Raw genomic sequence first — 53,501 nt, 5'->3', positions numbered from 1 at the left:
GGGCGATCCCGACGCCGCGCGCGCCAGCCTGGAGGCCGGCATCGAGGGGGTGAAGCCCGTGGTGCAGGCCCAGGACCTGATGGCCAATATCTGGGTCATCGGCGACCAGGTGAATGTGATGCGGATCGCGCGGCAATGCTTCATCGCGCGCTCCCGGTTGGGCCTCGTCCCGCCGGACGCCGGTCCCGAACCGCGTCTCGGCGCCGCCGCGGTCCTCACCCTCGACGAGCTCGCGGTGCCGCTGCCCGCGATGGCGCGGAAGGGTCTCGTGCCGCGGCTGCAGGAGCACATCCTGCGGCATTCCCGGCAGTAGCGCGCGGCCTCGGCCGTGATGGCGCGCCGTGAAGGGCGCGTCGCGCCGCCGGCGGCTTCGGGGCGATGACATCCCGCCCCTCCGTCCCGAGCCCGTGACGCGAGGGAGGATGCCGGCGCCGCTCCGCCCGGGCCTCAGCCGCGGATGGCCATCTCCGCCTCCGCCTCCACCTGGGGCGGCATCGCCGTCACCTCATGCAGGTGCAGGCCGGGCGCCAGCTCCTCGGCGCGGTCCGGGGTCGTGAGGCGACGCAGCGCGGCCGCCATCGCCGCCTCGCCCGCCCGCCAGCGGTCGGCCAGGGTGGCGGTGGAAAAGTCGAAGGCCTTGCCCGGCCCCGCCTCGTCGAAGGCGGCGCGATAGCCCATCAGCACCACGGTCGCGCGCGCGCCCACGCCGGCCGCGCGCAGAAGCTGCGCCACCTCCGGGTTGGCCCGGCGCTCCTCGGGCAGGTGCCGGGCGAGGCAGGCCATGCGCGCCCGCACCTCCCATTCCCGCGCATGGGCGGCCAGGGCCTGGCGCGTCTGGTTGCCGAAGGCGAGGTCCGCCGCGCGCGACAGGGCCGCGGAGACGTGGCGCGGCCGCTGGCCCGCCCGATGGAAGAGTTCGACGACGAGGCAGGTCAGCGCCTCCTCCCCCACCTCACTCAGGATGAGGTCGAGCGGCGCATTGGCCGAAAGCCCGCCATCCACCAGCCGCCGCCCCTCCAACTCGGCGGGCGGAAACAGGCCGGGCATGGCGCTGGAGGCGAGGATGTGCTCGGCCGTCAGCCAATCGCCGCGCGCGGTGTCGAAGACCACGCGCGCGCCGGTCTCGGCATCGGTGGTGACGATGGACAGGCGCGTGGGCCCGCGGTTCAGCCGGTCGAGGTCGAGCGTCGCCTCCAGCCGGGCGCGCAACGGCGCCAGGTCATAGAAGGCCGGCCCGCCACCCAGGCGCAGATCGGGGCGGAACAGGCCGGGCCGGCCCATCAGCAGCGTCTGCCAGGCGGCGGCGCGGTTGTGCGCGGCGCGCCAGGCGCCCCTGGCCGGCGGCGGGCCGAGCAGGAAGGTGGTGAGCGGCGTGGGCTCCTGCGCGAGCGAGGCCCAGAAGTCGCGCAGCGCCGCCCCCCCCTGGCCCGGCGGGGCGGCGGCGAAGAGCGCCGCGTTCACGGCCCCCACCGAGCTGCCGGCGATCCAGCCCGGCATGGGCTGGCGGGAGGCTTCGAGCGCGGCGCAGGCCCCGGCCTCGAAGGCGCCCAGCGCGACGCCGCCCGAGAGGACGACGGCCATGGGGGTGTGGGGCGGCTCATCGGGACTGGGGTCCGCTGCCCGTGCTCGCGGCGCGCAGCAGCGGCGCGAGCGAGGCATCGAGCAGCCGGAAGGGCCAGGCGGCCAGCAACAGCGGCAGGGCGGCGGCATCGGCCAGCGTGGCGGCCGCGGCGGCTTCGGGCGTCTCGCGCCATCCGCCCGAGACGGTGAGGTTGTCGGCGGCGGGGCTGAAGAGGCTGCCTTCACTCTCCGGCGCGGCCGCGTCCTCCAGGAAGCCGCGGTGCAGGGCGCGGCCATTCGCGAGGCTGTGCAGGCGCGGGGCGAGGCCCGAGGCCGCGAGCGCCGCCTGCGCCACCGCCATCTGGCCGAAGCCGCCCACCACCACCTCGGCCACCGGCCGCTCGGCCAGCGCCAGCACGGCGCGCGCCACCTCCTCCGCCGGGTAGACGGGGGGCGCCGCGCGGATGGCGCGGCCCGTGTGGTTGGCCGCGTGCTGGAAGAAGGGCGTGTCGATCACCGAGGGCAGCACGGTGCAGACATGCAGGCCGGGCTCGTCCAGCACCTCCTGCCGCAGCGCCTCGGAGAAGCCGCGGATGGCGAATTTGCTGGCCGCATAGGGCGTGCCGTCGGGCTTGGCGGTCTGGCCGACGATGGAGGCGTTCTGGATCAGCACGCCGCCACCCTGGGCGCGGAAGATGCGCAGCGCCGCGCGGGCGCCGTGCATGCAGCCGAAGAGGTTGGTCTCGACCACGCGCTTCCATTCGCGCGTGGGGATGGCGTCCAGCCTTCCGAAGGCGCCCACGCCCGCATTGTTGAACCAGACATCCACGCGGCCGAAGCGCGCCATGGCCGCATCGGCCAGGGCCTCCACCGAGGCTTCCTCGGTCACGTCGGCGGCATGGGCCAGCGCCTCGGCGCCGAGCGCGCGGCATTCCTCCGCCGCCGCCTCCAGCGCGGCCTGGCGACGCGCGGCGAGCACTATATGGAAGCCGGCCGCGGCGAAGGCATGGGCGGTGGCGCGGCCGATGCCGCTGGAGGCGCCGGTGATGACGATGGTGCGCGGCGAGGGGGACATGGGAACTCCGGGGAAGTGTCCCTGCTACAACACCCCCCCGCCGCCCGGGTTCCCGCGATGCCCCCCCCGCAACCCTTTTGCCCGGCCATGGTTTTCTCCCCATGGCGCCGGCACCACGGGCCGCGCCGCACGCCACGCCGACCCCGCTGCAACCCCTCGCCGGAGGACTTCGCGATGCGCGTCATCCCCACCAGCGCCCATGGCGCGCTGGACTATCTCGTCGGCCTGATCCTGATCTTCGCGCCCATGCTGCTGGGCTTCGCCGACCGTGGCCCGGCCCAGCTCGTGCCGCAGGTGATGGGCGTGCTCATCATCGGGCTCAGCCTGCTCACGAACTATGAGATGGGGCTGCTGCGGCTGATCCCCATGCCCGTCCACCTCAACTTCGACCTGGGCGCCGGCGCCTTCCTCGCCGCCTCGCCCTGGATCTTCGGCTTCTCGGGCTTCATCGCCTGGCCGCATGTGGTCTTCGGCCTGATCGCGATCGGGACGGGGCTGCTCACCCGCACGACCCCCTCCACCCCTGCCGGCCCCTATGGCGGCAGCGGCGTGGGCAAGCCCTGACGGAGACGCCCCCATGTATTTCCACGACCCCCGCCTGCAATACCCCGTCCGCGTCGAGACGCCGGACCCCCTCTTCGCCCGCCAGCTCCAGCAGGCCATTGGCGGCATCGAGGGCGAGATCCGCGTCTGCCTGCAGTATTTCTTCCAGGCCTGGGGCGCGCGCGGCCCCAACCCGAAATACCGCGATATGCTGCTGCACACCGCGACGGAGGAGATCGGCCATATCGAGATGCTCGCCACCGCCGTGGCGATGAACCTCGAGACCGCGCCGCTCTCGCTGCAGGAAAGCGCCGCCGAGGCGCACCCCGTGGTGAACGCCGTAATGGGCGGCGAGCGGCCGCGCCATGTGCTGGAAGGGATGCTGCAGCGGCACATCCTCTCCACCGGCCTCGCCGCCATGCCGGTGGATGCGGACGGCGTGCCCTTCGACTGCTCGCACGTCTATGCCAGCGGGAACCTGGCCGCCGACATGTACGCCAATGTGACGGCCGAGAGCACCGGCCGCGTCCTGGCCGTGCGGCTGTTCAACGCGGCCAAGGACCCGGGCATGCGCGACATGCTGTCATTCCTCATCGCGCGCGACACGATGCACCAGCAGCAATGGCTGGCCGTCATCGAGGAGCTGGGCGGGAACGCGGCCCTGCCCATCCCGAACAGCTTCGACCGCTCGCAGGAGGCGTCGCGGTTCAGCCATGTCTTCTTCGCCCACAACCATGAAGGCGTGCCCCCCGCCCAGGGCCGCTGGACGGCGGGGCCGAGCCTGGACGGACAGGGCGAGTTCACCGTGGCCCAGAGCACGCCCATGGGCGAGAAGCCCGTGCTCGGCCCCGCCCAGCCCCTCTCGGGCGCGCAGGCCGAGCAGATCAAGGGCTGAACGGAAGGTGCGGGTCGTCATCCTGGGCGCGGGTTTCGCCGGGCTGGAGGCGGCCCGCGCCCTGGCCGACACCGAGGTGCAGGTCACGCTGGTGGACCGGCACAACCACCATCTGTTCCAGCCCCTGCTCTACCAGGTGGCCACCGCCGCCCTCTCGCCGGGCGACATCGCCTGGCCCATCCGCGCCATCTTCCGCCGCCAGCGCAACCTGACCGTGCTGATGGCGGAGGTGGAGGGGGTGGACGCCGCCGCGCGCCGCGTCCGCCTGCGCGGGGCCGCACCCCTGCCCTATGACCGGCTGGTGCTGGCCACTGGCGCCACCCATTCCTATTTCGGCCATGACGAATGGGCGGGCGTCGCACCCGGCCTCAAGACCATCGAGGACGCCACCGCCATCCGCCGCCGCCTGCTGCTCGCCTTCGAGCGCGCGGAGCTGACATCCGATGCCGAGGCGCGCCGCGAATTGCTCACCTTCGTCGTGATCGGCGCCGGGCCCACGGGCGTGGAACTGGCCGGCGCCATGGTCGAGCTGGCGCGCCACGCCATGCCGCGGGATTTCCGCCGCATCAATCCCGCCGAGGCGCGGGTGGTGCTGGTGGAGGCCGGGCCGCGCGTGCTGCCCAGCTTCCCCGAGGATCTCTCCGCCGTGGCCGAGGCCTCGCTGCGCCGCATGGGCGTGGAAATCCGCACCGGCACGCGGGTGACGGGCGCCGACGGCCATGGCGTGCAATGCGGCGAGGAACGCATCCCGGCCGCCACCATGGTCTGGGCGGCGGGGGTCATGGCCTCGCCCGCCGGCGCCTGGCTCGGCGCGCCGCGCGACCGGGCGGGGCGCATCCAGGTCGCACCCGACCTGTCCATTCCGCTGATGCCCGAGATCTTCGCGGTGGGCGACCTGGCCGCCGCGCGCGACGGCGCGGGCAAGCCGGTGCCCGGCAATGCGCCCGCCGCCAAGCAGATGGGCCGCCATGTGGGCCGGCTGCTGGCCGCCGAGGCGCGCGGCGCGGCCCAGCGGCCGGATTTCGCCTATCGGCACCATGGCGACCTCGCCACCATCGGCCGGCGTTCGGCGGTGGTGGCGCTGGGGCGCTGGCGGCTGACCGGGCGGCTCGGGTGGTGGTTCTGGGGCATCGCCCATGTCTGGTACCTGGTGGGCTTCCGCAGCCGGGCGCTGGTCTCCTTCCAGTGGCTCTGGAGCTATGCCACGCGGCAGCGCGGCGCGCGCCTCATCACCGAGGCGCCGCCCGCCGAGCAGCCCGTCACCACCAGGGCGTCGTGAAGGAGAAATACAGCGCCGTCCCCGCCAGCAGCACCACCAGCGCCAGCAGCAGCGGCACGCGCGCCGGGTTGGGCCCCGTCCTGCCGCCCACCCCGCGCGAGGCGCTCTCGGGGCCGCGTTCCGCCGCGCGGGCGGCCGTGACCTCGGCGGTGGTGGGGGAGGTGCCGCCCGCCTCGTCATCCGTGCCGAGCGGCGAGGCGGCGGGGTCCAGCATCGGCAGCTTGTCGCCCGTCGCCCCCGCCTCGATGTCGCGGCGCAGATGCGTCACATTGGGGGCCGCGGTGGCGGCCGCCGTGGGACGCGGACGGGGATTGATCTCCGTCGGGTCGTTATGTCGCGGCAGATCGTTCGTTCCGGTCATGGCTTTGCCCTCTACAGCAGAGGGAACGCGCCGGACCGGAGCCGGGTTTCAGGCCGCCCCGCCGAGAGGCGGGTTTCAGCCGGCCAGCGCGGCCTTGATGGCGGCCAGCGCGTCCTCCAGCTTGTCGCCATCGGGCCCGCCGGCCTGGGCCATCTCGGGCCGCCCGCCGCCGCCCTTGCCGCCGACCGCGCCCGAGGCCGCGCGCACCAGCGCGACCGCATCGGCGCGGCCCTTGGCCACCTCGCCCACGCCGACCACGATGCTGGCCTTGCCGCCCTCATTGGACACCAGCGCGGCCACGTCGGCGGCACCGGACTTCAGGATGGCCTCGGCGAGGCCCTTGAGTTCGCGGCCGGGCACATCGCCCATGTCGCGCAGCGCCACGCGCAGCCCGCCCACCACCTCGATCTCGGCGCTGCTGCCGGTGGCGAGCTTCTTCCGCGTCTCGGCGAGGTCGCGCTCCAGCTTGCGGCGCTCCTCGATGAGCGTGGCCACGCGGGCGGGCAGGTCGGCGGGCGTGACCTTCAGGGCCAGCGCCGCCTCGCGCAGCAGCCGCGCCTCGGCTTCGACCACGGCCAGGGCTGCCGCGCCGGTCACCGCCTCCACGCGGCGCACGCCGGCGCTGACCGCGCCCTCGGCCACCAGGCGCAGCAAGCCGATATCGCCGGTGCGGCGCACATGGGTGCCGCCGCAGAGTTCGATGGAGTAGTGGCCGCCGCGTTCGGTCGCCGCCTCGTCGCGGCCCATGGCGACGACGCGGACCTCCTCGCCATATTTCTCGCCGAAGAGGGCCATCGCGCCCTCGGCCACCGCGGCCTCTGGCGTCATGAGGCGCGTGGTGACCTCGGCATTCTCGCGGATGCGGGCATTCACCTCGGCCTCGACCCAGGCCAAATCCTCGGCCGGGATGGGCGTGGGCTGGGACACGTCGAAGCGCAGCCGGTCGGGCGCCACCAGCGAGCCCTTCTGGGCCACATGGGTGCCGAGGCGCCGGCGCAGTGCCTCGTGCAGCAGGTGGGTGGCGGAATGGTGCGCGCGGATGGCGGAGCGGCGCTCATGGTCCACCTCCGCCACCACGGCCATGCCCACATTCACGTCGCCCTGCTCGACGACGCCGAGATGCACGAACAGGTCGCCCAGCTTCTTCTGCGTGTCGCGGATGCGGATGACGGCATCGCCCGCGCGGATCACGCCCGCATCGCCCTGCTGGCCGCCGCTCTCGCCATAGAAGGGGGTCTGGTTGAGGATGACCGCCACCTCACGCCCCACCGCCACGGAATTGACGGGCGAGCCGCCGGCCAGGATGGCGGTGATGGTGCCCTCCGCGCGCTCGGTGCTGTAGCCGAGGAATTCGGTGGCGCCGACCTTCTCCTTCACGTCGAACCAGACGGTCTCGGTGGCGGCCTCGCCGCTGCCGGCCCAGGCGGCGCGGGCGCGCTGCTTCTGCTCGGCCATGGCGGCCTCGAAGCCAGCCACATCCACCGCGCGGCCCTCGGCGCGGAGTGCGTCCTGCGTCAGGTCCAGCGGGAAGCCATAGGTGTCGTAGAGGCGGAAGGCGACGTCGCCCGGCAAGGGCTGGCCTTCGCCCAGCTTCTCCTTCTCGCCCTCCAGCAGATGCAGGCCGCGTTCCAGCAGGGAGCGGAAGCGCGTCTCCTCCAGCTGGAAGGTCTCGGTGATGAGGGAAGCGGCGCGGGACAGCTCGGGATAGGCGGCCGCCATCTGCCGCTCCAGCACCGGGAAGAGGCGGTGCAGCAGGGGCTGCGCGGCGCCCATCATGTGCGCGTGGCGCATGGCGCGGCGCAGGATGCGGCGGAGCACATAGCCGCGGCCCTCATTGGAGGGCAGCACCCCATCGGCCATCAGGAAGGCGCCGGCGCGCAGATGGTCCGCCACCACGCGGTGCGAGGCACGGAAGGCGCCGTCCGGCTCCTGCCCGGTCAGATGCGCGCTCTCCAGGATGATCGCGCGGAAGGTGTCCGTGTCGTAGTTGTCGTGCTTGCCCTGCAGGATGGCGGCGAAGCGCTCCAGCCCCATGCCGGTGTCAATGGAGGGGCGGGGCAGCGGGTTGCGCGTGCCCTTCGGCTCCTCCAGGAACTGCATGAAGACGAGGTTCCAGATCTCGATGAAGCGGTCGCCATCCTCATCGGGGCTGCCGGGGGGGCCGCCGGGAATCTTGTCGCCGTGGTCGTAGAAGATCTCGCTGCACGGGCCGCAGGGGCCGGTGTCGCCCATGCGCCAGAAATTGTCATCGGTCGGGATGCGGATGATGCGGCTGTCGGGCAGCCCCGCGATCTTGCGCCAGAAGCCGGCCGCCTGCTCGTCCTCGGAATAGACGGTGACCAGCAGCTTGTCCTTCGGCAGCGCGAAGTCCTTGGTGATCAGCGTCCAGGCGTGTTCGATCGCCTGTTCCTTGAAATAGTCGCCGAAGGAGAAATTCCCCAGCATCTCGAAGAAGGTGTGGTGGCGGGCGGTGTAGCCCACATTGTCCAGGTCATTGTGCTTGCCGCCCGCGCGCACGCATTTCTGCGCGGTGGTGGCGGTGCTGTAGGGGCGGCGCTCGGCCCCCGTGAACACGTTCTTGAACTGCACCATGCCGGAATTGGCGAACATCAGCGTGGGGTCGTTGCGCGGCACCAAGGGGCTGCTCTCGACCACGGCGTGGCCATGGCGGGCGAAATAGCCGAGGAAGGTGGCGCGGATGTCGTTGCTGCTGCTCATGCTGCGTGCTGTAGCGTGGTGCCGGTTTCCCCTCAAGTTGCCCCTCAAAGTGGGGGAGGCGCGGCACGGCCCTTGCAGACATCCTGTGCCTGACCGCCCACGGGCCGGGTTCTGCCCACCCCCTGGGCAGATGTTCGCTGGAGAGTGCCTCATGTTTCGCCGTCAACTGATCCTGGGGGGCGCCGCCCTTCCCCTCGCCGCACCCGCTTTGGCGCAATCCGCCTGGCCGGCCCGCGGGCCCGTCCGCCTGATCTCGACCTTCCCGCCCGGCGGCTTCGCCGACACCATGGCGCGCCTGCTGGCCGCCGAGCTGACGCCGCGCATCGGCCAGTCGGTGGTGGTGGAAAACCGCGCCGGCGCCGGCGGCACACTTGGGGCGAACCTGGCCGCCCAGGCGGCGCCCGATGGCTACACTTTGGTGATGAGCCATTCCTCGCCCTTCGGCGTGGCCTACGGCACCTATCCGAACCTGGCCTATAATGTGGTGGACAGCTTCACCCACCTCGCCTTGCTGGCCGAAAGCGCCAATCTGCTGATGGTGAAGAGCGACAGCCCCATCCGCACGCTGGCCGACTACATCGAGGCCGCGCGGCGCGGGCCCATCCGCTACGGCTCCTCCGGCATCGGCTCGGGCACGCATCTGATGGGCGAGGTGATGTCGCGCCAGATGAACCTGCCCAACATGGACCACGTCCCCTATCGCGGCAGTGCGGCCGGCCTCGCGGACCTGCTGGGCGGGCGCATCGAGAGCATGTTCGACCCCATCACCACCAACACGGGCATGATCCGCGACGGGCAGGTGCGGGTGCTGGCGCTGTCCACCCCCGCGCGCATCCCGGCCTTCCCTGACATCCCGACCTTCGCGGAACAGGGCATGCCGGTGCTGACCAACACCACCTGGGCCGGGCTGTCGGGCCCGCGCGGCCTGCCCGCCGACATCGCCACGAAGCTGACCGAGGCCTCGGTCGCCGCCATGGCCACGCCCAATGTGACGGCGCGGCTGGAGCAGCTGGCCAATTACGCGCCCAACCCGCCCGTGACGGGCGAGGCCTACACCGCCTTCATCCGTGAATTCGCGGAGAAGTGGGGCGGCGCGGCGCGGCAGCTGGGGATCGTCGCGGGGGCCTGAGCGCCCCTCAAAAGGCTGGCGTGGATTCCGTGACGGAGACCTGCGCCAGCACCACCTTCCAGCCCACATCGGGGAAGCGCACCCAGGTCTGGCTCTGGCGGGCGGGCATGTCGCGGCCGCGCATGTCGAATTCGAGATGCACGGTCGCCATGTCCCGCCCGAAGGTGGTGATCACCACGCGGCGGCGCGCCAGCTTGATGCCCGGGCCGGGCGGGCGGCGCACGCGATGGGCATGGATTTCGTCGAAGCCATAGCCATTCTCATGGATGGCGGCGCGAATGGTGAGCGGGCTGTTCCAGAAGGTGGCGTCCAGCACCTCCACATCCTTGTCGATCAGCGCCTGTTCGTAGCGTTCGAAGAGGGCGCGGATTTCCTCCACCACCTCGGGGATGTTCAACTCCATCAGGCCTTCTCCAAAGCAAGGGCGGTGCGGACCAGCAGCGCATCGGCCCCGCGTGCGGCCAGCAGGGAGAGGCCCACCGGGCGGCCATCGGCGAGGCTGCCGGGAATGCTGATCTGCGGGTGCCCCGCCAGCCCCCCATGCGCGCAGAGGCCCAATATGGCGTCACGGATGGGCCCCAGCGCCGGCAGCGGCAGCCCGGCCTTCGGCGCCGGGAAGGGCGTGGTCGGCATGGCGAGGATGGTGCCCGGCGGCAGCAGGTGCCGGAGCCGCCCGCGCGCCTCCTGCCGCACCATGGCGGCCCAGTTGCGCTCCGCTTCCGGCGTGGCGGCCCCCAGCACCAGCCCGCGCGCGACCGAGAAGGCCATGCGCGGGTTGTGCGTCTCGACCCAGGGGCGGAAGGTCTCCCAGGCCTCGACGGGCTGCAGCGTGCGCTGGGCGCGGGCCCAGGCGGTGAGGCCGCCCGGCGCCAGCACATCCTCGCGCCAATCGGGCAGCAGGGCCTTCAGCCGGTCCAGCAGGGGTTGCAGCGCGGCGGCGGTGTCAGGCTCCGCGAAGCCGAAAGCGTCGGTGGCGATGATCAGCCGCGTGGGCAGCGCGTCCGGGATCGCCTCCTGCAGCAGCACCGCGCTGGCCCGCGCGAAGGTGCCGGCATCCCGCGCGAACCAGCCCGTGGTGTCGGAGCTGGGCGCCTGGGGCAGCATGCCGCTCAGGTCCAGCCGCCCATGGGTGGGGCGGATGCCATAAAGCCCGCAAAAGCTGGAAGGGACGCGCACGCTGCCGCCCGTATCCGTGCCCAGCGCGATGTCGCACAGCCCCTGCGCCACGGCACTCGCCGAGCCGGAGGAGGAACCCCCCGGCACATGCCCGGGTGCGGCGGGGTTCAGCGGCGTGCCGTCGAAGGCGTTCTCGCCCAGGATGCCGAGCGAGACCTCATCGGTGACGGTCTTGCCCACGAGGTCGGCGCCCGCATCCAGCAGCGCCTGCACCGCCCAGGCATGACGGTCCGGAACCGGACAATGCGCCGCCCAATCCGGGTTGCCGCCGCCCGTGGGGTGGCCGGCCACGTCAAACAGATCCTTGGCGGCGAAGCTCAGGCCGGAAAGAGGCCCCCCTGCCCTCCCCGCGATGCGGATCGCGGGGCCGGGCAGGAAGGGGTCATTCCTCATCGCCGTCCGCATCGCTCTCCGGCGCGGCCAGCATGCCGCTCGCCACCGTGTCGGCCTGGCCGCGGATGCGGCGCTCGACGCTGTCGGCCATCTCGGGGTGGTCGCGCAGGAACTGCTTGGCGTTCTCGCGCCCCTGGCCGATGCGCGTGCCGTCGCAGGAGAACCAGGCGCCCGACTTCTCGACCACGCCGGCCTTCACGCCGAGGTCCAGCAGCTCACCCACCTTGGAGATGCCCTCGCCATAGAGGATGTCGAACTCCACCTGGCGGAAGGGCGGCGCCATCTTGTTCTTCACCACCTTCACGCGGGTCTGGTTGCCGATGACGTCCTCGCGCTCCTTGATCGCGCCGATGCGGCGGATCTCCATGCGGATGGAGCTGTAGAACTTCAGCGCGTTGCCGCCCGTGGTGGTCTCGGGGTTGCCGAACATCACGCCGATCTTGAGGCGGATCTGGTTCAGGAAGATCAGCAGGCAGTTGGAGCGCGACACCGTGCCGGTCAGCTTCCGCAGCGCCTGGGACATCAGGCGGGCGTGCAGGCCGACATGGGTGTCGCCCATCTCGCCCTCCAGCTCGGCCTTCGGCACCAGCGCCGCGACACTGTCCACCACCAGCACGTCAATGGCGCCGGAGCGCACGAGCGTGTCCGCGATTTCCAGCGCCTGCTCGCCGCCATCGGGCTGGCTGATGAGCAGGTTGTCCACGTCCACATGCAGCTTGCGCGCATAGCCGGGGTCGAGCGCGTGCTCGGCGTCAATGAAGGCGCAGGTGCCGCCCTTCTTCTGGGCTTCGGCGATGATGTGCAGCGCGAGCGTGGTCTTGCCCGAGGATTCCGGCCCGTAGATCTCGATGATGCGCCCCTTGGGCACACCGCCGATGCCCAGCGCCAAATCGAGGCCGAGCGAGCCCGTGGAGATGACCTCGATGTCCTCCATCGCCGTCTTGGCGCCCATCCGCATGATGGAGCCCTTGCCGAAGGCGCGCTCGATCTGGCTGAGGGCCGCCTCCAGCGCCTTACCTTTTTCCATCTGGCTTCATCCTTGGGTCACGCCCGGCGGTTCTGGCCGGGCAAATTCGGGTCAGACACTATGTGCCGGGACCCGGTGAGTCGCAAGGAAGACCCGGTTGCGCGCGGGCGGCCCCCTCAACCAGAGGCTGCGATCCGCGCGGCGACGGCGGCGCACAGCGCCTCGGGGGTGAAGGGCTTGGCCAGGAAGGCGAAGCCCTCGCGCTCCGGCGCGCCGCCGACCGAGGCCGCCGAATAGCCCGACAGCAGCAGAACCGGCAGGTCCGGCTGCACGGCGCGCGCGGCGCGGGCCAGTTCCAGCCCGTCCAGCCCCGGCATCGCCACGTCGGTGACCAGCAGGACGGGCCGCAGCCCCTCGCGGATGGCGTCCAGCGCATCCTGCGAATCCTCCTGCGACAACACCTCATACCCGGCCTGGGTCAGCGTCAGCGCGGCGACGCGCAGCAAGGTGCGCTCGTCATCCACAAGCAGGATGGGGCCGGCGGGGTGTGCCACCACAGGTTCCGGGAAGGGGAGCGTGGGCGCGGCCTCCGCGGAGGCTTCGGCCGGCGGCTCCGCGCGGGGCAGCAGGATGCGGAAGAGGGTGCCGCCCTCGGGCGGGCATTCCACCTCGATCCGCCCGCCCGACTGGCCCACGATGCCCTGCACGGTGGCGAGGCCCAGCCCGGTGCCGCCGGATTCGAGCTTGGTGGAATAGAAGGGCTCGAAGATGCGGGGCAGCACCTCGGGCGGGATGCCGGGGCCGGTGTCGCGCAGCTCCAGCGTGACGTAGCGGCCGGGCGGCAGCACTTCGCCGGCCGCGATCTCGTCCGCCAGCACGAGGCGCCTTCCGGTGGTGAAGGTGAGGCGCCCCCTTGCCCCCATCGCCTCCCGCGCGTTCACGGCCAGGTTCAGCAGCACGCGCGACCATTGGTCGGGGTCCACCAGGATGTGGCGCGAGGGCTGTTCGAGATGCATCTCGACCGTGATGCCCGGCCCCATCAGCCGCGGCAGCAGGCGCACGAACTGCATCACCGTGTCGTTCAGCGCCACGCTGCGCGGGGCCAGCACCTGCTGCCGCGCGAAGGCGAGCAATTGGCGCACCAGCGCGGCCCCCCGCTCGGCCGCCGCCTCGATGGCCGCGACCTCGACGGCGACCTCGTCCGGCAGGGGCGCCACGCGGGCGGCGGCGGCGGCCCCCAGGATCACGCCCAGCAAATTGTTGAAGTCATGCGCGATGCCGCCCGCGAGCCGCCCCAGCAGCGCAAGCCGCTCATCCTGCCCATCGCCCGTGGGGGTCAGGGCCAGCAGCACGCCCCGCGCGCAGGGGGTGATGGCGAGCGAGACGGACAGCCGCGCGATGCCGACCCGCCCCGGCGTGCCGCGCAGCCCGGCCGCCAGCGCCTCGGCCGCCTCGGGCAGCAGGTCCCAGGCCTTGCAGCCGGGGGCGAAACCCTCCAGCTGGGCGCGGAAGGGGGGGTTGGCGGCCAGCAGCTCCCCCCGCGCATCGAGCAGGGCGAGCGGCTGGGGCAGCGCGTCCAGCAGCGCGCCCGGGGCCACCATGCCCTTCACCGCGCGGCCGCCCCGCCCGCGCGCCGCATGACGAGGGCGATGATGCGCGCCACCGCGTCCCAATGCTGGGCGGGGATTTCGGCGTCGAGGTCGAGCCGGTACAGCGCGCGCGCCAGCGGGGGGTCGGCCATGATGGGCACGCCCGCCTCCTTCGCCACCTCCCGGATGCGGGCCGCCATGGCATCCACCCCCTTCGCCACCACCTTGGGCGCGGCAGACTGGCCGGGGTCATAGGCCAGGGCAACGGCATAATGGGTGGGGTTGGTGATGATGACGGCGGCCTTGGGCACGGCCGCCATCATGCGCGCGCGGCCCTTGGATTGGCGAAGCTGGCGCATGCGGCCGCGGATCGCGGGGTCGCCCTCGCTTTCCTTCGCCTCGTCCTTCACCTCCTGCTTGGTCATCTTCAGCTGTTCGAGGTGGCGGTGACGCACCCACAGGATGTCGGCCAGCGCCAGCAGGGCGAAGGCGGCGAGCGTCGCCGCCAGCAGCCGCGCCACCCCCTGCCCCGCCGCGCCGAACAGGGCGCCCGGCGGCGCCTCGATCAGCGTGGAAAGCCCCGGCAAATCCCGCGCCACGAACCAGAGCGCGGCCATGACGATGAGCATCTTGAGCAGGGTGCGGAGGAACTCCATCAGCCCGTCCTTGCCGAACATCCGCCCGAAGCCCTTCATGGGCGAGAGCTTGGCGAGGTTCGGCGCCATGGACTTGAAGTTCAGCGCGGCGCGCGTCTGCAACAGCGTGGCCAGCACGGCGCCCAGGATGGCCGCCCCGGCCACCGGCCAGGCCAGATGGAAGAACAGCCAGCCCCATTCCCGCGCCGCCCAGCCGGTGTCGAGCTCATGCGCGCGCGCGAAGCCCCCGGCCATCGCAGCCGCAAGCTCCGCCACGCGCCCCGGCAGCATGATGGCGGCGCCGAGGGAGGCGACCAGCAGCGTGGTGAACTGCACCGCCTCGCGCGAGAGGGCCACCTGGCCTTCCTGCGCCGCCTTCTGCAATTTGCGGGCGGAGGCCTCTTCCGTGCGTTCGCCACCGCCTTCCTCGTCCTCGGCCATGGCTCAGCCCAGGCCGGGCAGGCGGGACAGCGCCTCATTCGTGGCGCGCCACCAGGCGTGGAAGAAAGCGGGCATCAGCAGGATCAGCAGCAGGAAGCCGCCCAGCAGCTGCGCGGGGGCGGCGACGACGAAGACCTGCAACTGCGGCGCGACGCGCGCCAGCAGCCCCATGGCCGCGTTGAAGAAGATGGCCGCCAGCACGAAGGGCGCGGCCAGCTGCATGGCCACCGCCAGCACGCCGGCCACGAAGCGCGTCAGCAATTCGGCGGCATCGCCCATCGGCAGCGGCTGCCCGGGCGGCAGCGTGGCATAGCTGCCGGCCAGCGCCCGCAGCGGCACCTCGTAGAGGCCCGTGGCCAGGAACAGCGCCGCCGTCAGCAGGCCCAGCATGCGCGCCGGCGCCGTCACGCTGCTGCCCAGGAACTGGTCGCCCTGCAAGGGCGAGGCGAGGCCCATCATCAGCGCGATGACCTGCCCCGCCTGGGCCAGGGCCAGGGCCACGAAGCGCGCGCAAAGTCCGATCCAGGCGCCGACCAGCACCTCCACCGCGACCAGCAGGGCCAGGGCCGCGACCTGGTCCGGCAAGGGCGGCAGCTCGGGGCTCAGCACCGGGGTCAGCACGAAGACCAGCAGCACGCCCAGCGCCAGGCGCTGCGTCATGGGGATTTCGGATTCGCCCAGGCCCGGCAGCAGCATCACCGCCGCCCCCATGCGGCAGAAGACCAGCGCGGCGTGGAAGGCCAGCACCGGCAGGGCCTCCAGCAGCGCGAGGTCGGCGGGGGTGATCATCAGGGCGCGCCGCCCAGCGCCACCACCTGGTCGAAGAGGGTCGCGGCCCAGCCGCGCATCAGCCCCGACATATGGGGCCCGAGGAAAAGCAGCAGCACCACCATGGCGGCGAGCTTGGGCAGGAAGGCCAGGGTCGGCTCCTGGATCTGCGTCAGCGCCTGGACGAGCGAGACGACGAGGCCGATGCACAGAACCGCCAGCAATGGCGGGCCGGCCAGTTGCAGCGCGACCCAGACGGCCTCGCGCATGGCCATCACGGTGGCCTGTTCAAGCATGCGGTTGGCCCCTCGCGTTTTGCGGGTGGGTGGTGCGGTGCCGTCAGATCGGCATGCGCATCACGTCCTGGTAGGCGGTGACGACGCGATCCCGCACCGTGGTCGCGGTCTGGAGCGCGAGTTCGGCGCGGGAGATGGCCAGCACCACATCGGTCACGCTGCCCGTGCCGGTCAGTGCGGCGGTCGCGCTGGCATCGGCCTGGTGGCCGGTCTGGATGGCGCCACGCACGGCGCGGCTCAGCGCATCGCCGAAGCCGCCCGCGGCGCCGGCGGCGGTGGACGCGGCCTCGCCCAGGCCTTGCGCGGCGCGATAGGCCGCCGCCGCGCCGAGTGCCGCGCCAAGGATGGGGGCGGCCATCAGCGCAGCGCCTCGATGGCGCGCATCAACATGCCGCGCGTGGTCTCCAGCACGGCGAGGTTGGCGGTGTAGCTGCGATTGGCCTCGCGCATGTCCATGTTCTCCACGAGGCCGTCCACATTGGGCGTGCGGACATAGCCACGTTCATCGGCGGCGGGGTGCCCGGGCTCGAAGCGCTCCGGAAAGGCGCTGTTGTCGCGGCCCACGCGCGCCACACGCACCGTCTCGACCCCCAGCGCGCGGTCGAGGCGGTTGGCGAAGGTGACGGTCTTGCGGCGATAGGGCTCGGCGCCCGGGGCGTTGCCCGTGCTGTCGCGGTTGGCGATGTTCTCGGCCACCACGCGCAGCCGCGAGGATTGCGCGGCCATGCCGGCGGCGGAGATGGAAAGGGCGCGGTCGAGATCCATGGCGGTTCACTCCGTCAGGGGCGGCCCAGCGCGGTGCGGAACAGCGCCAGGTATTTGCGGTGCAGCCCCATGGTCATGGCATGGGACTGGTCGTTCTCGGCGATGCGGATGGCCTGTTCGTCAATGGAGACGGCGTTGCCATTGGGCGTGCGCTCGCTCACCGCGGCCACCAGCCCGCGATTGGCGCCGCCCGCGGGCATCACATGCCGCGCATCGGTGGTGGCCATGGCGGGCCGCGCCACGCGGCGGGCGAGGATCTCGGCGAAGGGCACGGCATCGCGCGCGCGGTAGCCCGGCGTGTCGGCATTGGCGATGTTCGCGGCCAGCATGCGCTGCCGCCCATCCAGCCAATGCAGCCGCTGTTCCACAAGGGCCATGGGGCCGGAGCGCATGAGGTCCATGAGGCGCAGCTTGGCGGGGGAAGGTTAAGAAAGGCTGAAGCGGCCCGGTGTGGGTCGGTCAGGTTTCCTTAAGGGCCTGGCGGGCAGAAAGGCCCGATGGCCCCTCCCCCCGCCCCGCGGTGCCGCCCCCTGCCGAGGACGCGCCCGAAATCCAGGCGGTGCTGGCGGCCATCCGGTCGCTCGCCACCACCATGGCCGTGGCGCGTGCGCTCGTCACCTCCGGCCGCGCGGTGGAGCTGGAGGGGCTGGAGGCCGAGGCCGCGCGGCTCGCCGCCGCGCTGGCCTGCCTGGAGCCGGGTTCGGCCCCGCTGCTTCGCCCCGCCCTCGATGACTGCCTGCGGGAGCTGGAGCGCCTCGACCTCGCGCTCCGCCTGCCCTGAACCCCCATCCGCGTCGGCAGGAGGCCACGCCATGACATCACCTGACTATCTCCAGGCAGGCGCCGCGCTGGTCGCCGTGCTGTTGCTGCTCTGGGGCGGGGCGCAGCTGCTCCAGCGCCGGGGCCTGGTGGCGCGGCCCGATGCGCGGCTGCGCGTGGCGGAGGCCTGCGCGCTGGATGCGCGGCGGCGCCTGGTGCTGTTCCGCTGCGACGGGCGGGAGGGGCTGCTGCTGACCGGCCCCATGGGCGACCAGTTCCTGGGCTGGCTGCCGGAGCGCGCGCCATGAGGGTGTTCGCATTCGCCCTTGTCCTGGCCCTGCTGGCCGGCGGCGCCTCGGCGCAATCCGTCGCCATTGACCTGGGCGCCACGGGGCAGCCGGGGGCGACGGCGCGGCTCGTCCAGCTCACGGCGCTGGTCGGGCTGCTGTCGCTGGCGCCCTCGCTGCTGGTGATGGCCACGGCCTTCACGCGCATCGTCATCGTGCTGGCCCTGCTGCGCAGCGCCATCGGCGCGCAGGGCGTGCCGCCCAACCCGGTGCTGATCGGGCTGGCGCTCTTCCTCTCCTTTTTCGTGATGCAGCCGGTGCTGGAGGCCGCCTGGGTGCAGGGCATCCAGCCCATGACCGAGGGGCGCATGGACGAGATGGCGGGCCTCACCGCCGCCGCCCAGCCCTTCCACCGCTTCATGGCGGCCAATGTGCGCGAGACGGACCTGGCCATGTTCCTCGACCTCGCGCGCCTGCCCTCCGCGACGCCGGCCGAGGCGCCCTGGCGCGCGCTGGTGCCGGCCTTCCTGGTGACGGAGCTGCGCCGGGCCTTCGAGATCGGCTTCCTGCTCTTCCTGCCCTTCCTGGTGATTGACATGGTGGTGGCGTCCATCCTGATGTCGCTGGGCATGATGATGCTGCCGCCCTCGGTGGTGTCGCTGCCCTTCAAGCTGATCTTCTTCGTGCTGGTGGATGGCTGGACGCTGCTGGCGGCGAGCCTGGTGCAGGGCTTCGCGATGTAGGCGCTGAGAGGGCGATTCACCGCCTCGGCGTGCCGCCTCAGCGGATCGCGCTCTACTCGATGGCTGCGGGTGGCAGCGCCTCCTCGCCGCGCGGGCGGGGTTCGGGCGGCACCCAGGGGCGGTCGCCGCGCCAGTCGCGGTCGGAGAGAATGCGCCCCTCCGCGCTCCAGGCCGCGTGCGCGCCGTTCCGCCACAGGCTGAAGCGGTCCACCACCAGCGTGCCCGGGCAGCGGCCGCGCAGCGGTTCGGGCGAGAGGATCAGCGGCACCATGCCGCAGAGCTCGCGCGGGGCGTATTGCGGCGGCAGGCGTTCGTTGCGGCGCGGGATGGGCGGGCGCAGCAGGACGAGGCGCGGGGCGCCGGCAGCGTCGCGCAGGGTGCAGGAATCGGGCACGCAGGTGATGCGGCCGCCGGCCACCTCGCCCTGCGCCGGCAGGTTCGTGGCGCTGGAAGCACCCCAGGCGCGCAGCCACGCCTCCTGCACGAAGCGGGCGGCGCCGGGGCGGCGTTCGAGGAAGACCTCGCCCTCCACGCGCAGGGCGAAGAGGCGGCCATCGCCGGAGACCAGCGCATCGGGCGGCGGCGTGACGGCGCCCGCCAGCATCCCGCCCAGCACCGCCGGCAGCCCCCAGAGCCGCCAGCGCGTCCGCCACAGGCACAGCCAGCACATGCCCAGCGCCGTCACCAGCAGCCCCCAGGCGGGCGGCGGCGGCAGGGACAGCGCCGCCCCCGGCCAGGACGCCACGGCATGCGCCACCGCCAGAATCCCCCGCACCCCCCAGCCCATGATGGCGAGCGGCCAAGCCTCCAGCCCCAGCGGCATCAGCAGCAGGGCGAGCATGCCGGCCGGCATCACCAGCACCGAGGTCAGCGGCACCGCCAGCGCATTGGCCGCGACGCCAAAGAGCTGCACGCGCCCGAAATGGTGCAGCCCGGGCGGGGTGGTGGCGAGGCCCGCCAGCACCGAGGTCAGCGCCGTGCCCGCGATGGCCGCGAGCGGCCACCACCACCAGGGGCGCGGCCCCGGGTCGCGGCGCAGCCAGGGGCGCGCCACCTCCCACCCCGCCACCAGCGCCATGACGGCGAAGAAGCTCATCTGGAAGGAGGGGCCGAGCACCACCGCCGGGTGCAGCGCCAGCACGACCACGGCCGCGAAGGCCAGCACCCGCGGCGAGAAGGCCCGCCGCCCCGCCAGCAGCGCCACCGTCACCAGCGCGGCCATGGCGAAGCTGCGCTGCATGGGCACCTGGCTGCCCGTCAGCACCATGTAGAACCCGCCCGCCGCCAGGGCCGCCACGGCCGCAGGCGCCCGCGTGCCGAAGCGCAGCGCGAAGCCGGGCCAGAGGGCCAGGCCCCCCGCACCACGAAGAACGCCATGCCCATGACCAGGCCGATATGCAGCCCTGACACCGAAAGCAGGTGAACGAGGCCACTGTCGCGCATCGCCGCGAGGTCCGCTGGCGGCACGGCGCTTTGCCCCCCCGTCAGCAGGGCCGCCGCGATGGCGCCCGGCGCGCCGGGCAGCGCGGCCGCGACCCGCGCCTCGATCAAGGCACGCCAGCCCGAGAGCGGGGGCGCGCGGCCGCCCCGCGCCAGCACCTCCACCGGCCCGAGCGCGAAGCCCGAACCGCCCTGCCCCGCGAAATAGGCCGCGCGCTGGAAATCCCAGCCGCCCGGATGGGTGGGCGGGGGTGGCGGGCGCAGCAGCGCGCGGATGCGGACCATGTCGCCCGGCTGGGGGCGGGCGCGGTCATCGGCGCGCAGACGCACGCGGATGTTGCGACGGGCGGGCGGCATGTCCTCGGCCCAGCGAATGCCGGAGAGGGTGAGGCGCACGCCCTCCGGCAGCAGGTCGGTCTCGGCCACGGTGCCGGTGATGACCAGCGCGGTGCGCGGCGGGTCCAGCATGGGCGGCACCAGCGCCGCGTGCAGTAGGGCCAGCGCGAAGCCCAGCCCCGCCGCCGCGGCCAGCCCCATGGCCCAGCCCGCCAGCACGGTCCGGCGCGCGAGCCAGACCGCCACCGGCAAGGGCAGCATCGCCACCAGCGCCCAGGCCGGGTGCGGTTCGTTCCACAATGCGAAATAGAGCAGGATGCCGCAGGCCAGCGCCACGGGCAGCCACAGCGCCAGGCGGCGGCGCTCCGCTTCCAGCGTCCGGGTCACCCAGGGTTGTGGCGGGGCCAGCATGGCGCAGTGATGAACCACCCCTCCGCGCGCGGCAAGGGCCATGTTAGGAACAGGGGTATGACCGTCCGCACGCGCTTCGCGCCCTCCCCCACCGGCTTCCTGCATATCGGCGGCGCCCGCACCGCCCTGTTCAACGCGCTCTTCGCCCGGCGCCATGGCGGGCAGTATCTGCTGCGCGTCGAGGACACGGACCGCGCGCGTTCCACGCCCGAGGCCGTCGCGCAAATCCTGGAAAGCCTGGAATGGCTGGGCCTGAGCCCGGATGAGCCGCCCGTGATGCAGTCCGCGCGCGAGGCGCGGCATGCCGAGGTCGCCCACGAATTGCTGGCGGCGGGCCGCGCCTACCGCGCCTACGAAACCCCCGAGGAACTGGCCGCGATGCGCGAGCGCGCGATGGCCGAGAAGCGCCCCCCCCGCTACGACGGCTTCTGGCGCGACCGCACCCCCGGCCCGGAGCAGGAGGGCAAGCCCTTCGCCATCCGCCTCAAGGCGCCGACCGAGGGCGAGACCGTCGTGGAAGACCTGGTGCAGGGCACCGTGCGCGTGGCGGCGTCGGAGCTCGACGACATGATCATCCTGCGCAGCGACGGCACGCCCACTTATCTGCACGCGGTGGTGGTGGACGACCATGACATGGCCATCACCCATGTCATCCGCGGCGATGACCACCTGACCAACACCTTTCGTCAGTGCATGGTCTATGACGCGATGGGCTGGCACCGGCCGCGCTTCGCGCATATCCCGCTGATCCATGGCGCGGATGGCGCGAAGCTGTCCAAGCGCCACGGCGCCGTCTCGGTGCTGGAGTTCCGCGAGCAGGGGCTGCTGCCCGAGGCCGTGTGCAACTACCTGCTGCGCCTGGGCTGGGGCCATGGCGATGAGGAGATCATCCCGCGCGAGCGTGCGGAAAAGATCTTCGACCTGAAGGATGTGGGCCGCGCCGCCAGCCGCATGGACTATGCGAAGCTGATGCACCTGAACGGCGTCTATCTGCGCCAGGCGGACCCGGAGGCGCTGCTGCCCGAGGTGATGCGGCGCCTGGCCGCCATGGGCCAGGATTTCGGCACGGAGAAGATCGCGCGCGTGCGCGCCCTGCTGCCGGCGCTGCAGGAGCGCGCGAAGTCGCTGGTGGAACTCGCGCAGAGCGCCGCCTTCGCGGTGGCCGACAGCGCGCCGGTGCCCGATGCCAAGGCCGCCGCCCTGCTGACGGAAGAGGCGCGGGCGCGGCTGCTGAACCTGGCGGAATTCCTCTCGGCCATGCCCGAATGGACGCGGGCCGACCTGGAACACTGGCTGCGCGACTATGCCGATGTGAAGGGCATCAAGCTGAAGGATGTGGCCCAGCCGCTGCGCGTGGCGCTGACCGGCAGCACGATGAGCCCGCCCATTGACCTGACGCTGGAGGCGCTGGGGCGGGATGAGGCGCTGGCCAGGATTGTGCTGGCGGCGGAGGCGCCGCCAACCGCCACATGACCCCCAATTAATCTCCTTGAAATCTTCTTCCGGTTCGGCCACATCGGCCGCGGCCCGGCCAGAGAAGCCGGCCAGAACGGGAGAGATCATCCATGCAGAGGCGCAGCCTCCTGCTCGGTGCCGGCGCGGCCGGCGCGAGCGCCCTTGCCGCACCCGCCATCGGCCAGCAGGCCTGGCCGCGCGGTCCCATCACCATGGTGGTGCCCTTCGCCGCCGGCGGCCTGACCGACCGGACGGCCCGCGCCCTCCAGCCGCTGATGCAGCGCGAACTGGGCGTGCCCATCGGGGTGGTGAACATGACAGGCGCCTCGGGCGCGGTCGGCAAGCAGCACGTGGCGGACCAGCCGGCGGATGGCAATACCATCCTGCTGCAGACCGACGCCATCCGCACCTATCCCGCCATGGGCCAGTCCCACCTGACCTGGCGCGACTTCGACATGATCGGCGTCTTCGTCATCGCCACCACCTATCTCTGCGTGCGGCCCGACAGCTCCATCCGCAACGCGACCGACTTCGTGCGCGAATTGCGCGCGCAGGATGGGCGGCTGTCCATCGGCACGGCGGGGCCGGGCACCATGGGCTTCGTGGCCATGACGGCGTTCACGGCGCGGGAGCGCGTCCGCTACAACGAGGTCTCCTTCCCCGGCCACGCCCCGGCCCAGACGGGTCTTCTGCGCGGCGATGTGGGCATCGTGACCACCGACGCCGCCTCGGGGCGCGAGCTCATCATCGGCCGGCGCATCCGCCCCGTCTTCCACTGGGCGGCGCAGCCCACCCAGGTCGCGGGCTTCGGCGAGATCCCGGGCGTCTCGCCCGAGCTGCGCTCGATGGATGACATGCTGCCGCTGGGCGGCTGGTTCGGCCCCGCGGTGAAGCGCGGCACGCCGCAGCCCATCCTGGAACGCCTCACCCAGGCCTATACCCGCGCGGCCGCCGACCCCGCCGCGCAGCGCTTCCTGGACGACACGGGCACCCTGCCCGGCCGCCTGGTGCGCGACGAGGCCAACGCCCATGCGGAGCGCGAGACGCGCCGCATCTCCTGGCTGCTGCACGACAATGGCCGTTCGCAGCGCGACCCGGCCACCGTCAACCTCGAGCGGCTGACGAGCTGAGCGTGGTCGGCCGCGACATCGCGGTGGCGGCGGTGATGCTGGTCTTCGCCGCCGTGGTGTTCCGCGAGAGCTGGAACATGCCCGTCTTCGGGGGCCAGGCGCTGACCGCGCCCGGCCTCTTCCCGATGATCACCGCGGCGGCGATCGGGCTGCTCGCCCTGGCCGTCCTCGCGGACCGGGTGCCGCAGGCGCTGGGCTGGCGGCCCATCCCGCCCGCGCCACCGGAGGAGGGGCTGGGCTCCATCCCCAAGGTGGTGCTGTGCCTCATCGTCACCGGCACCGCCATCGCGATGATGCGCCCGGCGGGCTTCGTGGCAGCGGGCATGGTCGCGACCGCGGGGCTGATGCTGGTGGGCCTCGGCCGCCGGCCGCGGCCGGCGGAGGCGCTGCTCATCGCCGGGGTCTCGCTCGCCCTGCCCTTCGGCACGCATTGGCTGTTCACACAGGTCTTCCTCACCCCCCTGCCCTAGCGGAGAGATGCGCGCATGGACGTCTGGGCCCACGCGTCGTCGCTGTTCACACCCTACTATGTCGGCCTCATGGCCGTGGCGACGCTGGGGGGCATCCTGGTGGGGCTGCTGCCCGGCATCACCGTGACCATGAGCGTGGGGCTGCTGGTGGGCCTCACCTTCGGGATGCCCGCGCTCGACGCGCTGATCGTGCTGACCTGCGTCTTCGTGGGCGGGCTTTATGGCGGGTCGCAATCGGCCATCCTGATCAACGTGCCCGGCAGCCCGGCGGCGGCGGCGACCGCCCTTGAAGGGCATGTGATGTGCAAGACGGGGCGGGCGGGGCAGGCCATCGGCTTTTCCACCATCTCCTCGGCGCTCGGCACCATCTTCGGCGCGCTGGTGCTCTTCGCCGTGGCGCCGCTGGTGGCGGAGTTCGCGCTGAAGTTTTCAGCCTGGGAGTACTTCCTGCTGGCCGTGGTCGGCATGGCCATCAGTGCCGCGCTGTGCGGGCGGTCCATGGCGCTCGGCCTCATGGGGGCCTTCCTGGGCGTGCTGGTGGCGCTGGTGGGAATGGACAGCGTCTGGGGCTACCAGCGCTTCACCTATGGCTATACCGACCTCGCGGCGGGCTTCGCCTTCATCCCGGCCATGATCGGCCTGTTCGGCCTGGCCGAGGTGCTGCACGCGCTGTCGCACCGCGGCGGCAAGCCGCTGGCCGAGAAGGTGGGGCGGGTGGCGACGCGCTTCGGCGAATACTGGCGCTACCGCATGGCCATCCTGCGCGCCAACGTCATCGGCGTCGTCATCGGCGCGCTGCCGGGCGTGGGGGCCGACATCGCCGCCTGGGTGAGCTATGGCAGCAACAAGCAGCTCTCCCGGGAGAAGGACCAGTACGGCAAGGGCACGCCCGAGGGCGTGGTCTCGGCCGAGACGGCCAACAACGCGGCCATCGGCGGCACCTATATCCCGATGCTGACGCTGGGCATCCCGGGCGATGCGGTGACGGCGGTGATCCTGGGCGGGATGGTGCTGCACGGGCTGCGGCCGGGGCCCATGTTCTTCCTGGAAAGCCCGCAATACTTCACCATCATCCCGACCATCATGGTCATGGCCGCGATCTTCCTGGCCATCTTCGGGCTGATGATGGCGCGCGTGACCCCGCGCGTGCTGGGCGTGCCCGCCTGGGTGCTGTTCCCGGTGGTGGTGCTGCTGGCCATCGTGGGCGCCTTCGCGGTGAACAACCGCATCTTCGACGTGTGGGTGATGTTCGCCTTCGGCCTGCTGGGCTGGGGAATGCGGGCGCTGTCCATCCCCACGCCGCCGCTGGTGCTGGGCATGATCCTGGGGCCGATGGCGGATGCGGAGTTCCGCCGCGCCCTGTCAGCGAGCCATGGCAGCCTGGAGCCGCTCTACACAAGGCCGCTCAGCCTCGCGCTGATCCTGGTGCTGGTGGTGACGGTGGCGGCCAGCACGGGGCTGCTGGGACGGCTGTTCCGGACGCGGAGGCAGGGGCGGGCGCCGGCGGAATAGGAGTTTTTTCTTCCTTACCATCTTACGATCTTACTATCTTACCGGCCCCTACCCCGGAGGCCGCCCCATGCTCGCCAAACTCACCGCCAAGAACCAGTTGACCCTGCCCAAGCGCGTCGTGGACGCGCTGGGCAACCCCACCCATTTTGAGATCCAGGTGCATAAGGGCGCGCTCATCCTCTGGCCCGGCCGCGTGGTCTCGCTGGAACGGCAGGCGGAGACGGCGGGCATTCCGCCGGAGGTGCTGCGCGAAGCCCAGCGCCTCCTGGCCGAACGCAAGGCGCGCGAAAAAACCGGCGCGCTATAGTCACATATTCCTATACCGACGTCAAGCCGCCAGCGCGCTCCGCCCCGGCATCGCGCCGCCGCGCAGCGCGCCGGCGCGGGTGTCGCCCCATTGGCTCGCATGGCCCTCGGGCAGCGCGCGCGACAGGGGCGAGGACAGCCAGATGCGCAGCAGGTTGCGCTTCGCCCCCGCCTCCACCGAATCCGCATAGGCGGTGCGGCCGTGATAGGTCACGTGCTGGTTCATCAGCTGGATCTGCCCCGGCTCGAAGGGGATCTCGATGCACAGCGCATCCGCGAGCCGCGCGAGTTCGTCCAGCGCCTCCACCTGGCGCGGCGTCAGCGCCGGCACGCCGGGCTGGCCCTGCGCCATTTCCACATAGGTGCGGCTGTACTGGCTGGTGAAGCCGCCGCCCGGCCCGCGCGCGAAGACGGGCATGGGGAAGGGCCGGCTCGCCATGCCCTCGCCTTCCTCATCGGCCGGGCGGGCGCGCCAGTAATCGCCATAGAGTTCGCGCAGCAGATCGGGCCGCTCGCGCGCCATGGCGTCATGGATGGCGACGGTGGAGACGATGCGCGACAGCCCGCCCGAAATCCCGTTGGAGGCGCACATCAGCGCCAGCAGGTCGCACTTGTCGGTGTGGAAGCGAAGGGCGGCGGTGGAGCGGCTGCGGTTGCGGGCGGAGCCCTCGGCCCGCGCCTCGCCCATGCCCGTCTCGTCGGTCACATCGGCCAGGATTTCGCCCGTGGTGTTCTGCGGCAGCGGCACGCCCAGATGGCACATCAGCCCCCAGAAGAGCTGGCGCAGCTGCGCGCGGGAATAGTCGGCCGGGTTCAGCCCCGTGATGCGGACCACGCCGCGCCCATGCTCCAGCCCATGCGCCACATCGGCCAGGAAGGGCGCGGTCTCGGGCAGGGGGAAGGCCTCGCGGCCGAACTGGCCCGGGGGGCGGTCGCCCAGGGCGCGCAGCGCGGCGGCGATCTCGGCCTTGGCGCCGGCGGGGAGCGGCTTGATCCAGGAATTCGGGTCGGCGCGCAGCGCGGCGCCCTCCCAGGCGGCCAGGCCGCCGATCACGGTGGTGTCCATGGGGAAAGACTGCGCCCGAAACGGTCTTGGCGGAAGGGGAAACTGCCGCGACAATTTCGCACCAACCGGAGCTCCCCGCATGCGCCGCCGCAGCCTTCTCGCCGCCCCCTTTCTCCTGCCCGCGCTGGCGCAGGCCCAGGCCGCGCCATGGGCGCCCACGCGGCCGGTGCGCTTCATCGTGCCCTGGCCCTCGGGCGGGCTGAACGACATCGTGGCGCGCAGCTTCAACGACCCCGTCTCGCGCGCGCTGGGCCAGCCCATCGTGAATGATTTCCGCGCCGGGGCGGGCGGGCGCATCGGGGTGGCGGAGGTGGCGCGGGCGGCGCCCGATGGGCACACCATCGGCATGGGCAATCTGGGGCCACTGACCATCTTCCCGCATCTCTTCCGCGACATTCCCTATGACGCGGCGACGGACCTCATCCCCATCGTGATGTTCGCGGCCTCGCCGCTGGTGCTGGTGGTGGCGAATGACGTGCCGGCGAACAATGTCGCCGAATTCCTGGCCTGGGTGCGGCAGCGGCCGGGGCGGTCCAACTACGCGAGCGTCGGCGTGGGCACGGCGCAGCATCTGATCTTCGAGATGTTCCGCCAGCGCGACGGCATCGCCATGGAACATGTGCCCTTCCGCGGCACCAATGAAAGCCTGCCGGCGATGATGCGCGGCGATGTGCAGGCCATGTTCGACACCCTGCCGCTGATGCTGCCGCAACTCCGTGACAACCGCATCCGCGCGCTGGCCGTCACCACGCCCGCGCGCGTGCCGCAGCTGCCCGATGTGCCGACGCTGAAGGAAAGCGGCTATGCCGACATCGATGTCGCCACCTGGTATGGCGTGATCGCCCCGCGGGGCACGCCGCAGCCGGTGGTGGACCGGCTGCACGCCGAATACATCCGCGCCGGCGCCCTGCCGGAGGTGCAGGCGACGCTCTCCAACCTCGGCCTCATCACCCTGCCCAACGCGCCGGGCGAATTCGCCACCCGCGCGGCGGCGGAGCGGGAGCGCTGGGGGCAGATCATCCGCGCGCAGAATATCCGTGTAGAATAGGGGACATGAACCTCTCCCGCATGCTGGCCGCCCGCGCGGCCGCCCAGAAGCCCATCACCGTCGGCGTCATCGGCGCCGGCAAGTTCGGTTCCATGTTCCTCGCCATGGCGGCGCGCTCGCCGGGCATCCATGTGGCCGTGATCGCGGACCTCTCGCCCGCCCGCGCGCGGGAGAACCTGTCGCGCATTGGCTGGAGCGCGGAGCAATCGGCGGCCGCGAGCCTGGATGATGCGCTGCGTGGCGGCACGACACATCTCACCGAGAATGCCGCGCTGGTGAACGATCCGCGCATCGAGGTGGTGGTGGAGAGCACCGGCAACCCCGCCGCCGGCATCGCGCATGCGCTGGCCGCCATCGAAGCCCGCCAGCACATCGTCATGGTGAATGTGGAGGCCGATGTGCTGGCCGGCCCCCTGCTGGCGCGGAAGGCCGCCGCCGCCGGCTGCGTCTATTCCATGGCCTATGGGGACCAGCCCGCCCTGGTCTGCGAGATGGTGGACACGCTGCGCGCCATGGGCATGCCCGTCATCGCCGCCGGCAAGGGCACCAAGTACCTTCCCGCCTTCCACGAAAGCACGCCCGAGACCGTCTGGGGCCATTACGGCTTGACGCCGGAACAGGCGGTGGCGGGCGGCATGAACCCGCAGATGTTCAACTCCTTCCTCGACGGCACCAAGAGCGGCATCGAGATGGCGGCCATCGCCAATGCCACCGGCCTGACACCGCCGGAGGATGGCCTCGCCTTCCCGCCCGTCGGCGTGCAGGACCTGCCGCATGTGTTCCGCCCGCGCGAGGTGGGCGGGCATCTGGCGCAGAAGGGCGTGGTGGAAGTGATCTCCTCCCTCGAGCGCGACGCGCGGCCGGTGGTGGGTGATCTGCGCTGGGGCGTCTATGCGGTGTTCGAGGGCGAGACGGACTATATCCGCCGCTGCTTCTCCGAATATGGCGTGCACACCGACGGCACGGGCCATTACGCGGCGCTGTGGCGGCCCTATCATCTGATCGGCCTCGAACTCGGCGTGAGCGTCGCGAGCGCCGCGCTGCGGCGCGAGCCCACGGGCTGCGGCGATGCCTGGCGCGGTGATGTGGCCGCCACCGCCAAGCGCGACCTGCGCGCGGGCGAAATCCTGGATGGCGAGGGCGGGTCCATGGTCTGGGGCAAATGCGTCCCCGCCGCGCGCAGCCTGGCCGAGGGGCTGCTGCCCATCGGCCTCGCCCACGGGGTGCGGCTGCTGCGGGACGTCCCGCGCGGGGCCATGCTGCGGCATTCCGACGTGGCGCTGGACGATGGCGCGCTGGCGGTGCGAATTCGGCGGGAAATGGAAACGACCTTCACGGATTGTTGAGGCACTTTGGGTTGAGTGGGGGCATGCGACGCCTCACAGCCCCCCTCGCCCGCCTCAGCCTCGCCGCCCGTGTCACGGTCGTGGGGCTCCTTGCCATCACCGTCTCGGTCCTGGCCGTCGAAGGCTCGACGGCATGGCGGGACCATCGCGCGGACCACGCCGCGCTGGAGGCGCAGCTCGAACGGGACCTGGTCCTGCTCGATGGCCTCACCGCCCGGGTGGCGGGCGGCGGCGCCTGGCGGCTGACCGAGGCGGGGCGGCTCGCCCGGGGCGATGTCGTGATGGAAGGCGCCAATGATTTGGTGGATCTGGTGCGCGCGGCCACCGGCGCGCGCACGGCCATCTTCCGCGGCGATGAGGTGGTGGCCGGCACGGGCCGCCCCGATGGCTCGCGCCTCACGGGCCAGCGCACGGCCGCCGGGCCGCACCGCGACACCGCCCTGGGCGAGGGGCGCATCTACCGCGGCCCCACCCGGATCGAGGGTGCGCCGCATATCGCGATCTACAGCCCCATCCGCGACGCGGGCGGCCAGGTGATCGGGATGCTCTTCGTGGGCCAGTCCCGCGCCACGATGGACGCGGCGCTGATGGACAGGCTGTGGCACGCGCTGGTGGCCACGCTGCTGCTGGTGGGGTTGGCGGGCGGGCTGCTCTGGCTGGGGCTGCGCCGGTCGCTCCGCCCGCTGGAGGAGCTGCGGCAATGGGTCGCGGCCGGGGTCGCGGAACAGCCCGTGCCGCATCTCGCGCGGCGGGATGAGCTGGGCGCGCTGGCCCGCGCCCTGGAGGAGAATCGCAGCACCGCGCAGGAGAAGGCCCGGCTGGAGGCCGCCCTGCGCGCGGCCGAGGAGGGGCGCAAGCGCCGCAGCGCCGCCATGGAGCGCAGCGCGGAGGAGTTCGGCAGCAATGTCGGCTCGGTCATGGCGGGCTTCGAGGATTCCGCCAGCACCATGCTGACCGCGACCACGCGGCTGTCGGACGCGATGGGCCGCACCTCCGCCCAGGTGACCGAGACGGCGGGGCATTCGGCCGAGAGCAACGCGAACCTGCAGGCCGTGGCCTCCGCGGTGGAGGAGCTGGCCGCGAGCGTGAGCGAGATCAGCAACCAGGTCAGCCGCGCCGCCGTCGTCGCGGCCGAGGCGGTGACCGAGGCGCAGCGCGGCGATACGCGCATCGAGGCCCTGACCAGGAGCGCGGACCGCATCGGCGACATCCTGAACGTGATTTCGGACGTGGCCTCGCGCACCAACCTGCTGGCGCTCAACGCCACCATCGAGGCGGCGCGGGCGGGCGAGGCGGGCAAGGGCTTCGCGGTGGTGGCGTCCGAGGTGAAGAACCTCGCCACCCAGACCGCGGGCGCGACGCAGGACGTGGCGGCGCAGATCGCGGCCATCCGCCAGGCGACGGCCGAGGCCGCGCAGGGCATGCGCGCCATCTCCGCCGCGATCGGCCGGATGGACGAGGTGGCGGGCGGCATCGCGGCCGCCGTCGAGGAACAGGGGGCCGCCACGCGCGAGATCACGGGCCGGCTGCAATTGGTGGCGCGCGGCAATGCCCAGGTGGCCGACACCATGGCCGAGGTGGCGCGCATGGCCGAGGCCGCGGCCGATGCCACGCTGGAGGTGGAGAGCAGCGCCGCCACCGTGCAGGGCGAGGCCGGGGTGCTGCGCGCCGAGGTGGATGGTTTCCTCGCCACCCTGCACGAGCAGATGGAGGAACGCCGCCGCTTCGACCGCCTGGCGGTGGAGGGCCGCGACGCCACGGTGGTGGTGGAAGGTGGCACGGAGCGGCTGCGCCTGCTCGACATCTCGCTGGGCGGGGCGGCGCTGCGCCGGGCCCTGCCCCTGCCCCAGGGCGCGGCGCTGACCATCGCCCTGCCAGGCGCTGGCGGCCCCGCCACGGCAAGCGTGATGCGCTGGGAGGAGGGTGTGCTGGCCGTCAACTTCGACCAGCCCATCGGCACGGCGGTGATGGAGGCCGTGACGCGCGAACTGGGTATCGCCGCCTGAGGCGTTCCCAAACGCGCCATGTTCTGTAGGCTTCCTCCAAACCCTTGAGGAGGAAGCCGATGCCCACATTGTTCGACCTGACCGGCAAGGTCGCCATCGTCACCGGCGGCAGCCGCGGCATCGGGCGGGCCATCTGCGAAAGGCTGGCGGAACATGGCGCGAAGGTCGTCGTGTCCTCGCGCAAGCTCGATGCCTGCCAGGAGGTGGTGGACGCCATCACGGCCAAGGGCGGCACCGCCATGGCCGTGGCCTGCAACATCGGCCGCAAGGAGGAATTGCAGAAGCTGGTGGACGCCACGCGCGCGGCCTATGGCCCGGTGGACGTACTGGTCTGCAACGCCGCGGTGAACCCCTATTTCGGCCCGTCCCAGGACATTCCAGACGAGGCCTATGACCGCATCATGAACTCCAACGTGCGGTCGAATCTCTGGCTGTGCCAGATGGCGATTCCGGAGATGGCGGCGCGGGGTTCGGGTTCGGTCATCATCGTCTCGTCCATTGGCGGGTTCCGGGGCTCGCCGCGGCTGGGCATCTATGGCGTCAGCAAGGCCGCCGACATGCAGCTGGCGCGCGCGCTGGCGACCGAATGGGGGCCTTCGGGCGTGCGCGTGAACGCCATCGCGCCCGGCCTGGTGCGCACCGATTTCGCCCGGGCGCTGTGGGAGGACCCCGTGAACCTGAAGAAGCGCACGCGCGACACGCCGCTGCTGCGCATCGGCGAGCCGGATGAGATCGCGGGGGCCGCGGTGTTCCTGGCCTCGCCCGCCTCGGGCTTCATGACGGGGCAGAGCATGGTGATTGATGGCGGCGTGCTGGCCGGGCCGCCGTTGGTGAGCGAGGACTGAGGGCGCGGGGGGCGCCCTGGCGCCCCTTTTCGCCGCGCGGCCGATTCACGCCCCCGGCTGCGCCGGGAGGGATCGGACGCTTCGCCGCGCGGCCGATTCACGCCCCCGGCTGCGCCGGGAGCGATCGGACGCGGGTCACCCCTTCTTCACATTCCAGAACAGCGGCATGCCGCTCAGCATGTCCGTCACGTTGCGCCGGTGCGCCGTGGCCAGGAAATACTGGCCGAGCGGGATCATCGGCACGTCCTGCATGGCCTGCGCCTGGATGCGCCGGCCGATGGCCTGCTGGGCCGCGAGGTCGGGTGCCGTGAACCATTCCTGCCGCAGCGCTTCCAGCGCCGGGCTGTCGGGCCAGCCGATCCAGCCATTGGTGCCATTGCCGCGCAGCCCCAGATGCCCGGCCGGCGAGGCGAAATCGAGCCCACCGCCAAAGGTGAAGAAGGCGCTCCAGCCGCCGCGCTCCACCGGCTCGCGCGAGGTGCGGCGCTGCAGCACCGTGCCCCAGTCCAGCGCCTGGTAGTCCACATTCAGGCCGATGCGGCGGAAGGCGTCGGCGCCCACCTCGCTCATGGCCCGCAGGAAGGGCAGATCCGTCGGCACGATCAGCGCCACGCGCTCATTGTTGTAGCCGGCGGCGGCCAGGGCCTGGCGCACGGCGGCCGGGTCGCGCGGGCCGGTCAGCGGCGCCAGCCCCTCATTGGACGCCAGCGGCGTGCCGGGCGTGAACACGCCCACATCGCCGCGCCACAGCTCGGGGTTGTTGCCCACGATGGCCTGCATGAAGTCCGGCTGGTGGATGGCGCCCAGCACGGCACGCCGCACGGCCGGGTTGTTGAAAGGCGGCTGGAGGTGGTTGAAGCGCAGGAAGCCGATGAAGCCAGTCGTCTCCAGCGTCTTCACCTCCACCTGGCGGTGGCGGCGCAGCACGGGCAGCAGGTCGGTCACGGCCTGTTCCCACCAATCCACCTCGCCCGCCTGGAGTGCGGCCGCCGCCGTCGCGCCATCGGGCATCACCACCCATTCCACGCGGTCCAGATGCGCCACCTTGGGGCCGGCGGTGAAGGAGGGTGCGCCGCCCTCGCGCGGCACATAGCCGTCGAACTTCGCATAGACGGTGCGCGCGCCGGCCACGCGCTCATTCGCCACGAAACGATAGGGGCCGGAGCCCACGATCTCGCTCACCTGCGTCGCCGCGTCGGTGCGGGCCAGGCGCTCGGGCATGATGAAGGGGACGGTGACGGTGGTCTTGCCCAGCGCCGCCGGCAGCAGCGGGAAAGGCGCCTTCAGGCGGAAGCGCAGGCGCCGGTCATCCAGCGCCGTGAGTTCATCCGTCGCGGCGAAGAGCGCCTGGCCGAAGGGGTCGCGCGCGCCCCAGCGCCGCAGGCTGGCCACCGCATCGGCGGCGCGCACGGGTTCGCCATCGTGGAAGCGCAGATTGGGGCGGAGGGTGATGGTCCAGGTCCGGCCGTCATCCTCGACCACATGGCCCTCGGCCATCTGCGGCTGGGCGCGGAATTCGGCATCCGTGCCATAGAGGGTGTCATAGACCAGGTAGGCGTGGTTGCGGCTGACGAAGGCGGTGGACCAGAGCGGGTCCAGCACCGTCACATCCGCCTGCGGCACGAAGCGCATCACGCGCGCGGCCTGGGCGGTGGCGGGCGCGGCGAGCGCCCCGGCGAGGGGCGTGGCAAGAAGCGCGCGGCGCGGCAGGCGGGGCATCCGGATCATCCCAAGGTTGACGGGACGCATCCTGGGGGTGCGGCGTGGTGCGGCGCAACAGCTTTGACAGGGTGGGAAACCGGCCGCTGCGGGCCACGACGTGAGCGGGCCCATGGACCCCCTTGCGGGGGGTCGGCCCAGGCGAGGAACCGTCCGCACGCCCGCCATCCGGCGGGACGCCCTCCGCCACGGCCCGCGGGCCGGAACGGAGGTGGCGGGACCGGCATCGAAATGCCGGACAAGGCTCTCGCCGCGAAACACGCGCGCGGCACCGGCAGCGGCCGGAAGGACGGCGGAGATAGGGTGCCCCTCTCCGCTTTTGAAGTGCGATGCACGCGGATGGCCCCGCGCGCATCGCATGGCGTCAGCGCGCCAGGTTTTCCGCGATATAGGGCGGCAGGGCGAAGGCGCCGACATGGATCTCGGGCGTCCAGTAGCGCGTCTGGCCGAGGATGCCCGCGGCCTCGGCGCGGGCGCGGATGGTGGCCACGTCCACTTCGCGCAGGCTGGCGTCCTTCGCGGCCCAGCCCAGCGTCATGAAGCCGCCCACATAGGTCGGCACCGCGGCGACATAGGCCCAGGTGTCGGGGAAGGATTTGGCGCGGCGGATATTCGTCTCGCGCAGCTCGTCGGCCTGCATGAAGGGCACGCCGCACTGATTCACGATCAGGCCGCGCTCGCTCAGCAGCCGGGCGGCATTGGCGTAGAATTCGTCGGTGAAGAGCACCTCGCCCACGCCGATGGGGTCCGTGCTGTCCACGATCACCACGTCGAAGCTGCCGGAGGCGGCTTGGCGGACATAGTCAATGCCATCGCCCACGATGACCTCGGCGCGGGGGTCGTTCCAGGCGTCGCCGGCGATCCCGGGCATGAATTCCTTGGCGAGGCGGATCACTTCGCCATCAATCTCGACCATCACGGCGCGCTCGACATTGCGGTGCTGCAGCACGCGCCGCAGCACGCCGCCATCGCCCGCGCCGATGATCAGCACGCGCTTCGCCGCGCCATGCGCCAGCAGGGGCACATGGGTCAGCATTTCCTGATAGACGAATTCATCGCGCTCGGTGATCTGCACCACGCCGTCCAGCAGCATGACGCGGCCGTGGCTGGTGCTCTCGAACACCATGATGTCCTGGAAATCGCTCTGCACGCGGGCGAGTTCGCGCTTCACCAGGAAGCGCTGGCCCCAGTCGGGGTAGAGGGTCTCGTTCACCCAGGAATCGGTCGCCATCGTCATCGTCTCCTGCACGTAAGAAGGGCCGGGTGTCGCCACCCGGCCCCGATCAGTCACCACATGCGGCCGGCATTCAGCCGATCAGGCCGCGCTTGTGCTCGGCGAGCTGCACGCGCTCGGCCAGGAAGCCGCGCTTCAGGAACGGGATCGCCTTGTAGGGGTCGCAATCGCCGCACACGAAGATGTCCAGCGCCGCGTAGTCGCGCTCCGGCCAGGTGTGGATGGAGACATGGCTCTCGGCCAGCACCAGCACGCCCGACACCCCGCCATTGGGCGAGAAGTGGTGGAAATGCCCGTGCAGGATGGTGGCACCCGTGGCGATCGCGGCCTCGCGCAGCACGGCGTCGATATGGCCGGGGTCGTCAAGGTTGGTGGCACCCCACAGGTCGATGATCAGATGCGTGCCGGCGTAGCGCACGCCGTTCCGCTCGACGAAGTAATCCTTCGCCTCACTGACCGAACCGTGACCGGCGTCACCGTGAGAGACAGTCTGGGCGTTGCTCGGGAGCGTGTCCGAGTTCATCCCCAGTCGGACGAGAGAGTCCATTCGGTTCCCTTTCCTACCAGCAGATGACCAGGTGTATCGGCTGTGCGGCCACCGTGGCCGTCGGTTCGATCATGGTCAGTGGGGGCGCGTTCTGGGGCATGGGGGCCTGGGGGTCAAATGAAATCGGGACCTTGCGATGTGATCCCTGTGCAAGGCGGCACGCCCCCAGCGCAAGGCTCCTCCCTCATCCCCGGTCTTGCGGCAGGCTGCGGAAGAGATCGAGTTCGCGCGCGAGGCGCGGCAGGTCGGCGAGGCCGCGCACAGGGTCGCTCGTGAGCGCGTCGAAACCGGCCTTCAACGGCGCCTCCGTCATGCGCGCGGCATAGCGGGCGCGGAGTGCGGGAAGCTGGTCCTCCTCGCCCGCCAGGATGCGCAGGGCGGCCAGGCGCAGCACCTCGCGCTGGGCTCCGGCGGGCAGTGGCGCCGTGTCATCCGTGCGGTCCAGGTGGCGGGCCAGCGCGATGGCTGCCCCCGCATGGTCCCGCGCGGCGGCGAGAATGCCGGACAGCGCCAGATCACCCTCGGCGCCCAGCGCGGTGAGCGATTCGACGGCGCGGTCCGTCTGGCCGCGCAGCGCCTCGGCGCGCGCGGCGAGGATGGCGCGGCGGCGGGCCAGCGCCACGGGCAGGTTGCGCGCGGAGGTGGCGGAGAGCGCCTCCAGCGCCGCATCCGCATCGCGCGCATCCAGGCGCAGCTCCGCGAGGCGCGCGCCCAGCGCCGCCCGCCCCTCGCCCGCCGGCGTGCGTTCCAGCGCGCGGGTCAGCAGCGCCGCCGCGCGGTCGTTGAGGTCCAGCGCGGCGAGGCGGCCCGCCAGCCCCTCCAGCACCGCGGCCGCCGCATCGCCGGTCGGCATCAGGTCCGGCTGGGCGTCGTGCATGGCGACGGCGGCGAGCGGCGCATCCGTCTCCAGCGCCTGAAGGAAGGCCTGTTGCAGGCGCGGGCGGATGGCGGCGGCCTGCTCGGGGAAGAGCGAGGCCGTCTCCCGCAGCAGGGCCATGGCGGCGCGCGCATCGCCCGCCTCGCGCCGGAGGTCGGCGATGCGCAGCCGCGTCACCACCTCCTGCGCGTCGCCGCGCCAGGCGAAGAGCGTCTGCTCGAGGCCCTGCGCCGCCTCGGCCGGCGTGACGCGGCCGAGTTCCAGGCGCCGTTCCAGCGCGTGGCGCAGCGCGCGGGCGCGCATCAGCCGGTCCCGCGAACGGGCGGCGGCGTCGAAGAGTTCCAGCGCCTCCTCCGTGCGGCCCTGCGCGTTTTCAGTGAGCGCGCGGGCCAAAGCCAGGCTCGGGTCCGGGCCCGCCTGTTCCAGCACGCGGGCGGCGGCGGCACCCTCGCCGCCGGCGGCCAGCGTTTCGGCCAGCACGGGCAGCAGGCGGCGACGCAACCCTTCGGGGTAGGACATGAGCAGCGGCGCGGTGGCGGCGAGGGAAGCGGCGGCGGTGCGCGTCTCGCCACGGGAGGCGTCACGCAGGGCGCGCCAGAGCATCACCTCGTCACTGGGCGCGATCTCGGCCTCCAGCGCGCCGGCGGGCGGGGTGCGCCCGGCCAGCAGCGCGGCGGCGCCGGAGAGGAAGAGGTGGCGCGGGTCGCGCGCGGCGGCGGGCGTCTCCTCGGCCGCCATTCGGAGCATGGCCTGCGCCTCCTGCGGCAGGCCCAGCGAGAGAAGCGTCTCGGCCACGGCGAAGCGCAAGGGCGCGCGCTGCAAGGGTGCGGCGCCGGCCACGGCCGCCTGCTGCGCGCGCAGCCGTTCCATCAGCGCAGGCACGGGCGCGGCGGGAAAGTCGAAACTGCGCGTCATGGCGCCCGCGCCCTCGGTGAGCGGGCTGACCTCGGGGGCCGGCGTGGCGCCGGTCAGCACGAAGCGTCCCGCGCCCGCGCGCAACGCGATGCGGTCGGAGCGCGCGAGGATGGCGGCGCCGTGGAAGGTCTCGGGCAGTTCCATCTCGGGCAGGCGGCGGGTGACGGGCTGGCGGGCGAGCGGTTCGCGCAGCGTGCCGATGAGCAGGGGCAGGCCCGTCTCGGCATCGGTCAGCGCGACCACCTGCGCGGCGCCGGGTGCCGTGAGGAGAAGGGATTCGGCCTCCGGCACGGCGCGCAGATGCGCCACATCGGGCCCGCCCGGCGCGCGGGGGCCGGGGATGAGCAGCCAGTCGGCGCCGTCGCGCTCCACGACCAGGCGCTGGTCGGCGGCAAGCGGGAAGGTCAGCACGCTGGCGCCGGGCAGGCGCTGCACCTGCGCGGCGGCGAAGGCGCGGTCGGCCCGGACGGCGCCGAGTTCGAGCGGCCGTTCGGAGGCCAGCACCACCAGCGCCACATCCCCCCGGCGCAGGGCGGCCAGGCCGAAGCCCGCGGCCTGGGGCAGGCGCAGGGCGCTGGGCTGGTTGGCGCGCAGCACGGCGCGCGCGCGGATGGGCGGCGGCCCGGCCAGGCTGTTCAATGGCGGGTTGGCGGTGGACGCGGGCTCGGCCACCGGCGGAGCCAAGGGCGCGGGCCGTGCGGGCGGCGCGGCCGGCACGGCTGCGGCGGGGCTTGCGGGCGCGGTCGCGACAGGGGCCGCGGGCGCGGGGCGCGTCGGCGCGGGCGGCGGCGCGGCCGCCAGCGGCGCGGGCGGCTCATCGGCGGGCGGCGGAGGCTGCGCGAAGGCGCCGCTGGGAATGGTGGAGGCGGGCTGGGCCGGAGCGGTCGCGACAGGGGCAGTGGGCGCGGCCGCGACAGGGGCGGTGGGCGCGGGCGCGGGTGCGGCAGTGGGCGCATCGAGGCCCGGTGCGGCGACGTTCGGCACAAGCCGGGGCGCCGGCGGCGCCGTGGCGACGGGCCTGGCCGGTCTCTGCGCGGCCGGACGCGGGGCGGCGGCCGGGGCCGCGACGGGCGGCGGCTCGGCCTCGGGCGCAGCCGCGTCCATCACATCCACCGCCACCTTGGGGCCGTTGCGGAAGTGCCGCACGCGGCTGCCCTCGGCAATCAGCAGCTCGATGCCGCCTTCGACGCGGTTCGCGGCGGTGATGTTGCGTGGCAGGCGGCCGCGCCCGGGCAGGTCCACGGAATCGGCGTTGCGGAAACGCAGCAGCACGCGGCCCGGCGTGGTTTCGACCGTGTAGGCGGGTGGCGCCGTCCAGTCGAAGACGATGCGCCCGAAGCCGGGGTGGTTCCCGGTGCGGACGCCCACACGCTCCTGCGCCGCCGCCAGCGGGGCGAACCCCGCCAGCAGCAGCGCCAGCAGCGCGACAAGCCGGGCCATGCGGCGCATCAGTCGAAGCTCGCCAGCAGGCGGTCAATGTCCGCCTGGCTGCTGGCGGCGGTGGGCAGCTGCGGGCCATTGGCCAGCGCGCGGCCCTCGGTCTCGGGCGTGATGACCACCTCGGGCTCCGGCGTGGGCTGGCTTTCGGTCGTGCCGAAGCGGCGCGTCACGTCGGAGACGCGCTGCTCGATCACCTTCAGCGCGCTCACCACCTTGGTGATGCGCTGGCCGGTGATGTCCTGGAAGCTGCACGCCTCGTAGATGCGCGTGACGGCCACGCCCAGCGCATCGGCGTGCTCGGCCGGCAGCTTGGTCTGCAGCTTCTCCAGCCCCTCGCACACGTCCAGGATTTCGTTGGTGGCGGTGGCGGTGTGTTCCACCACCGCGTCCAGCTCATCCGTCGCGGTCGGGATGTGGCGGTCGTTGATGTCGTCCACCCTGAGGGCGGCGATCTCGGACTTGGCGCGCGCCACCTCGCGGCCCAACGCCTCCAGCTCTCCCAGCAGGGAGATCTCGGTGGTCGTCAGGTCGCCGGAGAGGCTGCCCAGCACCTCACGTACGGCACGCTCGATCTGCTCGGGGTTCTGATCAGGCATGGACGAGCACCTTCTCGATCTTCTCCTTCAGCGTCTCGGCGTTGAAGGGCTTGACGATGTAGTTGGAGACGCCGGCCTGCTTGGCGGCGACCACGTTCTCGGTCTTGCTCTCGGCCGTGATCATGATGAAGGGCAGGCTCTTGAGCCGGCTGTCGGCGCGCACCTCCTTCAGCAGGTCCAGGCCCGTCATCGGCTCCATGTTCCAGTCGCTGATGACCAGGCCGAAATTGCCGGCGCGCAGCTTGGCCAGCGCCTCGGCGCCGTCCGTCGCCTCCTCCACATTGTCGAATTCGAGCTGCTTGAGCAGGTTGCGGATGATGCGCAGCATGGTCTTGTAGTCATCCACGATCAGCACGTTCATGTTCTTGTCGATGGCCATCGGCGGTCTGTCTCCGGGGGTCAGGGTGAAGGGGCGAGGCGGGCGCGCAACCGCGCCAGCTCGGTGGTGGCCTGCCGCGCCCTGTCGGGCTGCATGGCGGCAAGGATGGGCGCCGCGCGGGCTTCGCGCATGCGGGCGAGGACGGGCAGCAGCACCTCCATGTCCAGGTCGTTGAAGATCACGGAGGCGTCGCGCGGGCGCATCGCCTCATAGAGCCGTACAAGCTGGCGCAGACGCTGTTCGGCGCGTTCGTCCTGCGCGGCGGTCTCGCTCTCCAGCCGCTGCTGGAGCGTGCCGAGCTGTTCGATGCGCTGGGCCAGGCGGCGTTCGGCGGCGGCCAGCAGCATCTCGCGCTGCGCCGCCTCGGCCTCCCGCGCCTCGATCGCCAGGCGGCGTTCGCGCAGGGATTCGAGCAGGGCGCGCTCGGCGGCCTGGATTTCGTCGGGCGGGGCTTCCGGCTGGGCGGCGGGCGCCTGCGCCACCGGGGCCTCCGGCGCGGCGGCAGGGGCCTGTGCCGCGGCGGGCGCGCCGAAACCGTCATGCAGCATCAGGCCGCGCGTCAGCAGCAGCCCCGCCATGGCGAGGATGGCGAGCGGCAGCAGGCGGGGGCGCCAGCGCCTCATGCCACGCGCCCCAGGGCCCGGAGCAATTCCCGCTCCGCCTCGCTGCGGGGCGCGGGCGTGCCGGGCGCGGCGGGGCTCGCGGCCAGCGGGCGGCCGGCCTGCACCGCGGCCTCCAGCCGGTCGGCGATGGTCTCGGCGCGTTCCAGCAGATAGCGCAGGTCATCCTGCGCGAGGCCCGCCGCCTTCAACCTTTCGCCGAATTGGCGGTCCGCCTGCTCGGTCGCGGCGCGCAGCCGGGTCAGCACGGCATCGGCCTCGCGCGTCGCGTCCGCCAGCCCGTCGGCACCGCTGGCCAATGCCTCGCGGTCCGCGCGCAGGGCGCGCAGCATGCGGTCCAGCCGCCAGGCCATGGGCAGGGTCAGCGCCAGCAGCAGCACCACCGCGATGTCGAGGAGGAAGGCAAGCTGACTCATGTGCCGAGCACCTCCGACGGCGCGCGCAACACCTGCGAAATCCGCACCGCCCGCCGCGTCTCCCGCCGGCCGTACTCCGCCTCGAACAGCGCCACGGGGCCGCATTGCAGCTTCACCGGCGCCTGGGGCTGGGCGTTCAGCGTGATGCGGTCCCCGGGCTTGAGCGCGATGATGGCGGAGAGCGGCATCACCTGCTGGTCCAGCACCACGTCGAGCGAGACGGCGGTGTCCCGCAGCTCCCGCGCCAGATGGGTTTCCCAGATGCTGTCGCGGCCGAATTTCTCGCCCATGAATTGCTGCAGCAGCAGCTCACGCACCGGCTCCAGCGTGGCATAGGGCAGCAGCAGGTCCAGCGCGCCGCCACGATCCTCCATGTCAATGCGCAGCTTGGTCAGCACGCAGGCATTGGACAGGCGCGAGATGGTGGCGAAGCGCGGGTTCACCTCCAGCCGCTCGAAGCGGAATTCCACCTCGGTCAGCGGGCCGAAGGCGTCGCAGAGATCCTTCAGCACCACGCAGATCAGGCGTTCGACCAGGGTGCGCTCGATGGTGGTGTAGGGGCGGCCCTCCACGCGCATGGCGGCCGTGCCGCGGCGGCCGCCCAGCAGCACGTCCACCACCGAGTAGATCATGGCGCTGTCCACCACGATCAGCCCGTAATTGTCCCATTCCTCGACCTTGAAGACCGCGATCATGGCCGGCAGCGGCACGCTGTTCAGGTAGTCGCCGAAGCGCTGGCTCGCGATGCTGTCGATGCTCACCTCGACGTTGTCGGAGGTGAAGTTGCGAAGGCTGGTGGAGAGGATGCGCACGAGACGGTCGAAGATGATCTCGAGCATGGGCAGGCGCTCATACGAGACCAGCCCGGAATGGATCATCCGCTCGATGCCGGACTTGCCGACCTCGCCCTCGCCCGCCTGCTCGAAGCCCAGAAGGCTGTCGATCTCGGCCTGGTTCAGGACGCGCGTGGCGTCGGGCGTGGGGGCGGGCGCGGGCGTGCCGCTCTCCTCCTCCGCGTCCAGCGCCGCACCCCAGGCGGCGGCGAGATCGTCTTCCTCGGTGCTCATTGCACGAGAATCTCGGTGAAGAGCACGTCGGTGACGCGCACGGGGGTCGCCGCGATGTTCGCGCGGGCGATCAGCTCCTCGCGCAGGCGGTGGGTGCCGGCGCTGCCGCGCAGCTCCTCGGGGCGCACCTCGCGCAGATAGGTGGTGAAGAGGTCCAGCAGACGGGGCATGGCGGCTTGCAGGGCGGCGGCATCGGCCTGGCCCCGCACCTCGATCTGGCTGCGCAGCCGGATGAAGACGGGGCGGCGGTTGCCCGAGTTGAGGTTGGCCACGATGTCCGGCATGGCGACGAAGACGGCGGGTTCGGCAGGGCGGGGGCCGGTGTCCACCTCCTCGGCGGCGGCTTCCTCGACCGGCGGGGCCGCGTTCATGCCGAGCAGCCCGGGCAGCACGCCCGAGAACCACAGCCCCGCGCCCGCGCCCAGCAGCAGGAGCGGCAGGGCGAGCAGGACGAGTTTCTTCTTCGAGCGGCGCGGGGCATCCCCCTCGCCCCCCGCCTCGCCAACCGTCTCGGCCTTCGCTGCCGCGGCCATCGGGCCCACCCTTGTTGCGTGAGGCGGCAGGATGGGGGGCAGGGCGTTAAGGAAGCGTTGCGCGGCGCACCACCCCCTTCATGCCGCCACCCGGCAGGGCTTGCCGCCGCCCCGCGGCAAAGCCTGCCCCACCCCCCCGCCCCGGGCTGGCACGCGGCTTGCCCCCAGGGCGGCACCTGGCCCCTCGGCCGGGGCCCGAGGACCGCGCCATGGACAGCCCGAGCTACATCATCCTCTCCCGCCTCACCTCGCAGCTCCGCGCGAGCCAGGTGACGGCGCACAACCTCGCCAATGCCGACACGCCGGGTTTCCGCGCCGCGCGCCCCATCTTCGCCGAGCATCTGGCCCGGCAGGGCCGCGTGGAGGGCCCGCGCGAGGGGCGGGAGGTGGCCTATGCCTGGGACCGCGCGACCTGGCGCGACAGCCAGCCGGGCGCCATCACCCGCACCGGCAACCCGCTGGATGTCGCCATCCAGGGCGATGGCTTCTTCACCGTGGAAACCCCGCGCGGCGAGCGCTTCACCCGCGCCGGCCGCTTCGCCATGGGCGCCAATGGCCAGCTGGTGGACCACCACGGCCATGCGGTGCTGAACGCCAATGGCCAGCCCATCGCCATCGCCCCCAACGACACGCAGATCGAGATTTCGGGCGATGGCACCATCCGCAGCGAGAACGGCATATTGGGCCGCATCCGCCTGGTGCGCTTCGACAATGAGCAGGCCTTGCAGTCCGAGGGCGACCGCCTCTTCGCCGCCGCCGGGCAGGAGCCGCAGGAGGTGCCCCAGCCCCGCATGGTCCAGGGCGCGGTGGAGGGCAGCAATGTCGTCTCCGTGCTGGAAATGACGCGGATGATGGCCGAGCTGCGCGAGTTCCAGATGGCCACGCAATTCCTCGAACGTGAATCCGAACGGCAGCAGAGCGCGATCGACCGCCTGCTGCGCCGCCGCGCCTAAGGAGAATTTTCCATGCGCTCCCTGCACATCGCCGCCGACCTTTGCGCTTTGTCGCGGCTCACCGGAAAGGCCCGCTGACCATGCGCTCATTGCACATCGCCGCGACGGGCATGCTGGCCCAGCAGACCAATGTCGAGGTGATTTCCAACAACCTCGCGAACATGAACACCACCGGCTACAAGCGAAGGCGCGCCGAGTTCCAGGACCTGATCTACCAGAATTTGCGCCGCGTGGGTTCGCAGAGCTCGGATGCCGGCACGGTGCTGCCCTCCGGCGCGCAGGTGGGCCTCGGCGTGCGGACGGCGGCCATCTACCGCATCAGCGAGCAGGGCAACCTGCAGCAGACCGAGAACCGCTTCGACCTCGCCATCCGCGGCAACGGGTACTTCCAGGTGCAGCTTCCCACCGGCGAGGTGGCCTACACCCGTGACGGCACCTTCAGCCTGAGCCCGGAGGGCGTGATCGTCACCGCCGAGGGCTTCGTGGTGAACCCCGGCATCAACGTGCCGGCCGCCGCGCGCGACGTGACGATCAACGCTTCGGGCGAGGTGCTGGTCTCGCTCGACGGGCAGGTCGCGCCGCAGAATGTGGGGCAGATCCAGACGGCCATCTTCGCCAATGAGGGCGGCCTCGTCGCCATGGGCGACAACCTCTTCCTCGCCACCCCCGCCTCGGGCGAGGCCCAGGCGGCCGCCCCCGGCCAGCCGGGCCATGGCACGCTGATGCAGGGCTTCATCGAGACCTCCAACGTGAACACGGTGCAGGAGATCACGTCGCTGATCACCGCCCAGCGCGCCTATGAGATGAACAGCCGCATCATCACCGCCTCCGACGAGATGCTCTCCACGCTGACGAGGCTGCGCTGATGTCGCGCCGGGCCTTTCTTGCCGCGCTGCTGGCCGCGCCCGCCTTGGCCCGCGCCGAGACGCCGCCCGCCCTGCTGCGCCCGCATGTGCTGCTGGAGGGGGATACGCTGCGCGTCTCCGACCTCTTCGACCAGGCCGGGCCGCGCGGCGCCACCCCGCTGGCCGCCGCCCCCCTGCCCGGAAGGCGCATGGTGCTGGAGGCGCAGAACCTCTGGAACATCGCCCGCGCCCATGGCGTTCCCTGGCGGCCCCTGACGGGGCAGGAGCGTGCCGTCATCGAACGCCCCGGCCGCCCCGTGCCCCGCGCGGAGATCGAGGCGCTGCTGCGCGCCGAACTGGTCCGGCACGGCATGGACGAGGAGATGGAGATGGACCTGCCCGGCCTGATCCCGCCCATGATCCCGGGTGCCGCCTTCTACGAGATGGCGCTGGAGGGGGTGGTGCTGGAACAGCCCTCCCTGCGCTTCGCCGCCACCCTGCTGGTGCTGGCGGACGGCATGCCCGCCCAGCGCATGCGCCTGGTGGGCCGCGCGGCCCCCACGACGCCCGTGGTGGTGGCCACCCGGCGCCTCGCCCTGAACGAGATCATCGCGCCCGAGGATGCGCGCCTGATCCGCCTGCGCGCCGAACGTGTGCGGCCGGGCCAGGCGCAGCAGCTCGAACAGGTGGTGGGGCAGGAGCTGCGCCGCCCCATGGCCGTGGAGCAGAGCTTCGCGCTGGTGGATCTGGGCCCGCCCTCCATCGTGCAGCGCAACGCCCTCGTCACCCTTCTGCTGGAGGCGCCGGGCCTGCAACTCGCTGTGCAGGGCCGCGCCATGCGCGCCGCGGCCCGTGGCGAGGCGGTGACGGTGATGAACCTGACAAGCCGCAACGTGGTGGAGGGCATCGCCATCGCCCCCGGCCGCGTGCGCGTCGCCATGGGCAGCGTGCCCGTTTCCACTGCCGCCCGATGAGGAAGCCCGCCATGAAGCGCGCCGCCCCTGCCCTTCTCGCCCTCCTGCTGCTGGCCGGCTGCGGCCAGGCCGAGCGCCTCTCGCGCGTCGGCCGCGCGCCGGACTTCACGCCCGTCTCGGACCCCACGGCCGATCCACGCTGGCGGCCCGTCTCCATGCCCATGCCCGCGCCGCAGGAGGCGCCAGCCATGGCCAATTCCCTCTGGCGGCCGGGCAGCCGCACCTTCCTGCGCGACCAGCGCGCGGCGCAGGTGGGCGACCTGATCACTATCCTCGTCTCCATCCAGGACCAGGCGCAGCTGCAGAACCGCACCCAGGCGACGCGCGGCGGCACGCAGGAGATGGGCATGCCCGCGCTGCTCGGCCTGGAGAACGCGGTGCCGCGCGTGCTGCCCAACACGGTGGACCCCGCGCGGCTGATCGGCACCAACAGCACCGGCACGGCCGATGGCACGGGCAGCGTGCGCCGCACCGAGCAGATCACGCTGCGGCTGGCCGGCGTCATCACCCAATCCCTGCCCAACGGCAACATGGTGGTGATGGGCCGGCAGGAGGTGCGGGTGAACAACGAGATGCGCGAGCTGACCGTGCAGGGCATCGTCCGCCCGCAGGATATCGGCAGCGACAACACGGTGCGGCATGACCGGCTGGCGGAGGCGCGCATCGCCTATGGGGGGCGCGGTTCGCTCAGCGACATCCAGCAGCCGCGGCTGGGGCAGCAACTGCTCGACATCCTACTGCCCTTCTAGCTTCCCCACGAAGTTTTCGCCGGCGGCAACGGCGCGGAAGCGCCGTATGCGCCGGCGAAACCTTCGCGGGGGCCCCGGACGACACCCCACGAAATCGCTTCGCGCTTTCGCGGGGGCCCCACCGGGCCCTCTTCCTGCCTGGCCGGCTCCGTTGCCGCGGCGCCGACCGCGGGGCCACGCCTCCTATTCGGGGCGCACCACGTGGCGCGCCAGGTCGAAGGCGATGGCTGCCGCATCCACCGCCTCCGGCACCGAGAAGACCGCGCACCGCCCCATGGTCGAGGCGGGGGCCAGGTGCCGCTCCACCACATGGTAGTCCTGCGCGCGGTCCATGTAGTCGTCGAAGAGGATCAGCGTGCCCGGCCCAGCCTTCAGCAGGCAGGCCAGGAAACAGGCCACCCGGAAACGGCCGTCAATCAGGATCAGGTCCGGCGCGTGCCCGCGCTTCTCGATCTCGTGCCAGATCTGCAGCGGGTAGCCCGGCCATTGCCGGCAGGCCTGGGTGTTGGCGGGGCGGCCCCATTCGGCGGTCTCGCCCACATGGGCCAGCATCAGCCAGAAGCCTGTGCCCGGCCGGCGCGCCTGCGCGGCGGCGCGCTGGACGCGTTCCGCGAAGGGCCGGTCGGATTCGACGGAATAGACCCGAGGCACACCCAGCCGCAGCGCCAGCAGCGTGCTGCCCCCCGTGCCATATTCGAGATAGCAGGTGGCGGCCTTCAGCCGTTCCTCCAGGAAGGCGCGCGCCTCGGGCGGCATCTGCGGTTCGTCCGGCACGTCGTGCATGGTGGCGGTCCTCCTGGGCCATGGCGTTGCGGCCAGGCGCGGGGCGCACAGGTCCGGCCGCGACGGGCGCGGCCACCGGAATGAGCAAGCCCCGGGCCAGCCGGCCCCGCGCGGGGCGACGCCGCCCACAAATCCCACGCGGCGCCGCCTTCCCCCGCCCGGCCCGGCCGGATTAGGCTCATGCCCGCGAAGCAATCCCGGGGAAGCGCCATGGACGACGAATTCGACTATGTGATCGTGGGCTGTGGCGCCGCGGGGTCGCTCCTTGCCGCGCGGCTTTCCGAGGACAGCGCCGTGCGCGTCTGCGTGCTGGAAGCCGGCCCCAAGGACCGCAATCCCTTCATCCATATCCCGGCGGGCTTCATCAAGACGCTGAAGGACCCCTCGGTCACCTGGCAGTTCCGCACGGCACCGACCGAGCGCACGGGCGGGCGTCCCATCGCCACCGTGCAGGGGCGCACGCTGGGGGGTTCCTCCTCGGTGAACGGGATGATCTACAATCGCGGCCAGCCCGGCGATCTCGATTCCTGGGCGCAGCGCGGCAATCGCGGTTGGGGCTATGCCGACAGCCTGCCCTATTACCGCCGCACCGAACGCCGCCTCGGCTATGGCGAGGCCGACAAGCGCGGGCGCGAACAGGGCATCCCCGTCACCGACATGGACTGGATCAACCCGCTCAGCGAGGCCTTCATTTCAGCCTGCGAGGCGGCGGGCATCCCGCGCAACCCCGACTACAATTCCGGTGACCAGGCGGGCGTGGGCTATTTCCAGCGCGCCATCCTGAACGGCAAGCGTGTCTCGGCCTATCGCGCCTTCCTGCACGGGGCGCTGGCGCGTCCCAACCTGGACCTGCGGACCGAGGCGCGCGCGAATGCCATCCTGATGGAGGGCAAGCGCGCGGTCGGCGTCACCTACCAGCGCAAGCGCGGCGGGCCTTCCACCACGGTGCGCGCGCGGCGCGAGGTGATCCTCTGCGGCGGCACGGTCAACACGGCGCGGCTGCTGCAGGTGAGCGGCATCGGCCCCGCGCCGCTGCTGCAATCCTTGGGCGTGGAGGTGCGGCACGAACTGCGCGGCGTGGGCGAGAATTTCCGCGACCACTACGCCTCCCGCGTGGTCTGGCGCGCCAAGCCCGGTGTCACCACGCTGAACGAACTCGCGCGGGGCGTGCGGCTGGGGGGCCAGGTGGCGCGCTGGGGCATGGGGCAGCCCAGCATCCTCGCGACCGCGCCTTCCCACGTCTATGTCTTCTGGAAGAGCTTCGAGGGGCTGGACCAGCCCGATCTGCAATGCGTCTTCACCCCCGGCAGCTACAAGGAGGGGCAGGTCTATGTGCTGGACGACTACCCCGGCGTGACCGCCGGCGCCTGGCAGCACCGCCCCGAGAGCACCGGCTGGGTGCGCGCGACCAGCCGCGACGTGTTCGACGACCCCGAGATCCAGCCCAACTACCTGAAGGATGAGAATGACCGCCGGGTGCATCTGGGCGGCATCCGCCTCATCCGCCGCCTGCTGAACCGGCCGGAGATGGCGCCCTTCCTGGAGACGGAGACGCTGCCCGGCCTCGACGCGCAATCGGATGACGAGCTGCTGGACTTCGCCTACCGCAATGGCAGCACGACCTACCACCTGATCGGCACGGCGCGGATGGGCCCGGCGACCGACCCGACGGCGGTGGTGGATGACCGGCTGCGCGTGCACGGGATGCAGGGGCTGCGGGTGGTGGACGCCTCGATCATGCCCAGCATGACCAGCGCCAACACCTATGCGACCACGCTGATGATCGCGGAGAAGGCCAGCGACTTCATCCGCGGGCGGGCGCTGGAGAGCGAGGCGGCCTAGCGTCTGATCCGCGGAGGCGAAAGCCGGAGCGGTGAATCAGCCGCGGCGCCTAGCGTCTGATCCGCAGAGGCGAAAGCCGGAGCGGTGAATCAGCCGCGCCAAAAAGGGGCCGGCAGGCCCCTCACCTGTCCGGACCTCACCGCGACGTTCAGTCGTCGCGGTGGACCTTCTCCATCCGCTCATGCCGCTCCTGCGCTTCGATGGAGAGGGTGGCGATGGGGCGGGCTTCGAGGCGGCGCAGCCCGATGGGCTCGTCGGTTTCCTCGCAATAGCCGTAGGTGCCGTTGGAAATCCGTTCCAGCGCCTGATCTATCTTGGAGATCAGCTTGCGGGCGCGGTCGCGGGTGCGAAGTTCCAGGGCGCGGTCGGTCTCGACACTGGCCCGGTCGGTCAAGTCGGCCTCGGTAATGCCGCCAGCGGAGAGCGAATTCAGTGTGACGCCCGCCTCACGCAGCAACTCGTGGCGCCACCTCAATAACTTTTGGCGAAAATACTCCTGCTGGAGGGCGTTCATGAATTCTTCGTCCTCTGAAGGACGATAGTCGGGCGGCAGCGTCACGACCATTCTTCTTGCCTCCCCTACACGGTGCGGCAAGCCCGGCGCCTGCCGCCCTCCCAGGGCGGGCGGACCATAGGCGGGAGCATTCGTCACAACAAGGGGTCAATCACGACAAGTGCATGACCCTGTTCGGCTTCGACCGGACAAATGGCGCGTCAGCGGCCCAGCCTGGCCAGGGTGATGCGGGCGCGCAGGGCAATTCCTCCCACCAATTCGCGCAGCGCGGGGTCATGGCCGGCCTCGCCCTCCGCCAGGGCCGCGAGGCGCCGCAGGGCCGATTCGGGCAGTTGCCCGGCCAGCAGCCCGGCCTGCAGCCCCGTCAGTTCCTGCAACAGGGCCTGGCCACGGCGGGCGGCGGTGGCGTCCCGCTCCGCGGGCGTCAGGGCGGGCGGGGGCACGCCCACACCGAGCCCGGCCATGGGGGCGATGGCGGCCGCATGGGTGGGCGCCTCGCTCTCGGCCAGGCGAAAGCCGGCGGGCCCGCGCGCGGCACGCCGCGCCGTCACCCCATAGCCCCGGATCGGCTCGACCATGCTGGCCCTCTCCTTTCGTCCCGCTGCTGCCGCCCCCCGGCAGGTTTCACGCATCCCCGGCAGGCTTTGCCGGCCAGAAAGGGCTCCAGGGCTGGCATGCCGGTTGCGAGGCACCTGGGGCCCCGCTCCGGGGCGTCTGGAAGGTGGAGGTATTGTGTTGCCAGCGGATGAACGCGCCGCCCCCAAGGGGGTGTGGTCGGCCATGCGGCGGATGGGGGGCTTGCTCGCCCTGCTCCTGCTGCTGCCGGGCCTGGCGCTCGCCCAGCCCGTGCGCATCAAGGACATCGCGGATGTCGAGGGCGTGCGCGACAACCAGCTGGTGGGCTATGGCCTGGTGGTGGGCCTGCCCGGCACCGGCGACAGGCTCCGCACCGCCATCTTCACCCGGCAATCCCTGGTGGGGATGCTGGAACGGCTGGGCGTGAACACCCGCGACAATGAGGCGCGGCTGGACACGCGCAACATCGCGGCCGTGATGGTGACGGCCAATTTGCCCGCCTTCGCGCAGCCCGGCTCGCGCATTGATGTCGCCATCTCCTCCCTGGGCGACGCGCAGAACCTCACGGGCGGCATGCTGGTGGTGACCCCCTGCTCGGCGCGGATGGCGAGGTCTATGCGGTGGCCCAGGGCGCCGTCGCCACGGGCGCCATCGCGGCGCGGGGTGCCGGCGGCAGCGTGCAGCGCGGCGTGCCGACCTCGGCGCGGATTTCGGCCGGCGCGATCGTGGAGCGCGCGGTGCCCTTCACGCTGGCGAACCGGCCCACCCTGCGCCTCGCCTTGCGCAACCCCGACTTCACCACGGCGCGGCGCATCGCCGCCGCCATCAACCGCGCCCAGGGCCAGGGGGTGGCGCGGGCCACCGACCCGCGCACCGTGCTGCTGAACCTGGGCAGCCGGGACCCGGTCGCCTTCATCACCGACATCGAGCAGTTGCGCGTCACCCCCGACCAGGTGGCGCGGGTGGTGATCGAGGAGGCGTCCGGCACCATCGTCATGGGGTCCAATGTGCGGGTCTCCACGGTGGCCATCGCGCAGGGCAACCTCACCATCCGCATCACCGAGACGCCGCAGGTGGTGCAGCCCAACCCGCTGGCGGGCGGCGAGACCGCGGTGGTGCCCCGCACCCAGATCGAGGTGGATGACCAGCGCGAACGCCGCGTGGGCGTGCTGGATGGCGGCGTGACGCTGGAGGAGCTGGTGCGCGGGCTGAACAGCCTGGGCGTCGGGCCCCGCGACCTGATCACCATCCTGCAGACCATCCGCGCGGCGGGTGCGCTCCAGGCCGAGTTGGAGGTCCGCTGATGATCACGCCCATGGCCCCCACCGCCGCCGCCCAGGTGCCCCCACGCATGCGGCAGGCGGCCCAGGCCTTCGAGGCCCAGGTGCTGGCCCAGCTGCTGCAACCCGCCTTCGCCGCCGCCCACAATGACAAATCCCCCTTCGGCGGCGGGTCCGCCGAGGCGCAATGGCGGCCCATGCTCGTCGAGGCCTTCGCCACTTCCGCCGCGCGCGGCGGGCGGGGCATCGGGCTCGCCGACATGGTCCTCGCCCACATGATCCGCACCCAAGCCCAGTCACAGGAGAACCGCCCATGATGGATGCCGTCATCGCCGCCGGGGAGCGCCTCGCCGAGGCCCTTCGCGCCGAGAACGAGGCGCTGGCCGCGCTCGACCTCACCCGCGCCGCCGCCATGGCCACGCGCAAGGTGCAGGCCACCGACGCCTTCGCCGCCGCCACCGCGGCCGCCACCCGGGTCGGCGCGCGTGCCGAGGGCGGGCTGCGCCAGGTGGCGGAACGCCTGGCGACCGACCTCGGCTCGCTCGGCCAGCAGAACCGGAAATTGCTGGAGGAGGCCATCGCGCTGCAATCCCGCGTGATCGAGACCATCGCGGTGGCCAGCCGCCCCGCGGCCCATGCGCCGGGCTATGGCCGCCAGGGCCGCCATCGGCCGGGCGCCCAGGCCGCGGCCCTTGCGGTGGTGACGCGGGCCTGACAGAACCGGGCCGCATGGATGGCCCCGGGTTCGAAGCGGAATGGCAGGCACTGCTGGCGGGGGAACCCGGCCGCGCGGGCGCCATGGCGGGGCTGTTCGGGCCCCTCTTCCGCCCTTCGGCGCCCGATGGCTGTGTGGTCGTGGGGCGGCTCGCGCAGACGCTGGACGGGCGCATTGCCACCCGCAGCGGCCACAGCCAATGGATCGGCGGCGAGGGCGATCTGCGCCACACCCACCGGCTGCGCGCGCTGTGCCATGCCGTGCTGGTGGGCGCGGCCACGGTGCGGGAGGATGACCCGCGCCTGACCACGCGGCGGGTGGAAGGCCCCTCGCCCGTGCGGGTGGTGCTGGACGCCTCGCGCCGGCTTTCCGCCGATTACGGCATCTTCCGCGAGGGCCCGCCCACTTTGCTGGTCGCGGCCGAGGACGGGCCGGCGCGGCACGGCACGGCCGAGGTGCTGCGCGTGGCGCGCGGCGCGGATGGCGGGCTGGACCTGCCCGCTCTGCTGCGGGCGCTGGCGGCGCGAGGGCTCACGCGCATCTTCGTGGAGGGGGGCGGGCAGACCGTCTCGCGTTTCCTGGCGGCGGGGTGCCTCGACCGGCTGCATGTGACGGTGGCGCCCATGATATTGGGCTCCGGCCGCCCGGCCTTCGCCCTGCCGGAGGTGAACCGCATCGAGCAGGGGATGCGCTTCGGCTGGAATGTGCATGACATCGCGCCCGACGTGCTGTTCGACATCGCGCTGGATCGGCGCGCGCCATGACGCAGGCGTTCTGGCATGTGGCGCCGGGCCGGGCCGAGCTGCGCCCCGCCCCCTGCCCCGAACCCGGGCCGGACGAAAACCTGGTGCGCGCCCTGGCCTCGGGGATTTCGCGCGGGACCGAGCGGCTGGTGCATTTCGGCCGCGTCCCGCCCGAGGCCGCCACCCAGATGCGCGGCCCCATGCAGGAGGGGGATTTCCCCTTCCCCGTGAAATACGGCTACTGCCTGGTGGGCGAGGTCGAGGCCGGGCCGCACCAGGGCCAGCGTGTGTTCTGCCTGCACCCGCATCAGTCGCGCTTGGTCATCCCCGCCGGCCTCTGCGCGCCCCTGCCGGACGCGCTGCCCACGCGCCGCGCCGTGCTGGGGGCGAATATGGAAACGGCGCTGAACGCCATCTGGGACGCGGGACCTTTGCCCGGCGAGCGCGCCATGGTGATCGGCGCCGGCGTGGTGGGGCTCTTGATCGCCGCGCTGCTGGCGCGCATCCCGGGCGTGCAGGTGACGGTGGTGGACCGCGACCCCGCACGCGCCGCCCTGGCCGAGAGCCTGGGCGCTCGCTTCGCCCCGCCCGAGGACGCGCCCGGTGAACAGGAACTGATCTTCCACGCGACGGCCAGCGAGGCGGGGCTGTGCCTCGCGCTGAACCGCGCGGCGTTCGAGGCCCGGATCATCGAGGCCTCCTGGTTCGGCGCCGCCACGCCGGCCCTGCCGCTGGGGGCGGATTTCCACCACAAGCGGCTGCGGCTGGTCTCCACCCAGGTCGGCCATGTCAGCCCCGCCATGCGCGGGCGGCGCAGCCATGGGCAGCGCATGGCGTTGGCGCTGGACCTGCTGGCGGCCGATGCGCGACTGGACGCGCTGCTCGGCCCCGAGACGCCCTTCGACCAACTTCCCGCGCGCATCACCGCCTTGCTTGACCCCCCACCGGGCGCGGCCCAGCCGCTCTGCCCCCTCGTCATCTACTGAAAGGCCTGCCGATGTTCAGCCTGACCGTCGTGGACCACATCATGATCGCGCACAGCTTCCGCGGCGCGGAGTTCGGCCCCGCCCAGCGCCTGCATGGCGCGACCTTCGTGGTGGAGGCGGAGTTCCGCGCGCCCAAGCTCGACCACTTGCACCTGCTGATCGACATCGGCCTGGCGAAGGATGAGCTGCGGAAGATCCTCTCCGCGCTGGACTACCGCAACCTCGACGAGGAACAGGTCTTCGCGGGCAAGAACACCACGACGGAATATCTCTGCCTGCACATCCACGGGCTGCTGGCGGCCGCCTGCCGCGACGGGCGCATGGGGCCGGGCGGGGATGGGGTGACGGGCATCAAGGTGCTGCTGCGCGAGAGCCATATCGCCTGGGCCGCCTTCGAAGGGCCTGTGGAGCGCTGAACAGCCATGGACATCGCGCTGATCGTCCCCGC

General features: G+C 72.2%; 58 protein-coding genes and 1 pseudogene (2 of these 59 cut by a window edge). 29 read left to right on the top strand and 30 right to left on the bottom strand.

All coding sequences use genetic code 11. The annotated features are described in order from the left end of the window. On the top strand, positions 1-313 hold the final stretch of the coding sequence (locus ICW72_RS20240) for a hypothetical protein (RefSeq protein WP_191084313.1). 761 nt of this gene lie to the left of the window's left edge; 313 of the gene's 1,074 nt are visible here — the last part of the coding sequence; its start codon lies beyond the left edge, outside the window; the stop codon is at positions 311-313. A 134-nt stretch (positions 314-447) separates the two neighbouring features. Here ICW72_RS20240 and ICW72_RS20235 read toward each other — a convergent pair whose 3' ends face one another. Together ICW72_RS20235 and ICW72_RS20230 are read right to left on the bottom strand one after the other, a co-directional pair. Then, positions 448-1,581: a patatin-like phospholipase family protein gene (locus ICW72_RS20235; RefSeq protein WP_191084312.1), complete on the bottom strand. Its 1,134-nt coding sequence runs from the start codon at positions 1,579-1,581 to the stop codon at positions 448-450. Between the two features lie 16 nt (positions 1,582-1,597). After that, complete coding sequence (locus tag ICW72_RS20230; RefSeq protein ID WP_191084311.1) at positions 1,598-2,635, bottom strand: SDR family oxidoreductase; 1,038 nt, start codon at positions 2,633-2,635, stop codon at positions 1,598-1,600. Positions 2,636-2,809: 174 nt separating this feature from the next. On the opposite strand from ICW72_RS20230, the gene ICW72_RS20225 reads away from it, so the two are divergent. From ICW72_RS20225 to ICW72_RS20215, 3 genes are read left to right on the top strand one after another with little or no spacing between them, the layout of a single operon-like run. Further along, positions 2,810-3,199 carry an SPW repeat domain-containing protein gene (locus ICW72_RS20225; RefSeq protein ID WP_191084310.1) on the top strand — a complete coding sequence of 130 codons (390 nt, stop codon included), beginning with the start codon at positions 2,810-2,812 and terminating at the stop codon, positions 3,197-3,199. 13 nt (positions 3,200-3,212) lie between these two features. Then, positions 3,213-4,073: a manganese catalase family protein gene (locus ICW72_RS20220; RefSeq protein WP_191084309.1), complete on the top strand. Its 861-nt coding sequence runs from the start codon at positions 3,213-3,215 to the stop codon at positions 4,071-4,073. A gap of 7 nt (positions 4,074-4,080) precedes the next feature. Further along, positions 4,081-5,352: an NAD(P)/FAD-dependent oxidoreductase gene (locus ICW72_RS20215; protein ID WP_191084308.1), complete on the top strand. Its 1,272-nt coding sequence runs from the start codon at positions 4,081-4,083 to the stop codon at positions 5,350-5,352. On the opposite strand, the gene ICW72_RS20210 is transcribed toward ICW72_RS20215, so the two are convergent. After that, the gene (locus ICW72_RS20210) at positions 5,333-5,713 is read right to left on the bottom strand and encodes a hypothetical protein (protein WP_191084307.1); all 381 of its coding nucleotides are present in this window, start codon (positions 5,711-5,713) and stop codon (positions 5,333-5,335) included. The genes ICW72_RS20215 and ICW72_RS20210 overlap by 20 nt on opposite strands. 75 nt (positions 5,714-5,788) lie before the next feature. Further along, on the bottom strand, positions 5,789-8,431 hold the full coding sequence (gene alaS / locus ICW72_RS20205; protein WP_191084306.1) for an alanine--tRNA ligase: 2,643 nt from the start codon (positions 8,429-8,431) through the stop codon (positions 5,789-5,791). 151 nt (positions 8,432-8,582) lie between these two features. Between alaS and ICW72_RS20200 the strand changes: the two genes are divergently transcribed. After that, complete coding sequence (locus ICW72_RS20200) at positions 8,583-9,560, top strand: Bug family tripartite tricarboxylate transporter substrate binding protein (protein ID WP_191084305.1); 978 nt, start codon at positions 8,583-8,585, stop codon at positions 9,558-9,560. Positions 9,561-9,567: 7 nt separating this feature from the next. Here the strand turns inward: ICW72_RS20200 and ICW72_RS20195 are convergent, their stop codons facing one another. The 10 genes from ICW72_RS20195 to ICW72_RS20150 form a co-directional block, all read right to left on the bottom strand. Beyond that, entirely contained in the window at positions 9,568-9,963 is a 396-nt protein-coding gene (locus tag ICW72_RS20195; RefSeq protein ID WP_191084304.1) for an AtzH-like domain-containing protein, read from the bottom strand. After that, positions 9,963-11,129, bottom strand: coding sequence for an amidase (locus ICW72_RS20190; protein ID WP_191084303.1), 1,167 nt, complete (start codon positions 11,127-11,129; stop codon positions 9,963-9,965). The genes ICW72_RS20195 and ICW72_RS20190 overlap by 1 nt, the downstream gene beginning before the upstream one ends. Then, the gene (recA, locus tag ICW72_RS20185) at positions 11,119-12,156 is read right to left on the bottom strand and encodes a recombinase RecA (RefSeq protein ID WP_191084302.1); all 1,038 of its coding nucleotides are present in this window, start codon (positions 12,154-12,156) and stop codon (positions 11,119-11,121) included. Before recA ends, ICW72_RS20190 begins: the two co-directional genes overlap by 11 nt. A gap of 116 nt (positions 12,157-12,272) precedes the next feature. Beyond that, complete coding sequence (locus ICW72_RS20180) at positions 12,273-13,697, bottom strand: ATP-binding protein (RefSeq protein WP_191084301.1); 1,425 nt, start codon at positions 13,695-13,697, stop codon at positions 12,273-12,275. 5 nt (positions 13,698-13,702) lie between these two features. Next, positions 13,703-14,761, bottom strand: a complete 1,059-nt coding sequence (locus tag ICW72_RS20175) for an EscU/YscU/HrcU family type III secretion system export apparatus switch protein (protein WP_191084300.1) — start codon at positions 14,759-14,761, stop codon at positions 13,703-13,705. Positions 14,762-14,764: 3 nt separating this feature from the next. Further along, positions 14,765-15,550 (bottom strand): flagellar biosynthetic protein FliR, encoded by a 786-nt coding sequence (locus ICW72_RS20170; RefSeq protein WP_191084299.1) that lies wholly within the window; start codon positions 15,548-15,550, stop codon positions 14,765-14,767. After that, positions 15,550-15,825 (bottom strand): flagellar biosynthetic protein FliQ, encoded by a 276-nt coding sequence (locus tag ICW72_RS20165; protein ID WP_191084298.1) that lies wholly within the window; start codon positions 15,823-15,825, stop codon positions 15,550-15,552. The genes ICW72_RS20170 and ICW72_RS20165 overlap by 1 nt, the downstream gene beginning before the upstream one ends. Positions 15,826-15,868: 43 nt before the next feature. Further along, positions 15,869-16,183, bottom strand: coding sequence for a flagellar hook-basal body complex protein FliE (locus ICW72_RS20160; protein WP_191084297.1), 315 nt, complete (start codon positions 16,181-16,183; stop codon positions 15,869-15,871). Continuing rightward, positions 16,183-16,590 carry a flagellar basal body rod protein FlgC gene (flgC, locus tag ICW72_RS20155; protein ID WP_191084296.1) on the bottom strand — a complete coding sequence of 136 codons (408 nt, stop codon included), beginning with the start codon at positions 16,588-16,590 and terminating at the stop codon, positions 16,183-16,185. The genes ICW72_RS20160 and flgC overlap by 1 nt, the downstream gene beginning before the upstream one ends. A 14-nt stretch (positions 16,591-16,604) precedes the next feature. Next, positions 16,605-16,991 (bottom strand): flagellar basal body rod protein FlgB, encoded by a 387-nt coding sequence (locus ICW72_RS20150; RefSeq protein ID WP_191084295.1) that lies wholly within the window; start codon positions 16,989-16,991, stop codon positions 16,605-16,607. Between the two features lie 119 nt (positions 16,992-17,110). Between ICW72_RS20150 and ICW72_RS20145 the strand changes: the two genes are divergently transcribed. From ICW72_RS20145 to fliP, 3 genes are read left to right on the top strand one after another with little or no spacing between them, the layout of a single operon-like run. Beyond that, positions 17,111-17,371, top strand: coding sequence for a hypothetical protein (locus ICW72_RS20145; protein WP_191084294.1), 261 nt, complete (start codon positions 17,111-17,113; stop codon positions 17,369-17,371). Between the two features lie 31 nt (positions 17,372-17,402). Next, a complete protein-coding gene (locus ICW72_RS20140; protein ID WP_191084293.1) occupies positions 17,403-17,657 on the top strand; it encodes a flagellar biosynthetic protein FliO in 255 nt (84 codons plus the stop codon). Continuing rightward, positions 17,654-18,379, top strand: a complete 726-nt coding sequence (gene fliP, locus ICW72_RS20135; RefSeq protein WP_191084292.1) for a flagellar type III secretion system pore protein FliP — start codon at positions 17,654-17,656, stop codon at positions 18,377-18,379. Before ICW72_RS20140 ends, fliP begins: the two co-directional genes overlap by 4 nt. A gap of 52 nt (positions 18,380-18,431) precedes the next feature. Here the strand turns inward: fliP and ICW72_RS20130 are convergent, their stop codons facing one another. Both ICW72_RS20130 and ICW72_RS21165 read right to left on the bottom strand, forming a co-directional pair. Next, a complete protein-coding gene (locus ICW72_RS20130) occupies positions 18,432-19,676 on the bottom strand; it encodes a ComEC/Rec2 family competence protein (protein WP_191084291.1) in 1,245 nt (414 codons plus the stop codon). Next, positions 19,637-20,566, bottom strand: coding sequence for a ComEC/Rec2 family competence protein (locus ICW72_RS21165; RefSeq protein WP_191084290.1), 930 nt, complete (start codon positions 20,564-20,566; stop codon positions 19,637-19,639). The genes ICW72_RS20130 and ICW72_RS21165 overlap by 40 nt, the downstream gene beginning before the upstream one ends. A gap of 57 nt (positions 20,567-20,623) precedes the next feature. On the opposite strand from ICW72_RS21165, the gene gltX reads away from it, so the two are divergent. The 5 genes from gltX to ICW72_RS20100 all read left to right on the top strand — a co-directional run bounded on the left by gltX (position 20,624) and on the right by ICW72_RS20100 (position 25,440). Then, complete coding sequence (gltX, locus tag ICW72_RS20120) at positions 20,624-22,039, top strand: glutamate--tRNA ligase (protein ID WP_191084289.1); 1,416 nt, start codon at positions 20,624-20,626, stop codon at positions 22,037-22,039. A gap of 92 nt (positions 22,040-22,131) precedes the next feature. After that, the gene (locus tag ICW72_RS20115) at positions 22,132-23,151 is read left to right on the top strand and encodes a tripartite tricarboxylate transporter substrate binding protein (RefSeq protein WP_191084288.1); all 1,020 of its coding nucleotides are present in this window, start codon (positions 22,132-22,134) and stop codon (positions 23,149-23,151) included. A gap of 2 nt (positions 23,152-23,153) precedes the next feature. Next, on the top strand, positions 23,154-23,621 hold the full coding sequence (locus tag ICW72_RS20110) for a tripartite tricarboxylate transporter TctB family protein (RefSeq protein ID WP_191084287.1): 468 nt from the start codon (positions 23,154-23,156) through the stop codon (positions 23,619-23,621). A gap of 15 nt (positions 23,622-23,636) precedes the next feature. Beyond that, positions 23,637-25,133 (top strand): tripartite tricarboxylate transporter permease, encoded by a 1,497-nt coding sequence (locus ICW72_RS20105; protein ID WP_191084286.1) that lies wholly within the window; start codon positions 23,637-23,639, stop codon positions 25,131-25,133. A 67-nt stretch (positions 25,134-25,200) separates the two neighbouring features. After that, positions 25,201-25,440 (top strand): AbrB/MazE/SpoVT family DNA-binding domain-containing protein, encoded by a 240-nt coding sequence (locus tag ICW72_RS20100; protein ID WP_191084285.1) that lies wholly within the window; start codon positions 25,201-25,203, stop codon positions 25,438-25,440. Between the two features lie 21 nt (positions 25,441-25,461). Here the strand turns inward: ICW72_RS20100 and ICW72_RS20095 are convergent, their stop codons facing one another. Beyond that, positions 25,462-26,505, bottom strand: a complete 1,044-nt coding sequence (locus ICW72_RS20095; protein WP_191084284.1) for a TauD/TfdA family dioxygenase — start codon at positions 26,503-26,505, stop codon at positions 25,462-25,464. 79 nt (positions 26,506-26,584) lie between these two features. Between ICW72_RS20095 and ICW72_RS20090 the strand changes: the two genes are divergently transcribed. From ICW72_RS20090 to ICW72_RS20075, 4 genes are read left to right on the top strand one after another with little or no spacing between them, the layout of a single operon-like run. Next, positions 26,585-27,553 carry a Bug family tripartite tricarboxylate transporter substrate binding protein gene (locus ICW72_RS20090; protein WP_191084283.1) on the top strand — a complete coding sequence of 323 codons (969 nt, stop codon included), beginning with the start codon at positions 26,585-26,587 and terminating at the stop codon, positions 27,551-27,553. A 5-nt stretch (positions 27,554-27,558) separates the two neighbouring features. Next, positions 27,559-28,899 carry an NAD(P)H-dependent oxidoreductase gene (locus ICW72_RS20085; RefSeq protein WP_191084282.1) on the top strand — a complete coding sequence of 447 codons (1,341 nt, stop codon included), beginning with the start codon at positions 27,559-27,561 and terminating at the stop codon, positions 28,897-28,899. 23 nt (positions 28,900-28,922) lie between these two features. Beyond that, positions 28,923-30,905 (top strand): methyl-accepting chemotaxis protein, encoded by a 1,983-nt coding sequence (locus ICW72_RS20080; RefSeq protein WP_191084281.1) that lies wholly within the window; start codon positions 28,923-28,925, stop codon positions 30,903-30,905. Between the two features lie 59 nt (positions 30,906-30,964). Continuing rightward, positions 30,965-31,750, top strand: a complete 786-nt coding sequence (locus ICW72_RS20075; protein WP_191084280.1) for an SDR family NAD(P)-dependent oxidoreductase — start codon at positions 30,965-30,967, stop codon at positions 31,748-31,750. Positions 31,751-31,885: 135 nt separating this feature from the next. Here the strand turns inward: ICW72_RS20075 and ICW72_RS20070 are convergent, their stop codons facing one another. The 10 genes from ICW72_RS20070 to ICW72_RS20025 all read right to left on the bottom strand — a co-directional run bounded on the left by ICW72_RS20070 (position 31,886) and on the right by ICW72_RS20025 (position 42,093). After that, complete coding sequence (locus ICW72_RS20070; RefSeq protein WP_408639217.1) at positions 31,886-33,478, bottom strand: ABC transporter substrate-binding protein; 1,593 nt, start codon at positions 33,476-33,478, stop codon at positions 31,886-31,888. A gap of 355 nt (positions 33,479-33,833) precedes the next feature. Next, entirely contained in the window at positions 33,834-34,700 is an 867-nt protein-coding gene (speE, locus tag ICW72_RS20065) for a polyamine aminopropyltransferase (protein ID WP_191084278.1), read from the bottom strand. A gap of 76 nt (positions 34,701-34,776) precedes the next feature. Beyond that, positions 34,777-35,250 (bottom strand): adenosylmethionine decarboxylase, encoded by a 474-nt coding sequence (speD, locus tag ICW72_RS20060; RefSeq protein WP_184384730.1) that lies wholly within the window; start codon positions 35,248-35,250, stop codon positions 34,777-34,779. Between the two features lie 184 nt (positions 35,251-35,434). Further along, positions 35,435-38,482, bottom strand: a complete 3,048-nt coding sequence (locus tag ICW72_RS20055) for a hypothetical protein (RefSeq protein WP_191084277.1) — start codon at positions 38,480-38,482, stop codon at positions 35,435-35,437. A gap of 8 nt (positions 38,483-38,490) precedes the next feature. Next, complete coding sequence (locus ICW72_RS20050; RefSeq protein WP_191084276.1) at positions 38,491-39,078, bottom strand: protein phosphatase CheZ; 588 nt, start codon at positions 39,076-39,078, stop codon at positions 38,491-38,493. Continuing rightward, entirely contained in the window at positions 39,071-39,457 is a 387-nt protein-coding gene (locus ICW72_RS20045) for a chemotaxis response regulator CheY (RefSeq protein ID WP_184384736.1), read from the bottom strand. The genes ICW72_RS20050 and ICW72_RS20045 overlap by 8 nt, the downstream gene beginning before the upstream one ends. 20 nt (positions 39,458-39,477) lie before the next feature. Further along, positions 39,478-40,080, bottom strand: a complete 603-nt coding sequence (locus tag ICW72_RS20040; RefSeq protein WP_191084275.1) for a MotE family protein — start codon at positions 40,078-40,080, stop codon at positions 39,478-39,480. Further along, a complete protein-coding gene (locus ICW72_RS20035) occupies positions 40,077-40,493 on the bottom strand; it encodes a DUF6468 domain-containing protein (protein WP_191084274.1) in 417 nt (138 codons plus the stop codon). The genes ICW72_RS20040 and ICW72_RS20035 overlap by 4 nt, the downstream gene beginning before the upstream one ends. Beyond that, entirely contained in the window at positions 40,490-41,560 is a 1,071-nt protein-coding gene (gene fliM / locus ICW72_RS20030) for a flagellar motor switch protein FliM (protein ID WP_191084273.1), read from the bottom strand. The genes ICW72_RS20035 and fliM overlap by 4 nt, the downstream gene beginning before the upstream one ends. Continuing rightward, positions 41,557-42,093, bottom strand: a complete 537-nt coding sequence (locus ICW72_RS20025) for a flagellar basal body-associated FliL family protein (RefSeq protein ID WP_191084272.1) — start codon at positions 42,091-42,093, stop codon at positions 41,557-41,559. The genes fliM and ICW72_RS20025 overlap by 4 nt, the downstream gene beginning before the upstream one ends. A 209-nt stretch (positions 42,094-42,302) precedes the next feature. Between ICW72_RS20025 and flgF the strand changes: the two genes are divergently transcribed. The 4 genes from flgF to flgH all read left to right on the top strand — a co-directional run bounded on the left by flgF (position 42,303) and on the right by flgH (position 45,614). Beyond that, positions 42,303-43,046, top strand: a complete 744-nt coding sequence (gene flgF, locus ICW72_RS20020) for a flagellar basal-body rod protein FlgF (RefSeq protein ID WP_191084271.1) — start codon at positions 42,303-42,305, stop codon at positions 43,044-43,046. A gap of 80 nt (positions 43,047-43,126) precedes the next feature. After that, a complete protein-coding gene (flgG, locus tag ICW72_RS20015; RefSeq protein ID WP_191084270.1) occupies positions 43,127-43,912 on the top strand; it encodes a flagellar basal-body rod protein FlgG in 786 nt (261 codons plus the stop codon). Beyond that, positions 43,912-44,865, top strand: a complete 954-nt coding sequence (gene flgA / locus ICW72_RS20010) for a flagellar basal body P-ring formation chaperone FlgA (RefSeq protein ID WP_191084269.1) — start codon at positions 43,912-43,914, stop codon at positions 44,863-44,865. The genes flgG and flgA overlap by 1 nt, the downstream gene beginning before the upstream one ends. 11 nt (positions 44,866-44,876) lie before the next feature. Next, complete coding sequence (gene flgH / locus ICW72_RS20005) at positions 44,877-45,614, top strand: flagellar basal body L-ring protein FlgH (protein ID WP_223880712.1); 738 nt, start codon at positions 44,877-44,879, stop codon at positions 45,612-45,614. A gap of 183 nt (positions 45,615-45,797) precedes the next feature. Here flgH and ICW72_RS20000 read toward each other — a convergent pair whose 3' ends face one another. Next, positions 45,798-46,397 (bottom strand): hypothetical protein, encoded by a 600-nt coding sequence (locus tag ICW72_RS20000; RefSeq protein WP_191084267.1) that lies wholly within the window; start codon positions 46,395-46,397, stop codon positions 45,798-45,800. A 210-nt stretch (positions 46,398-46,607) separates the two neighbouring features. Between ICW72_RS20000 and ICW72_RS19995 the strand changes: the two genes are divergently transcribed. Further along, positions 46,608-48,239, top strand: coding sequence for a GMC family oxidoreductase (locus ICW72_RS19995; RefSeq protein WP_191084266.1), 1,632 nt, complete (start codon positions 46,608-46,610; stop codon positions 48,237-48,239). A 148-nt stretch (positions 48,240-48,387) separates the two neighbouring features. Here ICW72_RS19995 and dksA read toward each other — a convergent pair whose 3' ends face one another. Together dksA and ICW72_RS19985 are read right to left on the bottom strand one after the other, a co-directional pair. Next, entirely contained in the window at positions 48,388-48,804 is a 417-nt protein-coding gene (gene dksA, locus ICW72_RS19990) for an RNA polymerase-binding protein DksA (protein ID WP_184384760.1), read from the bottom strand. Positions 48,805-48,953: 149 nt separating this feature from the next. Next, a complete protein-coding gene (locus tag ICW72_RS19985; protein ID WP_191084265.1) occupies positions 48,954-49,331 on the bottom strand; it encodes a flagellar assembly protein FliX in 378 nt (125 codons plus the stop codon). A 202-nt stretch (positions 49,332-49,533) separates the two neighbouring features. Between ICW72_RS19985 and ICW72_RS19980 the strand changes: the two are divergent. From ICW72_RS19980 to ICW72_RS19950, 7 genes and pseudogenes are all read left to right on the top strand, one after another. Beyond that, positions 49,534-50,633: pseudogene (locus tag ICW72_RS19980) on the top strand (flagellar basal body P-ring protein FlgI). Then, positions 50,633-50,926, top strand: coding sequence for a rod-binding protein (locus ICW72_RS19975; RefSeq protein WP_191084264.1), 294 nt, complete (start codon positions 50,633-50,635; stop codon positions 50,924-50,926). Before ICW72_RS19980 ends, ICW72_RS19975 begins: the two are co-directional and overlap by 1 nt. Then, positions 50,923-51,324: a hypothetical protein gene (locus ICW72_RS19970; RefSeq protein ID WP_191084263.1), complete on the top strand. Its 402-nt coding sequence runs from the start codon at positions 50,923-50,925 to the stop codon at positions 51,322-51,324. Before ICW72_RS19975 ends, ICW72_RS19970 begins: the two co-directional genes overlap by 4 nt. Before the next feature lie 14 nt (positions 51,325-51,338). Next, the gene (locus ICW72_RS19965) at positions 51,339-52,088 is read left to right on the top strand and encodes a RibD family protein (protein ID WP_191084262.1); all 750 of its coding nucleotides are present in this window, start codon (positions 51,339-51,341) and stop codon (positions 52,086-52,088) included. Continuing rightward, positions 52,085-53,053: a zinc-dependent alcohol dehydrogenase gene (locus ICW72_RS19960; RefSeq protein ID WP_191084261.1), complete on the top strand. Its 969-nt coding sequence runs from the start codon at positions 52,085-52,087 to the stop codon at positions 53,051-53,053. Before ICW72_RS19965 ends, ICW72_RS19960 begins: the two co-directional genes overlap by 4 nt. A gap of 11 nt (positions 53,054-53,064) precedes the next feature. After that, entirely contained in the window at positions 53,065-53,469 is a 405-nt protein-coding gene (locus ICW72_RS19955; protein WP_191084260.1) for a 6-pyruvoyl trahydropterin synthase family protein, read from the top strand. Positions 53,470-53,475: 6 nt separating this feature from the next. Next, on the top strand, positions 53,476-53,501 hold the start of the coding sequence (locus tag ICW72_RS19950) for a glycosyltransferase family 4 protein (protein ID WP_191084259.1). It continues 1,006 nt past the right edge of the window; the window shows 26 of its 1,032 coding nt (coding positions 1-26); its start codon is at positions 53,476-53,478; its stop codon lies beyond the right edge, outside the window.

The sequence above is a fragment of the Roseococcus microcysteis genome, from assembly GCF_014764365.1.
In the GTDB taxonomy this organism is placed as follows: Bacteria; Pseudomonadota; Alphaproteobacteria; order Acetobacterales; family Acetobacteraceae; genus Roseococcus; species Roseococcus microcysteis.
The sequence above is the reverse complement of the archived record's forward strand: the minus strand, read 5'-3'. Positions and strand labels throughout refer to the sequence as shown.

What these genes read in the sequence shown, in the direction of transcription:
- ICW72_RS20235 (WP_191084312.1), bottom strand. Translation starts at nt 1,581, where the DNA reads ATGGCCGTCGTCCTCTCGGGCGGCGTCGCGCTGGGCGCCTTCGAGGCC.
- ICW72_RS20230 (WP_191084311.1), bottom strand. Translation starts at nt 2,635, where the DNA reads ATGTCCCCCTCGCCGCGCACCATCGTCATCACCGGCGCCTCCAGCGGC.
- ICW72_RS20225 (WP_191084310.1), top strand. Translation starts at nt 2,810, where the DNA reads ATGCGCGTCATCCCCACCAGCGCCCATGGCGCGCTGGACTATCTCGTC.
- ICW72_RS20220 (WP_191084309.1), top strand. Translation starts at nt 3,213, where the DNA reads ATGTATTTCCACGACCCCCGCCTGCAATACCCCGTCCGCGTCGAGACG.
- ICW72_RS20210 (WP_191084307.1), bottom strand. Translation starts at nt 5,713, where the DNA reads ATGACCGGAACGAACGATCTGCCGCGACATAACGACCCGACGGAGATC.
- alaS (WP_191084306.1), bottom strand. Translation starts at nt 8,431, where the DNA reads ATGAGCAGCAGCAACGACATCCGCGCCACCTTCCTCGGCTATTTCGCC.
- ICW72_RS20200 (WP_191084305.1), top strand. Translation starts at nt 8,583, where the DNA reads ATGTTTCGCCGTCAACTGATCCTGGGGGGCGCCGCCCTTCCCCTCGCC.
- ICW72_RS20195 (WP_191084304.1), bottom strand. Translation starts at nt 9,963, where the DNA reads ATGGAGTTGAACATCCCCGAGGTGGTGGAGGAAATCCGCGCCCTCTTC.
- ICW72_RS20190 (WP_191084303.1), bottom strand. Translation starts at nt 11,129, where the DNA reads ATGAGGAATGACCCCTTCCTGCCCGGCCCCGCGATCCGCATCGCGGGG.
- recA (WP_191084302.1), bottom strand. Translation starts at nt 12,156, where the DNA reads ATGGAAAAAGGTAAGGCGCTGGAGGCGGCCCTCAGCCAGATCGAGCGC.
- ICW72_RS20180 (WP_191084301.1), bottom strand. Translation starts at nt 13,697, where the DNA reads ATGGTGGCCCCGGGCGCGCTGCTGGACGCGCTGCCCCAGCCGCTCGCC.
- ICW72_RS20175 (WP_191084300.1), bottom strand. Translation starts at nt 14,761, where the DNA reads ATGGCCGAGGACGAGGAAGGCGGTGGCGAACGCACGGAAGAGGCCTCC.
- ICW72_RS20170 (WP_191084299.1), bottom strand. Translation starts at nt 15,550, where the DNA reads ATGATCACCCCCGCCGACCTCGCGCTGCTGGAGGCCCTGCCGGTGCTG.
- ICW72_RS20165 (WP_191084298.1), bottom strand. Translation starts at nt 15,825, where the DNA reads ATGCTTGAACAGGCCACCGTGATGGCCATGCGCGAGGCCGTCTGGGTC.
- ICW72_RS20160 (WP_191084297.1), bottom strand. Translation starts at nt 16,183, where the DNA reads ATGGCCGCCCCCATCCTTGGCGCGGCACTCGGCGCGGCGGCGGCCTAT.
- flgC (WP_191084296.1), bottom strand. Translation starts at nt 16,590, where the DNA reads ATGGATCTCGACCGCGCCCTTTCCATCTCCGCCGCCGGCATGGCCGCG.
- ICW72_RS20150 (WP_191084295.1), bottom strand. Translation starts at nt 16,991, where the DNA reads ATGGACCTCATGCGCTCCGGCCCCATGGCCCTTGTGGAACAGCGGCTG.
- ICW72_RS20140 (WP_191084293.1), top strand. Translation starts at nt 17,403, where the DNA reads ATGACATCACCTGACTATCTCCAGGCAGGCGCCGCGCTGGTCGCCGTG.
- fliP (WP_191084292.1), top strand. Translation starts at nt 17,654, where the DNA reads ATGAGGGTGTTCGCATTCGCCCTTGTCCTGGCCCTGCTGGCCGGCGGC.
- ICW72_RS21165 (WP_191084290.1), bottom strand. Translation starts at nt 20,566, where the DNA reads ATGCTGGCCCCGCCACAACCCTGGGTGACCCGGACGCTGGAAGCGGAG.
- gltX (WP_191084289.1), top strand. Translation starts at nt 20,624, where the DNA reads ATGACCGTCCGCACGCGCTTCGCGCCCTCCCCCACCGGCTTCCTGCAT.
- ICW72_RS20115 (WP_191084288.1), top strand. Translation starts at nt 22,132, where the DNA reads ATGCAGAGGCGCAGCCTCCTGCTCGGTGCCGGCGCGGCCGGCGCGAGC.
- ICW72_RS20105 (WP_191084286.1), top strand. Translation starts at nt 23,637, where the DNA reads ATGGACGTCTGGGCCCACGCGTCGTCGCTGTTCACACCCTACTATGTC.
- ICW72_RS20100 (WP_191084285.1), top strand. Translation starts at nt 25,201, where the DNA reads ATGCTCGCCAAACTCACCGCCAAGAACCAGTTGACCCTGCCCAAGCGC.
- ICW72_RS20095 (WP_191084284.1), bottom strand. Translation starts at nt 26,505, where the DNA reads ATGGACACCACCGTGATCGGCGGCCTGGCCGCCTGGGAGGGCGCCGCG.
- ICW72_RS20090 (WP_191084283.1), top strand. Translation starts at nt 26,585, where the DNA reads ATGCGCCGCCGCAGCCTTCTCGCCGCCCCCTTTCTCCTGCCCGCGCTG.
- ICW72_RS20085 (WP_191084282.1), top strand. Translation starts at nt 27,559, where the DNA reads ATGAACCTCTCCCGCATGCTGGCCGCCCGCGCGGCCGCCCAGAAGCCC.
- ICW72_RS20080 (WP_191084281.1), top strand. Translation starts at nt 28,923, where the DNA reads ATGCGACGCCTCACAGCCCCCCTCGCCCGCCTCAGCCTCGCCGCCCGT.
- ICW72_RS20075 (WP_191084280.1), top strand. Translation starts at nt 30,965, where the DNA reads ATGCCCACATTGTTCGACCTGACCGGCAAGGTCGCCATCGTCACCGGC.
- ICW72_RS20070 (WP_408639217.1), bottom strand. Translation starts at nt 33,478, where the DNA reads ATGATCCGGATGCCCCGCCTGCCGCGCCGCGCGCTTCTTGCCACGCCC.
- speE (WP_191084278.1), bottom strand. Translation starts at nt 34,700, where the DNA reads ATGGCGACCGATTCCTGGGTGAACGAGACCCTCTACCCCGACTGGGGC.
- speD (WP_184384730.1), bottom strand. Translation starts at nt 35,250, where the DNA reads ATGGACTCTCTCGTCCGACTGGGGATGAACTCGGACACGCTCCCGAGC.
- ICW72_RS20055 (WP_191084277.1), bottom strand. Translation starts at nt 38,482, where the DNA reads ATGGCCCGGCTTGTCGCGCTGCTGGCGCTGCTGCTGGCGGGGTTCGCC.
- ICW72_RS20050 (WP_191084276.1), bottom strand. Translation starts at nt 39,078, where the DNA reads ATGCCTGATCAGAACCCCGAGCAGATCGAGCGTGCCGTACGTGAGGTG.
- ICW72_RS20045 (WP_184384736.1), bottom strand. Translation starts at nt 39,457, where the DNA reads ATGGCCATCGACAAGAACATGAACGTGCTGATCGTGGATGACTACAAG.
- ICW72_RS20040 (WP_191084275.1), bottom strand. Translation starts at nt 40,080, where the DNA reads ATGAGGCGCTGGCGCCCCCGCCTGCTGCCGCTCGCCATCCTCGCCATG.
- ICW72_RS20035 (WP_191084274.1), bottom strand. Translation starts at nt 40,493, where the DNA reads ATGAGTCAGCTTGCCTTCCTCCTCGACATCGCGGTGGTGCTGCTGCTG.
- fliM (WP_191084273.1), bottom strand. Translation starts at nt 41,560, where the DNA reads ATGAGCACCGAGGAAGACGATCTCGCCGCCGCCTGGGGTGCGGCGCTG.
- ICW72_RS20025 (WP_191084272.1), bottom strand. Translation starts at nt 42,093, where the DNA reads ATGGCCGCGGCAGCGAAGGCCGAGACGGTTGGCGAGGCGGGGGGCGAG.
- flgF (WP_191084271.1), top strand. Translation starts at nt 42,303, where the DNA reads ATGGACAGCCCGAGCTACATCATCCTCTCCCGCCTCACCTCGCAGCTC.
- flgG (WP_191084270.1), top strand. Translation starts at nt 43,127, where the DNA reads ATGCGCTCATTGCACATCGCCGCGACGGGCATGCTGGCCCAGCAGACC.
- flgA (WP_191084269.1), top strand. Translation starts at nt 43,912, where the DNA reads ATGTCGCGCCGGGCCTTTCTTGCCGCGCTGCTGGCCGCGCCCGCCTTG.
- flgH (WP_223880712.1), top strand. Translation starts at nt 44,877, where the DNA reads ATGAAGCGCGCCGCCCCTGCCCTTCTCGCCCTCCTGCTGCTGGCCGGC.
- ICW72_RS20000 (WP_191084267.1), bottom strand. Translation starts at nt 46,397, where the DNA reads ATGCACGACGTGCCGGACGAACCGCAGATGCCGCCCGAGGCGCGCGCC.
- ICW72_RS19995 (WP_191084266.1), top strand. Translation starts at nt 46,608, where the DNA reads ATGGACGACGAATTCGACTATGTGATCGTGGGCTGTGGCGCCGCGGGG.
- dksA (WP_184384760.1), bottom strand. Translation starts at nt 48,804, where the DNA reads ATGGTCGTGACGCTGCCGCCCGACTATCGTCCTTCAGAGGACGAAGAA.
- ICW72_RS19985 (WP_191084265.1), bottom strand. Translation starts at nt 49,331, where the DNA reads ATGGTCGAGCCGATCCGGGGCTATGGGGTGACGGCGCGGCGTGCCGCG.
- ICW72_RS19975 (WP_191084264.1), top strand. Translation starts at nt 50,633, where the DNA reads ATGATCACGCCCATGGCCCCCACCGCCGCCGCCCAGGTGCCCCCACGC.
- ICW72_RS19970 (WP_191084263.1), top strand. Translation starts at nt 50,923, where the DNA reads ATGATGGATGCCGTCATCGCCGCCGGGGAGCGCCTCGCCGAGGCCCTT.
- ICW72_RS19965 (WP_191084262.1), top strand. Translation starts at nt 51,339, where the DNA reads ATGGATGGCCCCGGGTTCGAAGCGGAATGGCAGGCACTGCTGGCGGGG.
- ICW72_RS19960 (WP_191084261.1), top strand. Translation starts at nt 52,085, where the DNA reads ATGACGCAGGCGTTCTGGCATGTGGCGCCGGGCCGGGCCGAGCTGCGC.
- ICW72_RS19955 (WP_191084260.1), top strand. Translation starts at nt 53,065, where the DNA reads ATGTTCAGCCTGACCGTCGTGGACCACATCATGATCGCGCACAGCTTC.